56 protein-coding genes and 1 tRNA gene (1 of these 57 running past the window's edge) are annotated in these 56,090 nt (G+C 62.2%); 39 read left to right on the plus strand and 18 right to left on the minus strand.

Going from position 1 to position 56,090, the window contains the following annotated elements; all coding sequences use genetic code 11:
• Positions 1–484: transposase (locus HU766_RS11880; RefSeq protein WP_186656931.1), on the plus strand; the 484-nt coding region annotated here is incomplete at its 5' end.
• Between the two features lie 65 nt (positions 485–549).
• Here HU766_RS11880 and HU766_RS11885 read toward each other — a convergent pair.
• The 4 genes from HU766_RS11885 to HU766_RS11900 form a co-directional block, all read right to left on the minus strand.
• Positions 550–774, minus strand: a complete 225-nt coding sequence (locus HU766_RS11885; protein ID WP_186656933.1) for an AlpA family phage regulatory protein — start codon at positions 772–774, stop codon at positions 550–552.
• A gap of 109 nt (positions 775–883) precedes the next feature.
• Positions 884–1,672: a hypothetical protein gene (locus tag HU766_RS11890; RefSeq protein ID WP_186656935.1), complete on the minus strand. Its 789-nt coding sequence runs from the start codon at positions 1,670–1,672 to the stop codon at positions 884–886.
• Positions 1,672–2,880 carry an integrase arm-type DNA-binding domain-containing protein gene (locus HU766_RS11895; RefSeq protein ID WP_186656937.1) on the minus strand — a complete coding sequence of 403 codons (1,209 nt, stop codon included), beginning with the start codon at positions 2,878–2,880 and terminating at the stop codon, positions 1,672–1,674. Before HU766_RS11895 ends, HU766_RS11890 begins: the two co-directional genes overlap by 1 nt.
• Before the next feature lie 207 nt (positions 2,881–3,087).
• A tRNA-Leu gene (locus HU766_RS11900) sits at positions 3,088–3,172 on the minus strand.
• A gap of 107 nt (positions 3,173–3,279) precedes the next feature.
• On the opposite strand from HU766_RS11900, the gene queA reads away from it, so the two are divergent.
• From queA to HU766_RS11930, 6 genes are all read left to right on the plus strand, one after another.
• Positions 3,280–4,329, plus strand: coding sequence for a tRNA preQ1(34) S-adenosylmethionine ribosyltransferase-isomerase QueA (gene queA / locus HU766_RS11905; protein WP_186656939.1), 1,050 nt, complete (start codon positions 3,280–3,282; stop codon positions 4,327–4,329).
• A 14-nt stretch (positions 4,330–4,343) separates the two neighbouring features.
• Positions 4,344–5,459, plus strand: a complete 1,116-nt coding sequence (gene tgt, locus HU766_RS11910) for a tRNA guanosine(34) transglycosylase Tgt (protein WP_077068621.1) — start codon at positions 4,344–4,346, stop codon at positions 5,457–5,459.
• 42 nt (positions 5,460–5,501) lie between these two features.
• Complete coding sequence (gene yajC, locus HU766_RS11915; RefSeq protein ID WP_186656941.1) at positions 5,502–5,837, plus strand: preprotein translocase subunit YajC; 336 nt, start codon at positions 5,502–5,504, stop codon at positions 5,835–5,837.
• A 64-nt stretch (positions 5,838–5,901) separates the two neighbouring features.
• Entirely contained in the window at positions 5,902–7,764 is a 1,863-nt protein-coding gene (gene secD, locus HU766_RS11920) for a protein translocase subunit SecD (RefSeq protein ID WP_033701200.1), read from the plus strand.
• Positions 7,765–7,774: 10 nt separating this feature from the next.
• Positions 7,775–8,683, plus strand: coding sequence for a protein translocase subunit SecF (gene secF, locus HU766_RS11925; RefSeq protein WP_186656955.1), 909 nt, complete (start codon positions 7,775–7,777; stop codon positions 8,681–8,683).
• A gap of 119 nt (positions 8,684–8,802) precedes the next feature.
• Complete coding sequence (locus HU766_RS11930) at positions 8,803–9,351, plus strand: glycine zipper 2TM domain-containing protein (protein WP_186656957.1); 549 nt, start codon at positions 8,803–8,805, stop codon at positions 9,349–9,351.
• A 54-nt stretch (positions 9,352–9,405) separates the two neighbouring features.
• On the opposite strand, the gene HU766_RS11935 is transcribed toward HU766_RS11930, so the two are convergent.
• Complete coding sequence (locus tag HU766_RS11935) at positions 9,406–10,833, minus strand: class I adenylate-forming enzyme family protein (RefSeq protein WP_186656959.1); 1,428 nt, start codon at positions 10,831–10,833, stop codon at positions 9,406–9,408.
• Between the two features lie 339 nt (positions 10,834–11,172).
• On the opposite strand from HU766_RS11935, the gene HU766_RS11940 reads away from it, so the two are divergent.
• Entirely contained in the window at positions 11,173–11,889 is a 717-nt protein-coding gene (locus tag HU766_RS11940) for a LuxR family transcriptional regulator (RefSeq protein ID WP_052040694.1), read from the plus strand.
• 3 nt (positions 11,890–11,892) lie between these two features.
• On the opposite strand, the gene HU766_RS11945 is transcribed toward HU766_RS11940, so the two are convergent.
• Positions 11,893–12,123, minus strand: coding sequence for a hypothetical protein (locus HU766_RS11945; protein WP_027595536.1), 231 nt, complete (start codon positions 12,121–12,123; stop codon positions 11,893–11,895).
• Positions 12,124–12,261: 138 nt separating this feature from the next.
• Between HU766_RS11945 and HU766_RS11950 the strand changes: the two genes are divergently transcribed.
• Positions 12,262–12,855, plus strand: a complete 594-nt coding sequence (locus tag HU766_RS11950) for an acyl-homoserine-lactone synthase (RefSeq protein ID WP_186656961.1) — start codon at positions 12,262–12,264, stop codon at positions 12,853–12,855.
• A gap of 123 nt (positions 12,856–12,978) precedes the next feature.
• Here HU766_RS11950 and suhB read toward each other — a convergent pair whose 3' ends face one another.
• Positions 12,979–13,797 (minus strand): inositol-phosphate phosphatase, encoded by an 819-nt coding sequence (gene suhB / locus HU766_RS11955; RefSeq protein ID WP_033701193.1) that lies wholly within the window; start codon positions 13,795–13,797, stop codon positions 12,979–12,981.
• A gap of 151 nt (positions 13,798–13,948) precedes the next feature.
• Between suhB and trmJ the strand changes: the two genes are divergently transcribed.
• The 21 genes from trmJ to HU766_RS12060 all read left to right on the plus strand — a co-directional run bounded on the left by trmJ (position 13,949) and on the right by HU766_RS12060 (position 32,572).
• Entirely contained in the window at positions 13,949–14,704 is a 756-nt protein-coding gene (trmJ, locus tag HU766_RS11960; protein WP_186656963.1) for a tRNA (cytosine(32)/uridine(32)-2'-O)-methyltransferase TrmJ, read from the plus strand.
• 3 nt (positions 14,705–14,707) lie between these two features.
• Complete coding sequence (gene cysE / locus HU766_RS11965) at positions 14,708–15,484, plus strand: serine O-acetyltransferase (RefSeq protein WP_186656967.1); 777 nt, start codon at positions 14,708–14,710, stop codon at positions 15,482–15,484.
• Between the two features lie 179 nt (positions 15,485–15,663).
• Positions 15,664–16,155: a Fe-S cluster assembly transcriptional regulator IscR gene (gene iscR / locus HU766_RS11970; RefSeq protein WP_027595541.1), complete on the plus strand. Its 492-nt coding sequence runs from the start codon at positions 15,664–15,666 to the stop codon at positions 16,153–16,155.
• Positions 16,156–16,201: 46 nt separating this feature from the next.
• Complete coding sequence (locus tag HU766_RS11975; protein ID WP_033701189.1) at positions 16,202–17,416, plus strand: IscS subfamily cysteine desulfurase; 1,215 nt, start codon at positions 16,202–16,204, stop codon at positions 17,414–17,416.
• A 46-nt stretch (positions 17,417–17,462) separates the two neighbouring features.
• Positions 17,463–17,849, plus strand: a complete 387-nt coding sequence (gene iscU, locus HU766_RS11980) for a Fe-S cluster assembly scaffold IscU (RefSeq protein ID WP_003248539.1) — start codon at positions 17,463–17,465, stop codon at positions 17,847–17,849.
• A 28-nt stretch (positions 17,850–17,877) separates the two neighbouring features.
• On the plus strand, positions 17,878–18,201 hold the full coding sequence (iscA, locus tag HU766_RS11985; protein WP_186656970.1) for an iron-sulfur cluster assembly protein IscA: 324 nt from the start codon (positions 17,878–17,880) through the stop codon (positions 18,199–18,201).
• A gap of 8 nt (positions 18,202–18,209) precedes the next feature.
• Positions 18,210–18,731, plus strand: a complete 522-nt coding sequence (hscB, locus tag HU766_RS11990; protein WP_033701187.1) for a co-chaperone HscB — start codon at positions 18,210–18,212, stop codon at positions 18,729–18,731.
• Positions 18,732–18,773: 42 nt separating this feature from the next.
• On the plus strand, positions 18,774–20,636 hold the full coding sequence (gene hscA, locus HU766_RS11995; protein ID WP_186656973.1) for a Fe-S protein assembly chaperone HscA: 1,863 nt from the start codon (positions 18,774–18,776) through the stop codon (positions 20,634–20,636).
• Positions 20,637–20,639: 3 nt separating this feature from the next.
• Positions 20,640–20,981 carry an ISC system 2Fe-2S type ferredoxin gene (gene fdx, locus HU766_RS12000; protein WP_186656975.1) on the plus strand — a complete coding sequence of 114 codons (342 nt, stop codon included), beginning with the start codon at positions 20,640–20,642 and terminating at the stop codon, positions 20,979–20,981.
• Positions 20,982–20,991: 10 nt separating this feature from the next.
• Complete coding sequence (gene iscX, locus HU766_RS12005) at positions 20,992–21,192, plus strand: Fe-S cluster assembly protein IscX (RefSeq protein WP_003248529.1); 201 nt, start codon at positions 20,992–20,994, stop codon at positions 21,190–21,192.
• 90 nt (positions 21,193–21,282) lie between these two features.
• Positions 21,283–21,708, plus strand: a complete 426-nt coding sequence (gene ndk, locus HU766_RS12010) for a nucleoside-diphosphate kinase (RefSeq protein ID WP_033701183.1) — start codon at positions 21,283–21,285, stop codon at positions 21,706–21,708.
• Between the two features lie 28 nt (positions 21,709–21,736).
• The gene (rlmN, locus tag HU766_RS12015; RefSeq protein WP_033701180.1) at positions 21,737–22,882 is read left to right on the plus strand and encodes a 23S rRNA (adenine(2503)-C(2))-methyltransferase RlmN; all 1,146 of its coding nucleotides are present in this window, start codon (positions 21,737–21,739) and stop codon (positions 22,880–22,882) included.
• A gap of 14 nt (positions 22,883–22,896) precedes the next feature.
• Positions 22,897–23,658: a type IV pilus biogenesis/stability protein PilW gene (gene pilW, locus HU766_RS12020; protein ID WP_186656977.1), complete on the plus strand. Its 762-nt coding sequence runs from the start codon at positions 22,897–22,899 to the stop codon at positions 23,656–23,658.
• Positions 23,655–24,692: a RodZ domain-containing protein gene (locus HU766_RS12025; protein WP_186656980.1), complete on the plus strand. Its 1,038-nt coding sequence runs from the start codon at positions 23,655–23,657 to the stop codon at positions 24,690–24,692. Before pilW ends, HU766_RS12025 begins: the two co-directional genes overlap by 4 nt.
• Positions 24,693–24,695: 3 nt before the next feature.
• Complete coding sequence (gene ispG / locus HU766_RS12030; protein WP_033701177.1) at positions 24,696–25,805, plus strand: flavodoxin-dependent (E)-4-hydroxy-3-methylbut-2-enyl-diphosphate synthase; 1,110 nt, start codon at positions 24,696–24,698, stop codon at positions 25,803–25,805.
• Between the two features lie 25 nt (positions 25,806–25,830).
• Positions 25,831–27,120 carry a histidine--tRNA ligase gene (gene hisS / locus HU766_RS12035; protein ID WP_186656982.1) on the plus strand — a complete coding sequence of 430 codons (1,290 nt, stop codon included), beginning with the start codon at positions 25,831–25,833 and terminating at the stop codon, positions 27,118–27,120.
• 39 nt (positions 27,121–27,159) lie between these two features.
• Entirely contained in the window at positions 27,160–27,801 is a 642-nt protein-coding gene (locus HU766_RS12040; protein WP_186656985.1) for a tetratricopeptide repeat protein, read from the plus strand.
• 1 nt (position 27,802) lies between these two features.
• Positions 27,803–28,945: an outer membrane protein assembly factor BamB gene (gene bamB, locus HU766_RS12045; RefSeq protein WP_033701523.1), complete on the plus strand. Its 1,143-nt coding sequence runs from the start codon at positions 27,803–27,805 to the stop codon at positions 28,943–28,945.
• 117 nt (positions 28,946–29,062) lie between these two features.
• Entirely contained in the window at positions 29,063–30,526 is a 1,464-nt protein-coding gene (gene der / locus HU766_RS12050; RefSeq protein ID WP_033701174.1) for a ribosome biogenesis GTPase Der, read from the plus strand.
• A gap of 118 nt (positions 30,527–30,644) precedes the next feature.
• Positions 30,645–31,793 carry a pyridoxal phosphate-dependent aminotransferase gene (locus HU766_RS12055; protein ID WP_033701171.1) on the plus strand — a complete coding sequence of 383 codons (1,149 nt, stop codon included), beginning with the start codon at positions 30,645–30,647 and terminating at the stop codon, positions 31,791–31,793.
• Positions 31,781–32,572 (plus strand): amidohydrolase, encoded by a 792-nt coding sequence (locus HU766_RS12060; protein ID WP_033701169.1) that lies wholly within the window; start codon positions 31,781–31,783, stop codon positions 32,570–32,572. Before HU766_RS12055 ends, HU766_RS12060 begins: the two co-directional genes overlap by 13 nt.
• 193 nt (positions 32,573–32,765) lie before the next feature.
• Here the strand turns inward: HU766_RS12060 and HU766_RS12065 are convergent, their stop codons facing one another.
• Positions 32,766–35,321, minus strand: coding sequence for a PepSY domain-containing protein (locus HU766_RS12065; protein ID WP_186656989.1), 2,556 nt, complete (start codon positions 35,319–35,321; stop codon positions 32,766–32,768).
• A 102-nt stretch (positions 35,322–35,423) separates the two neighbouring features.
• On the minus strand, positions 35,424–37,736 hold the full coding sequence (locus HU766_RS12070) for a TonB-dependent siderophore receptor (protein WP_186656991.1): 2,313 nt from the start codon (positions 37,734–37,736) through the stop codon (positions 35,424–35,426).
• Between the two features lie 221 nt (positions 37,737–37,957).
• On the opposite strand from HU766_RS12070, the gene HU766_RS12075 reads away from it, so the two are divergent.
• Together HU766_RS12075 and HU766_RS12080 are read left to right on the plus strand one after the other, a co-directional pair.
• On the plus strand, positions 37,958–38,638 hold the full coding sequence (locus HU766_RS12075; RefSeq protein WP_186656995.1) for a Fe2+-dependent dioxygenase: 681 nt from the start codon (positions 37,958–37,960) through the stop codon (positions 38,636–38,638).
• 3 nt (positions 38,639–38,641) lie between these two features.
• Entirely contained in the window at positions 38,642–39,391 is a 750-nt protein-coding gene (locus tag HU766_RS12080; RefSeq protein WP_186656997.1) for a tetratricopeptide repeat protein, read from the plus strand.
• Positions 39,392–39,440: 49 nt separating this feature from the next.
• Here HU766_RS12080 and HU766_RS12085 read toward each other — a convergent pair whose 3' ends face one another.
• Positions 39,441–40,604 (minus strand): type III PLP-dependent enzyme, encoded by a 1,164-nt coding sequence (locus HU766_RS12085; protein WP_047581355.1) that lies wholly within the window; start codon positions 40,602–40,604, stop codon positions 39,441–39,443.
• A 506-nt stretch (positions 40,605–41,110) separates the two neighbouring features.
• Here HU766_RS12085 and HU766_RS12090 point away from each other — a divergent pair.
• The 3 genes from HU766_RS12090 to HU766_RS12100 all read left to right on the plus strand — a co-directional run bounded on the left by HU766_RS12090 (position 41,111) and on the right by HU766_RS12100 (position 45,116).
• Positions 41,111–41,596: a sigma-70 family RNA polymerase sigma factor gene (locus tag HU766_RS12090; protein WP_186657000.1), complete on the plus strand. Its 486-nt coding sequence runs from the start codon at positions 41,111–41,113 to the stop codon at positions 41,594–41,596.
• 20 nt (positions 41,597–41,616) lie between these two features.
• Positions 41,617–42,579 (plus strand): FecR family protein, encoded by a 963-nt coding sequence (locus HU766_RS12095; protein ID WP_186657003.1) that lies wholly within the window; start codon positions 41,617–41,619, stop codon positions 42,577–42,579.
• A 107-nt stretch (positions 42,580–42,686) separates the two neighbouring features.
• Positions 42,687–45,116, plus strand: a complete 2,430-nt coding sequence (locus tag HU766_RS12100; RefSeq protein ID WP_186657006.1) for a TonB-dependent siderophore receptor — start codon at positions 42,687–42,689, stop codon at positions 45,114–45,116.
• 111 nt (positions 45,117–45,227) lie between these two features.
• On the opposite strand, the gene HU766_RS12105 is transcribed toward HU766_RS12100, so the two are convergent.
• Genes HU766_RS12105 through HU766_RS12120 form a run of 4 tightly spaced genes read right to left on the minus strand, consistent with a single transcriptional unit; the run spans position 45,228 to position 48,670 of the window.
• The gene (locus HU766_RS12105; protein ID WP_033701154.1) at positions 45,228–46,385 is read right to left on the minus strand and encodes an ABC transporter ATP-binding protein; all 1,158 of its coding nucleotides are present in this window, start codon (positions 46,383–46,385) and stop codon (positions 45,228–45,230) included.
• The gene (locus HU766_RS12110) at positions 46,382–47,035 is read right to left on the minus strand and encodes an ABC transporter permease (protein ID WP_008090677.1); all 654 of its coding nucleotides are present in this window, start codon (positions 47,033–47,035) and stop codon (positions 46,382–46,384) included. The genes HU766_RS12105 and HU766_RS12110 overlap by 4 nt, the downstream gene beginning before the upstream one ends.
• Complete coding sequence (locus tag HU766_RS12115; protein WP_186657010.1) at positions 47,032–47,943, minus strand: glycine betaine ABC transporter substrate-binding protein; 912 nt, start codon at positions 47,941–47,943, stop codon at positions 47,032–47,034. The genes HU766_RS12110 and HU766_RS12115 overlap by 4 nt, the downstream gene beginning before the upstream one ends.
• Before the next feature lie 13 nt (positions 47,944–47,956).
• Complete coding sequence (locus tag HU766_RS12120; protein ID WP_033701148.1) at positions 47,957–48,670, minus strand: ABC transporter permease; 714 nt, start codon at positions 48,668–48,670, stop codon at positions 47,957–47,959.
• Positions 48,671–49,105: 435 nt separating this feature from the next.
• Between HU766_RS12120 and HU766_RS12125 the strand changes: the two genes are divergently transcribed.
• From HU766_RS12125 to HU766_RS12135, 3 genes are all read left to right on the plus strand, one after another.
• A complete protein-coding gene (locus tag HU766_RS12125; protein ID WP_258714449.1) occupies positions 49,106–49,438 on the plus strand; it encodes a type II toxin-antitoxin system RelE/ParE family toxin in 333 nt (110 codons plus the stop codon).
• A complete protein-coding gene (locus tag HU766_RS12130; RefSeq protein WP_033701147.1) occupies positions 49,422–49,751 on the plus strand; it encodes an XRE family transcriptional regulator in 330 nt (109 codons plus the stop codon). The genes HU766_RS12125 and HU766_RS12130 overlap by 17 nt, the downstream gene beginning before the upstream one ends.
• 102 nt (positions 49,752–49,853) lie before the next feature.
• The gene (locus HU766_RS12135; protein WP_033701146.1) at positions 49,854–51,437 is read left to right on the plus strand and encodes a peptide chain release factor 3; all 1,584 of its coding nucleotides are present in this window, start codon (positions 49,854–49,856) and stop codon (positions 51,435–51,437) included.
• 97 nt (positions 51,438–51,534) lie between these two features.
• On the opposite strand, the gene HU766_RS12140 is transcribed toward HU766_RS12135, so the two are convergent.
• The 4 genes from HU766_RS12140 to HU766_RS12155 all read right to left on the minus strand — a co-directional run bounded on the left by HU766_RS12140 (position 51,535) and on the right by HU766_RS12155 (position 55,321).
• Complete coding sequence (locus tag HU766_RS12140) at positions 51,535–52,614, minus strand: polyamine ABC transporter substrate-binding protein (protein WP_186657014.1); 1,080 nt, start codon at positions 52,612–52,614, stop codon at positions 51,535–51,537.
• 52 nt (positions 52,615–52,666) lie between these two features.
• The gene (locus tag HU766_RS12145; RefSeq protein WP_033701144.1) at positions 52,667–53,008 is read right to left on the minus strand and encodes a cupin domain-containing protein; all 342 of its coding nucleotides are present in this window, start codon (positions 53,006–53,008) and stop codon (positions 52,667–52,669) included.
• 32 nt (positions 53,009–53,040) lie between these two features.
• Positions 53,041–54,447, minus strand: a complete 1,407-nt coding sequence (locus tag HU766_RS12150) for an FAD-dependent oxidoreductase (RefSeq protein ID WP_186657017.1) — start codon at positions 54,445–54,447, stop codon at positions 53,041–53,043.
• A gap of 64 nt (positions 54,448–54,511) precedes the next feature.
• Complete coding sequence (locus HU766_RS12155; RefSeq protein ID WP_186657020.1) at positions 54,512–55,321, minus strand: nuclear transport factor 2 family protein; 810 nt, start codon at positions 55,319–55,321, stop codon at positions 54,512–54,514.
• A gap of 200 nt (positions 55,322–55,521) precedes the next feature.
• Here HU766_RS12155 and HU766_RS12160 point away from each other — a divergent pair, with 200 nt between their 5' ends.
• Positions 55,522–56,090: the 5' portion of a hypothetical protein gene (locus tag HU766_RS12160; protein WP_186657022.1), read on the plus strand. The gene runs 319 nt beyond the window's last position; the window shows 569 of its 888 coding nt (coding positions 1–569); its start codon is at positions 55,522–55,524; the stop codon falls past the right edge of the window.

Below are 56,090 nucleotides of genomic sequence, written 5' to 3' on the forward strand. Positions count from 1 at the left end.
GGCGATGATCAACAAGCTGTATGGCATCGAGCGTGAACTCAAGGATGTCAGCGATGACCAGCGGTTCATCGGTCGCCAGGAACGAAGCCTGCCGATCCTCGGCCAGTTGAAGAGCTGGCTGGACAAGACGCAGTCCCAAGTCACACCGCAAAGCGTGCTGGGCAAGGCGGTGCACTATCTGGCGAACAACTGGAGTCGGTTGGAGCGCTACGTCGAGGCCGGCCATTTGCCGATCGACAATAACCTGGCAGAGCGTGCGATAAAGCCGTTTGTCATCGGGCGCAAGGCCTGGTTGTTCAGCGACACGCCCAAGGGTGCTGCGGCCAGTGCACAGATCTACAGCCTGGTCGAGACCGCGAAGGCCAACGGCCAAGAGCCCTATACGTGGCTGCGCCACGTACTGGAGCGGTTGCCGCATGCCTCGTCGGTAGAGGACTACGAAGCGCTGCTGCCGTGGAACTGCTCACCGGAGATGCAACGGTAAATCGAGGCTCCATCTGGCGGTAGGTGGGGTTCATGGATCGCACTCAGTGGAGCCAAGGCAGGTCATCACGCTACCTCCCCACGGCTGGCTGCGATCTGCTCGTCACACCAGGCATGAATCTCAGATTCGATCCACACGACGCACTTCGGGCCGAGGGTGACTTGCTTGGGGAAAGCGCCAGCCGCGATACGGCGGTAAATCTCGGTGCAGGACAGGCCGGTGATCGACTCTACGTCCTGGCGCTTGATGAAGCGGCGAGCGGGTGGGGTGGTGTTGGTAAGAGTAGCCATCGTCTGCGCCTCCTAGGGCGGTTTCGGTAATCGACGATGGCAATGCTGGCGGGAGGTGATCGGAGAGTCATTGCAACTGCAAAAAACAGTTTTGCAGTTGCAATTGCAGTCAGTCTTTCGCTGCCCTTGCTTCGATCAGCTTGCGGTTGGCCTGCGAGAACATTTTCTCAAGGTTGCTTTTGCTCAAACCGCGAAGCTCATACCCATCAAGTATTTCTTCTATTAGTGAGGATTGATTTCGGTTTTTGGATTCTGTACTTGTAACTACTTCAATTATCGCCCCAAGAGCCAGTATTGAAGATGGTGATTCTGGCTTGTGCATGGGTAGAGTAGAGGGTAGTAGAAACTTGTCGCTGGGGGTTAAAGGCATGTTGTATAGGCGGTTAGGGTAGTTGCCACCTAGATTTTCGAGAGGCTTATGTTCTACCGGCTCACTCCAAGAGTCATTATTAGCATTCGCAGCTAGGTCATAAATTTCTTTGGGGTAGAATCTTGCGTCGTCTAGTTGAGGCCCTGTTGCTCTGTCGTCGCTTATGAGTTCGCCGGTTTCGGTGCTTCGTAGCGCGTAGAAATTCAAAGCTTCATCCACTAAGATATAGGAGAAGCCCTCATTGCCTATAGCTAAGTTGAATAATGGTGCGTCGATATATGAGCACTCACCAAATTTTTCCCCCAAAGATGTGCTGAGTGTTAAATTGGGTATTTCAGCGTCATCGCTGTTGTAGAAAAAATCTACTCTGAATAGTTCTGCTGAGCATGGTATGTTGGCGTGAAGACAACCTTCTAGTACTAGGTCTCTGATGTCATCTACGCTAACCTTTTGATCTATCAGTCTAGAAAGTAGATCTGCGGCCTCCGTAATGGAGATAAGTCTTTTAAACTTACTGAGTTTGCTCATCAGGAAGCGCTCCGAATAGATACTATGTTCGCGCCAGCGCACAGCGCGTCAATCTCATCTGCCCAGTTCTGCATCATTTCCCTTCGCTGCTCCAGGTAGTGCGCATGGTTGTACGTGTCGCGGATTGAGTCTTGATCGCCGTGTGCCAGTTGTCGCTCGATCCAGTCGCGGTTGTAGCCCCGGGTGTTGAGGCTGGTACTCAGCATATGGCGGAAGCCGTGGCCAGTCTGACGCCCCTCGTAACCCATAGTGGAGAGCGCCTTATTCACCGTGTTCTCGCTCATTGGCCTGGACCGATCATTGCGGCCAGGGAAGGCGAGGGGATAGGAGCCGGTCAGTTCATGCAGGGTACGCAGCAGAACCACGGCCTGACGAGGGAGCGGGACGATGTGAGGGCGCCTTGCCTTCATCCGTGCTGCAGGGATTGTCCAGGTAGCTGACTCCAGGTCGAACTCGTCCCAGGGCGCCAGCCGCAGCTCACCGGGTCGCACTGCTGTCAGCATTAGCAGGCGAATGGCGATCTTGCTGGTGATTTCACACTGGGCCGCGTCCAGTTTTTCCAGCAGCTCGGGCAGTTCGCCTTCTGATACGTGCGGATGGTGGCGAGTGCGCGGGGCGTGCGCGGCTACCACGTCCAGATCGGTGGCGGGGTTGCCGGGTACCACGCCCTTGGCCAAGCCGAAACGGAAGATTTGGCTCAGCCACTGGCGAACCTTGCGGGCGACGTTGAATGCCTCGCGCCGCTCGATCTTGCGCACCAGGTCAACCAGCTCAGGGCGTTGCACCTCGGCAGCGGGCCGTTTGCCAATCACCGGGAATATGTCCGACTCCAGGTACTGCAGCGCTTTCGATGCGGTGGCTGGCGCCCATCGTGGCTGGTTGTAGTCGTACCATTCCCGCGCTAGCACTTCGAGCGTCAGCACCTGGGCGGCGGCAGCGGCCTTTTCCTGCTGTTTATGTGCGCTTGGGTCTATGTCCTGTGCCAGCAACTTTCGCGCGGCATCCCGGCGCTCGCGTGCCTGGGCAAGTGTGACGGCGGGGTAGGCGCCCAGGCCCAGCATCTTGGCCTTGCCCTCGAATCGGTAGCGAAGGCGCCAGAGCTTCCCGCCGGCGGTCGTCACCTCAAGGCAAAGGCCCTGGGCGTCAGCGAGGCGATAGAGCTTGTCGCGGGGTTTGGCGGTGCGGATGGCGGTATCTGTGAGCGCCACGGCTATTCCCTTGCAGTGCCGAACCGCGCTGGATTGCGGTCGGTATGTGAGTAGGATTCTGGACCGAACTCGTCCTACTCACAAATCTACTCACATACTTTGGGGCTTACAAGGGAATCACTGGGAACAATGGGCACAAAAAAACCGGCTCAGTGGCCGGTTTCTCTGGTGTTCCGGGTCTGGTAGGGACCGCTTGGAACTATATGATGGTGCCCCGAGGGAGACTCGAACTCCCACTCCTTTCGAAAACGGATTTTGAATCCGCCGCGTCTACCAATTCCGCCATCAGGGCTTGTGGCGCGCAGTATAGAGAGGTGCCTCGGGTCGGTCAATCGGGTTTCATGGTCAATTTTCACACATTGGGCTAAACTTCCCGGCCCTGCCGAACCGAACATCATCATGCGCGTCGCCGATTTTTCCTTCGAACTCCCCGATTCCCTGATCGCCCGCCACCCTCTGGCCGAGCGCCATGGTAGCCGTCTGCTGGTCCTCGATGGGCCGAGCGGCGCCTTGGTACATCAGCAATTCACCGATCTGCTCGACTATTTGCGCCCGGGCGACCTGATGGTATTCAACAATACCCGGGTTATCCCGGCGCGCTTGTTCGGCCAGAAAGCCTCCGGCGGCAAGCTGGAAGTGCTGGTCGAACGCGTGCTCGACAGCCACCGGGTATTGGCCCACGTGCGCTCCAGCAAGGCGCCCAAGGTGGGTGCGCAGATTCTCATCGATGGCGGTGGCGAGGCCGAAATGGTCGCGCGCCACGAGACGCTGTTCGAGCTGCGCTTCACCGAAGAGGTGCTGCCACTGCTCGAACGCGTCGGGCACATGCCGCTGCCGCCCTATATCGACCGCCCCGACGAGGGCGCCGACCGTGAGCGTTACCAGACCGTCTACGCCGAGCGTGCCGGTGCGGTCGCAGCGCCCACGGCCGGCCTGCACTTCGACCAGGCGCTGCTGGAGCAGATTGCCGCCAAGGGCGTGGAGCAAGCCTTCGTGACCCTGCACGTCGGCGCGGGCACCTTCCAGCCGGTGCGGGTCGACAAGATCGAAGACCACCACATGCATAAAGAGTGGCTCGAAGTGAGCCAGGATGTGGTGGATGCGGTTGAGGCCTGCCGTGCCCGCGGCGGGCGTGTGGTGGCCGTGGGCACCACCAGCGTGCGCTCGTTGGAAAGCGCGGCGCGCGACGGCGTGCTCAAGGCATTCAGCGGCGATACCGACATCTTCATTTACCCGGGCCGGCCATTCCATGTGGTCGATGCCCTGGTCACCAACTTCCACCTGCCGGAGTCCACGCTGCTGATGCTGGTCTCGGCCTTCGCCGGCTACCCCGAGACCATGGCCGCCTACGCGACTGCGGTCGAGCAGGGGTACCGCTTCTTCAGTTACGGTGATGCCATGTTCATCACCCGCAATCCGGCGCCACGCGGGCCCGAGGATCAAGCATGAGTCGCACCTGTCGAATGTCCTTCGAACTGCTGGCCACCGACGGCAAGGCCCGTCGTGGTCGCATCACCTTCCCCCGAGGCACCGTGGAAACCCCGGCGTTCATGCCGGTAGGCACCTACGGCACGGTCAAAGGCATGCTGCCGCGCGACATCGAGGCCATCGGCGCCGAGATGATCCTGGGCAACACCTTCCACCTGTGGCTGCGCCCGGGCACCGAGGTGATCAAGAAGCACAACGGCCTGCACGACTTCATGCAGTGGAAAGGCCCGATCCTCACCGACTCCGGTGGCTTCCAGGTGTTCAGCCTCGGCGCCATGCGCAAGATCAAAGAGGAAGGCGTGACCTTCGCCTCGCCCGTCGACGGCTCCAAAGTGTTCATGGGCCCCGAAGAGTCGATGCAGGTCCAGCGTGACCTGGGCTCGGACGTGGTGATGATCTTCGACGAGTGCACCCCTTACCCGGCCGAGCACGACGTGGCGCGCACCTCCATGGAGCTGTCGCTGCGCTGGGCCCAGCGCTCGAAAAACGCCCACGCCGACAACACTGCGGCGCTGTTCGGCATCGTCCAGGGCGGTATGTACCAGGACCTGCGCATGCGCTCGCTGGAAGGCCTGGAAAACATCGGCTTCGACGGCCTGGCCATCGGGGGCCTGTCGGTGGGCGAGCCCAAGCACGAGATGATCAAGGTGCTGGACTACCTGCCGGACCAGATGCCTGCTGACAAACCTCGTTACCTTATGGGGGTAGGCAAACCGGAAGATCTCGTTGAGGGTGTGCGCCGCGGCGTCGACATGTTCGACTGCGTGATGCCGACGCGTAACGCGCGCAACGGCCATCTGTTCGTCGATACCGGGGTGATCAAGATCCGCAATGCGTTCCATCGCCACGATGAGTCGCCGCTGGATCCGACCTGCGATTGCTATACCTGCACCAACTTCTCCCGCGCGTACCTCCACCACCTGGACAAATGCGGCGAAATGTTGAGCAGCATGCTGAATACCATCCACAACTTGCGCCATTACCAGCGCTTGATGGCCGGTTTACGCGAGGCTATTCAACAGGGTAAATTGGCCGCCTTTGTCGACGCCTTCTACGCCAAACGCGGGCTGCCTGTGCCGCCTTTGGGCTGATTGTCAGCACTTAAATATTAAAACTCAGTAATGGAGTGCCTCATGAGCTTTCTGATTCCCGCCGCTTACGCGGAAGCAGCAGCACCTGCCGCCGGCCCAGCCGGTACCGGTTTCGAGTGGATCTTCCTGGTCGGCTTCCTGGTCATCTTCTACCTGATGATCTGGCGTCCACAGGCCAAGCGCGCCAAAGAGCAGAAGAACCTGCTGGGCAACTTGCAAAAAGGTGACGAAGTTGTCACCAACGGCGGCATCGCCGGCAAGATCGTCAAGGTCACCGATGATTTCGTGGTGCTGGAAGTTTCCGACACCGTCGAGCTGAAGTTCCAGAAGGGCGCCATCGCCGCGACCCTGCCAAAAGGTACGCTCAAGGCTATCTGAGTTACCGGTTTTATTTTTCCAGTCGGGGCGCGCAACGCGCCCCGCGTCTTGAACGGGCGGCGTGATGCTGAACAAATACCCTCTGTGGAAATACGCACTGATCCTGCTGGTACTGGCGATCGGTTTTATTTATTCCGCTCCCAACCTCTACCCGGATGATCCGGCGGTGCAAGTCAGTGGTGCCAGTTCGGCGCTGCAGGTAAACCAGGCCGACCTCGATCGCGTCTCCAAGGCGCTGACCGATGCCGGTATCACCGTCAAGGGCGCCAGCCTGGGTGAAAAGGGCAGTGCGCTGATTCGCCTGACCAACCAGGAAGACCAGCTTCCAGCCAAGGATGTAGTGCGCAAGGCACTGGGCGATGATTACGTCGTGGCCCTGAACCTGGCCCAGACCACTCCGCAATGGCTGCGTAACCTGGGTGCAAGCCCGATGAAACTGGGCCTGGACCTGTCCGGTGGTGTGCACTTCCTGCTGGAAGTGGACATGGACAAGGCCATGACCGCCCGTATGAAGGTGTACGAAGGGGAGGTCAAAACCCTCCTGCGCAAAGAGCGCATCCGCTACCGCAGCCTGCCTCAGCAGGATGGCGGCATCATGCTGGGCTTCGCTGACGATGCAACCCGCGAGCAGGCACGTGCCCTGATCCGCAAGAATTTCTCCGATTTCGACCTGACGGCCACCGAGCGCAATGACCTCGCCGTGCTGCGTCTGGCGCTGACTCAGGCGAAAGTCGCCGAGATCCGCGAATACTCGATCAAGCAGAACCTGACCACCGTGCGCAACCGCGTCAACGAGCTGGGCGTGGCCGAGCCGCTGGTTCAGCGTCAGGGCGCCAACCGTATCGTGGTCGAGCTGCCAGGCGTGCAGGACACTGCCGAAGCCAAGCGTATCCTCGGCAAGACCGCTAACCTTGAGTTCCGCTTCGGTGCCGAACCTGGCGCGTCCAAGGCAACCACCGAGGTCTTCGAATTCCGCGAGGGCGGCCGCTCCGCCCCGGTCGAGCGTGGCCTGATCATCACCGGTGACCAGGTTACCGACGCCCAGGCCAGCTTCGACGAGCACGGCCGCCCGCAAGTGAACATCCGCCTGGATGGCCACGGCGGCGAGCTGATGAGCCGCGCCACGCGCAGCAACGTCGGGCGCAGCATGGCGGTGATCTTCATCGAGCAGAAGCCGGTCACCCGCTACGTCAAGCAGACCGTCGACGGCGTCGAGAAGGAAGTGCCGGTACAGAGCTTCCAGGAAGAGAAGAAGATCATCAGCCTGGCGACCATTCAGTCGCCGCTGGGTAGCCAGTTCCGCATCACCGGCCTGAACGGCCAGGGCGAATCGTCCGAGCTGGCCCTGCTGCTGCGTGCCGGTGGTCTGGCTGCGCCGATGTACTTCGCTGAAGAACGTACCATTGGCCCAAGCCTGGGTGCGGACAACATCACCAAGGGTATCGATGCGTCGCTGTGGGGCATGCTGTTCGTCTCGCTGTTCATCATCGCCATCTACCGCGGCTTCGGCGTGATCGCCACCATCGCCCTGGCGGGCAACATGGTCTTGCTGCTGGCGCTGATGTCGCTGCTGGGCGCGACCCTGACCCTGCCGGGTATCGCGGGTATCGTGTTGACCATGGGTATGGCGGTAGACGCCAACGTGCTGATCTTCTCGCGTATCCGTGAGGAACTCAAAGCCGGCATGTCGGTGCAGCGCGCCATCCATGAAGGTTTCAACCGCGCCTTTACCGCGATCATCGACGCCAACCTGACCAGCCTGCTGGTCGGCGGCATCCTGTTCGCCATGGGTACCGGCCCGGTCAAGGGCTTTGCGGTCACCATGTCCCTCGGGATTTTCACCTCGATGTTCACCGCCATCATGGTGACCCGCGCAATGGTCAACCTGACCTGCGGCGGGCGTGACATCAAGAAGCTGTGGGTTTGAGGGAGCTGCGATGAAAACCATCAACTTCATGGGCGTACGCAATGTCGCGTTCGCCATCACTGTGCTCCTCACCGTCCTGGCGCTGTTCAGCTGGTGGCAGAAGGGCCTGAACTTTGGCCTGGACTTCACCGGCGGTACGCTCATCGAGCTGACCTACGAGCGCCCGGCCGACCTCAAGGCGGTACGTGCCGAACTGGTCGACTCCGGCTTCCACGAGGCCGTGGTGCAGAGCTTTGGCGCAACCACCGACCTGCTGGTGCGTATGCCGGGCGATGACCCGCAACTGGGCAGCAAGGTAGCCGAGGCACTGCAAAAAGCCGGCGGCGACAACCCGGCCACGCTCAAGCGCGTCGAGTTCGTAGGCCCGCAGGTGGGTGAAGAGCTGCGTGACCAGGGTGGTATGGGCATGCTCCTGGCCCTGGGCGGCATCCTCATCTACCTGGCCTTCCGCTTCCAGTGGAAGTTCGCCGTGGGCGCGATCATCTCGCTGATCCACGACGTGGTGGTGACGCTGGGTATCCTGTCGTTCTTCCAGATCACCTTCGACCTGACGGTATTGGCGGCGGTGCTGGCGATCATCGGTTACTCGCTCAACGACACCATTGTCGTATTCGACCGGGTGCGTGAGAACTTCCGTGTGATGCGCAAGGCTTCGCTGATCGAGAACATCAACGTCTCGACCACCCAGACCCTGCTGCGTACCATCGCCACCTCGGTGTCGACCTTGCTGGCCATCGCCGCACTGCTGTTCTTCGGTGGCGACAACCTGTTCGGCTTCTCGCTGGCGCTGTTCATCGGGGTCTTGGCCGGTACCTACTCGTCGATCTATATCGCCAACGTGGTACTGATCTGGCTGAACCTGAACAGTGAAGACCTGATTCCGCCAGCCAAGACCGAAGGTGTGGACGAGCGTCCGTAAGGGCTTTCCTACGCCGTTTGGCGAATCAAGAGGCGCGAGTATTGAACTCGCGCCTTTTTTTTTGCTCCAAGGCAGGGAGAAGGCGGGCTATGTCCCGCAGGGAAGATCAGGAGGTTCAGGTGAATAAATCAATGCTGGTGGGTGCGGTACTGGGTGCTGTCGGTGTAACTGCCGGAGGTGCTGTGGCGACCTACAGCTTGGTGAACAAAGGGCCGGAGTACGCCCAGGTCACCGATGTGCAGCCGATCAAGCAGCAGGTCAAGACACCGCGTGAGGTCTGCAAGGACGTCACCGTGACGCGGCAGGCGCCGGTCAAGGACCAGCACCAGATCGCCGGTACGGTCGTGGGTGCCCTGGCCGGTGGCCTGCTGGGTAACCAGATTGGTGGTGGTACCGGCAAGAAGATCGCCACCGTGGCCGGCGCGGTCGGTGGTGGCTATGCCGGTAACAAGGTGCAGGAAGGCATGCAGCAGCGTGACACTTACACCACGACGCAAACCCGCTGCAATACGGTCAATGACATCAGCGACAAGGTCGTTGGTTATAACGTGAAGTACACCATTGGTGACCAGGCGGGGCAGGTGAAGATGGACCGCGAGCCGGGCTCGACCATCCCCCTGGACAAGAATGGCAAGCTGATTCTCAGTGAGAACCAGGCCGGGCAGTAACGCTCATATTGCCGAGCTAGAGGGGCGGGCTGGCGAGCCCGCTCCCAAGCCGGTCTAGCGTAGTTGTTGCTGCGCGCCTAGCTGCTTGCGAAGCCGGGCACGGTCCGGCTTGCCGGTCGGCGTCATGGGTATCCGTTCAAGCACTGCGATACTGGCACTAATGCCCAGGCGTTCCAGCCCCCCGGCCAGTTCCGCCAACCGCTCATGCGCGTCAGCTGTGTTGCCTTGCACAATCACATGGGCGCGCCGGCGATCCTGCTCGTCTACCAGTACCATCACGCGCTCGAACTTCATGGCCTGTGCGATCTGCGCTTCCAGGGCGGGGGCAAACTGCATGCCTTGTTGCGTGAGCAGGGCATCCGTCGCGCGCCCCAGCGGCATCAGGCTGCCGTCGGCAAGGCGCCGGGCGATATCGCCGGTGGCATAGGCCTGGTCCTCGCAAGGGATCGGTGCAGGTGGGAAGTACCCCGAGCCGCGGTGCGTGGAGCGGGCGATGATTTCGCCTACCTCCGGTTGCGCGGGGTCCAGCGGTTCCAGCGTCACCTCGACATCACCTACCGGGCGCATGCCACAGCCGACCTGCAGGTTCGGCGTGAAGTTTGCCAGGACCATGCCGAACTCCGTCGAGCCGTAGATCCTTTTCAGGTGCACGCCCAGGTGGCGCTCGCTTTCCAGCACCACATGGTCGTCCAGGTAGGCGCCGCCGCAGAAAGGTTTGCTCAGTGCTGGCAGGCGGATGCCGGTGTTCTGTGCGGCCTGTGCCAGCTCCAGGTACTGCGACGGCAGTGCGCTCATCACGCTGATGCGCTGTTCGTGCAGGGTGCGCAGGGTGTGCTCAACCTGGGTCGCATCACCCAGGTACAGCGTCGCACCCGTCAGCAAAGCCGGGAATACATGCAGGTCTACTGCATGCCCGCCATCGAGGCTATGGATATTCAGGTAGCGCGCACCGGCGTCCAGGCCGGCGCTGTCTACCCAATGCATGATTTCACGGTACAGCCGGTCCTGGCGCCACAGCGCAAGTTTGGGTGCGCCGGTGCTGCCTGAGGTTTCCTGCATGCGCATCAGCCCGGCGCAGTCGCGCCACGCTGGGGTCTTGAGGTTGACAGGTGTGGGCGAGTAGAGGGTAAAGCCTGGTACACCAAGGCCCGCCGGCACGATGCCGGCTTCGGTGATCAGTAGGGCGGCGCCGACCTGGCCCAGGCGCATTGCCCGCTGGTGCTTGCTGCTGGCCACGCTCACGGGGCAGTGAATCAGCCCCAGGCTCGCCATGGCAAACAGCAGCGCCACATAACCGGTACTGTTGCCCAGTTGAGTGGCTACCACATCACCTTCGCGCAGGCCTGCGGCATGCAGCCTGGCGCGTAACTGGTCGATGTCCTGCAGCAGTTCGCCGTAGCTGCGGGTTTTGCCATGGCTGTCGACGACCGCCGGGTAGTCGCGATGGCGCGCAACCATGCTGAAGAACTGTTGCTGGAACATGCAGGAGGGCTCCTTGTGGGTCAGCCGAAATACAGCTTCAGGTGTTTTCCCGTGCCGTCCATGTGCATCGTGGTGCTGCCTGCCGGTGCAGGCTGGTGCCACGCTAGTAAATAGGCTGCGCGCAGCCCCTGGTACCTCCCAGAACAGGGAGGTTGTGGCGGGTTGGGCAACTGACTAGTGTCTGCGACCGCTTGCTTCTCGTCGGCGAGCACTCTATGCACGTTGATTTCAATGTGCCATGTAACTATCTTATCGACCCACCTGAATGAGGGAGTCGATATTCCCTCGCGTGTTGTCTCGCCATGAGACCACCGTCAAACGGTGCCTACGAGGAAGGGAATGACCCTACTGGTAATGGATGAGCTGCTACGACTCAGCGAAATGGAGCGCTTTGAGGACTGGCTGGCTCACCTTAAAATCCTGACTCGCAAGCTGGGATACTCGAACTTTCTGATCGGTCTCAAGCCTGCGCCCACTGACGCCAATCAGCAGGTGCTGATCTACAGCGACTACCCTGATGCGTGGCGCACACGTTACGACGCCGAGTCCTACGCTGCGGTCGATCCGGTGGTTCAGCACTGCCTGAACGCAAACCGGCCACTGCTCTGGGACCGGGACAACTACCGCCGTCCCTCAGAGTCGGAATTCTTCGAAGAAGCCGCCGCACATGGCTTGCAGCAAGGCCTTGCGCTGCCCTTGCATGGTCCGCGCGGCGAGGCGGGCATGCTCTGCCTGAAACCCTCTGAAAGTGGTCCGCGAGCGACTGCTACGATGATCGAGTCCTTGCCTATGGCGACCCTGCTGCGCGATTACGCGATGGAGGGGATGCTCAAGGCACGCATCGAATGCTCCACACCCGTGCACCTGACGAGCCGGGAAAAAGAGGTGCTGCAGTGGAGCGCAGCAGGCAAGACCACCTGGGAAATCTCGATGATTCTGTCGTGCACGACCTCGGCCATCGACTTCCACTTCAAGAACATCCGCCGCAAGTTCCAGGTCAGCTCGCGCCAGATGGCGGTGCTCAAAGCCATCCAGCAAAAATCGATCACGCCCTGAGTGTCACTGCGGGCGTTGGGCCAGGTCGCTTTCCTCCAGGCGACCGCTGAGGTAAAGGCGCAGGAGGATATACACCGGCGCGGGCACTTGACTGGTGCATTCGATGCGGCTGGCGCAGGCCTGGCTGATGCCGAACCTTGACCAGAATTCGGTCTGGCTCTGCTTGAGGCCCAGGCGCAGGCTGATGGCTTGATGGGCGACCTCGCGCACAGCTGAGGTATTGAGTAGCTTCATCGGGAATCAATCCTGCAAAAGCCGAAAAATTAACAAGTCTGGTTAATGTCGGCCACCTCCCAAATTAGGTAGGATTTTATTTAACCGGCATGAATATACCGTGGGTGGCAATTCAAACCCCTGCCGGTAATTGCCCCTATGCTTATCTCCATTGATCGCCGCACTAACATCGACCCGCAAGCGCTGAATGCCATGCATAAACTTCGGGCACGTATCTTCAAAGTTAAAAAGATGTGGGACATCCCGCTGATCAATGACATGGAGATCGATGGCTACGATGCGCTCGACCCCTATTACATGATCATCAACCGCGATGACGAGGCGGGCTATGTCTGTGGGTGCTGGCGGATACTGCCGACCACGGGCCCGAACATGCTGGCGCATACCTTCCCCGAACTGCTGCATGGGCATCCTGCACCGTGCTCCGACGCCATCTGGGAGCTCAGCCGCTTTGCCATCGAACTGCCGGACGGCAATCGGTTCGGCTTCTCCCAGGGCACCACGCAGGCCATTCATGCGATCGTCAATTATGCCATTGGCTGTGGCGTGGAACAGTTTGTCACGGTGACCACGGTGGGGGTCGAGAAAATGTTGATCCGCCTGGGGTTGGATATCAGCCGCTTCGGCCCGGCGTTGCAAATTGGTGTCGAGCGTGCGGTGGCGTTGCGCATCGAGTTGAATGAGAAGGCGACCTCGGCATTGGAGGCGGCCATCAAGAATAACTGCCATTGAATAGGCCACGGCTGCCGTGCGGCTGTTATATCAATACGTTGTAAGGCTGGTGAAGTGTCGAGCACAATACGTCGCCATAAAAAAAGCACCCCGAGGGGTGCTTCTTTATAACGCCAACGGTACTTAGCGCTTCATGCTCTCTGGCAGGTGCGGCTGGATAGCCGTCAGTACTGCCTTGAAGCACTTGATGTTGCCCGCGACGATGTGGCCCTTGTCGAGGAAGTCGTGGCCACCGTTGAAGTCGCTTACCAGGCCGCCTGCTTCTTGAATCAGCAGTACGCCTGCAGCCATGTCCCACTCGGACAGGCCCGACTCCCAGAATGCATCGAAGCGGCCGGCGGCGACGTAAGCCAGGTCCAGGCTGGCGGAGCCTGCGCGGCGGATGCCTGCAGTCTGGCCAGTCAGGGCACGGAACATGCCCAGGTAGTTGTCCAGGTCGGCCATCTGGCTGTCACGGAACGGGAACCCGGTACCCAGCAGGGCGCCTTCCAGGCTGGTGCGCGAGCTGACGCGCAGGCGGCGGCCATTGAGTTGGGCGCCACGGCCACGGCTGGCGGTGAATTCTTCCTGGCGAACCGGGTCGAGAACCACAGCGTGCTCAAGGCGACCACGGTATTTGCAGGCGATGCTAACAGCGAAATGAGGGATGCCGCGCAGGAAGTTGGTGGTGCCGTCCAGTGGGTCGATGATCCACAGGTAGTCCTTGCCTTCTTCGCCGGTGCCCGCGTGCATGCCGGTCTCTTCACCCTGGATGGAGTGGTTCGGGTAGGCCTTGCGCAGGGCGTCGACGATTTTCTGCTCGGCGGCGCGATCGACTTCGGAAACGTAGTCCTTGGCCTCTTTCTCATCGACCTTGATGCTATCCAGGCGTTCGATGGAGCGGAAAATCAGTTCACTGGCGCTGCGAGCGGCGCGCAGGGCGATATTCAGCATAGGCTGCATGGGCGGGTCACCTGGAGATGTTAAAGAAGAAAGCCGATCATTCTAGCAGAAAACTTTGACGGCAGAAGTGTCACATTTGCTTTCATGGCGTTACGTCTGTCGGTTCTGTAAGATCGAAGGCCCTGATATCTGCCTCTGAGAGCACAACACCGTGCTGCAAAATATTCGTGTTGTTCTGGTCAATACCAGCCACCCCGGCAACATCGGCGGCGCTGCGCGTGCCATGAAAAACATGGGCTTGTCGCGTCTGGTGCTGGTGCAGCCAAAAGCGTTTCCCGATGCCGAAGCCAGTGCCCGGGCCTCGGGCGCCGACGATGTGCTGGGTAACGCCCAGGTTGTCGACAGCCTTGAGCAGGCGCTGGTCGGCTGTAACCTGGTGATGGGTACCAGTGCCCGCGAGCGCAGCATCCCCTGGCCATTGATCGACCCTCGCGAATGCGGGGCCAAGGCTGTGGAGCATGCGCTGGGCGGCGAGGAAATCGCCCTGGTGTTCGGTCGCGAACACGCCGGCCTGACCAACGACGAACTGCAGCGATGTCACTTCCACGTGCACATTCCCTCGAACCCCGACTTCATCTCGCTGAATCTGGCCGCCGCGGTCCAGGTGCTCTCTTATGAGGTGCGCATGGCCTGGCTGGCAGCCGAGGATGCCCCGGCGAAAGTCGAGAAGGCCGACGCCAGCGAGCTGGCGACCATGGACGAAATGGAGCTGTTCTACGACCACCTGGAAAAGACCCTGGTGGACATCGGCTTCCTTGACCCCGAGAAGCCCAAGCACCTGATGGCGCGCCTGCGCCGGCTGTACGGGCGCAGCTCGGTGAACCGTCCGGAAATGAGCATTTTGCGCGGCATCCTCACCGAGACCCAGAAAGTGGCTCGGGGCGAACCGCATAAAAGGAAGGACTGACAGATGTTCGAACGCCTGCGTGAAGATATTCAAAGCGTATTCCATCGTGACCCGGCAGCGCGCAACGCTTTCGAGGTGCTGACCTGCTACCCGGGCATGCATGCCATCTGGCTGCACCGGCTGGGCAATGCCTTGTGGACGCGTGATTTCAAGTGGCTGGCCCGGCTGGTGTCGAACTTCGGGCGCTGGATGACCGGGATCGAGATCCACCCTGGCGCCACCATTGGCCGGCGTTTCTTCATCGACCACGGCATGGGGATCGTCATCGGCGAGACCGCCGAGATCGGCGACGACGTCACGCTTTATCAGGGTGTGACCCTGGGCGGCACCAGCTGGAATAAAGGCAAGCGCCATCCGACCCTGGAAAACGGCGTTGTGGTGGGGGCGGGGGCCAAGGTGCTGGGCCCGTTCACCGTCGGTGCCGGGGCCAAGATCGGCTCCAATGCGGTGGTGACCAAGGCCGTGCCGGCGGGGGCGACCGCAGTGGGTATCCCGGGCCGCATCATCGTCAAGAGCGAAGAAAACGAAGTCGAAGCCCGGCGCAAGGCCATGGCCGAGAAGATCGGTTTCGATGCGTATGGCGTCAGTGGCGACATGCCAGACCCGGTCGCACGTGCCATCGGGCAGATGCTCGACCACCTGCAAGCGGTGGATGAGCGCCTGGAGGGCATGTGCGGCGCGCTGACCAAGATGGGCAGCGACTACTGTGCCAAAGAGTTGCCGGCGCTGCCGGAGGATGACTTCACCGAGGCCGCCCAGCGCGACACTCAGTCGCATTGATCGCGTCGCGCTGAAGCCGTGGTGACATACGGGGCGTGTGCTCGCGCCCCTCGTCTGCTACAATCGCGCCCGCCCCCCGACGTAAAACCCGACTAAAGCAGTAGGTCTAATAGTTGACTTAAATGCTCGGGAATCGCATACTCGCTCACATCCTGTAACTCCCGTGGTACCCAATAGCCATGCGACTGACTACTAAAGGCCGATACGCCGTGACAGCCATGCTTGACCTGGCGTTGCACGCGCAGCATGGGCCCGTGTCTTTGGCCGACATTTCCGAGCGCCAGGGCATTTCCCTCTCTTATCTGGAGCAGCTGTTCGCCAAGCTGCGCCGCAGCAGCCTGGTATCCAGTGTGCGCGGTCCAGGCGGTGGCTATCAGCTGTCGCGGGGCATGGAAACCATCCAGGTGGCTCAGGTCATCGACGCGGTCAACGAATCGGTCGATGCCACCCGTTGCCAGGGCCTTGGGGATTGCCATGCCGGTGATACCTGCCTGACCCACCACCTGTGGTGCGATCTCAGCCAGCAGATCCATGAATTCCTCAGCGGCATCAGCCTGGCCGACCTCGTCAAGCGCCGTGAGGTGCAGGAAGTCGCCCAGCGCCAGGACCTGCGTCGTGTCGCAGGCCGTTCCGCCCAGTTGGACAAGATTGAGACGTCCGCCGTCGACTGACCTTATAACAGCGACGAGCGACGCCACCGCCTGATAGGAGATATCCATGAAGTTGCCGATCTACCTCGATTACTCCGCGACCACCCCGGTCGACCCACGTGTCGCCCAGAAGATGGCCGACTGCCTGCTGGTCGACGGGAACTTCGGTAACCCGGCTTCGCGCTCCCACGTCTTCGGCTGGAAAGCCGAGGAAGCGGTCGAGAACGGTCGTCGCCAGGTCGCCGAACTGATCAACGCCGATCCGCGTGAAATCGTCTGGACCAGCGGTGCCACCGAGTCCGACAACCTCGCACTCAAAGGTGTCGCGCACTTCTATCAGACCAAGGGCAAGCACATCATCACCTCCAAGATCGAGCACAAGGCGGTCCTGGATACCGCTCGCCAGCTCGAGCGTGAAGGTTTCGAAGTCACCTACCTGGAGCCAGGCGAAGACGGCATCGTCACCCCGGCCATGGTCGAGGCCGTGCTGCGCGACGACACCATTCTGGTCTCGCTGATGCACGTCAACAATGAAGTCGGCTCGATCAACGACATCGCCGCCATCGGTGAGCTGACCCGCTCGCGCGGCGTGCTGTTCCATGTCGACGCGGCCCAGTCGGCCGGCAAGGTCGAGATCGATGTGCAGAAGCTGAAGGTCGACCTGATGTCGTTCTCGGCGCACAAGGTCTACGGCCCCAAAGGCATCGGCGCACTGTACGTCAGCCGCAAGCCGCGTGTGCGCCTCGAGGCAATCATTCACGGCGGTGGCCATGAGCGCGGCATGCGTTCGGGCACCCTGCCAACCCACCAGATCGTCGGCATGGGCGAGGCGTTCGCCATCGCCAAGCAAGAGATGGCCAGTGAAAACGTGCGCATCAAGGCCCTGAGCGACCGCTTCTTCAAGCAGGTTTCGGACCTCGAAGAGCTGTACGTCAACGGCAGCCAGACCGCCCGTGTACCGCACAACCTGAACCTGAGCTTCAACTACGTCGAAGGCGAGTCGCTGCTGATGTCGCTGAAGGACATCGCGGTATCGTCCGGTTCGGCCTGTACCTCCGCTTCGCTCGAGCCGTCGTACGTACTGCGCGCTCTGGGCCGCAATGACGAGCTGGCGCACAGCTCGATCCGCTTCTCCTTCGGCCGCTTCACCACTGAAGAAGAAGTCGACTACGCCGCGCAGAAAGTCTGCGAGGCCGTTAACAAACTGCGTGAGCTGTCGCCGCTGTGGGACATGTACAAAGACGGCGTTGACATCTCCAAGATCGAGTGGGCCGCCCACTAAGCAGTCGCCGGCAAGAGCGGCTCCCTGATGAGGAAGGAATTGCACCATGGCATACAGTGAAAAGGTCATCGACCACTACGAAAACCCGCGCAACGTCGGCAAGATGAATGCCGAGGACCCGGATGTCGGTACCGGCATGGTCGGCGCGCCGGCCTGCGGTGACGTGATGCGTCTGCAGATCAAGGTCAACGAGCAGGGCGTCATCGAAGACGCCAAGTTCAAGACCTACGGCTGCGGTTCGGCTATCGCCTCCAGCTCCCTCGCCACCGAGTGGATGAAGGGCAAGACCCTGGACGAAGCCGAAACCATCAAGAACACCCAGCTGGCCGAAGAACTGGCGTTGCCGCCGGTCAAGATCCACTGCTCGGTACTCGCCGAGGATGCCATCAAGGCAGCCGTACGCGATTACAAGCAGAAGAAAGGCTTGATCTAAGTCGCCTGTTGCGAGGTAAGGAGTTCTGATGGCTATCAGCATGACAGAAGCCGCCGCCAACCATGTGCGGCGTTCCCTCGAGGGGCGCGGCAAGGGCGAAGGTATTCGCCTGGGCGTGCGCACCACCGGTTGTTCGGGCCTGGCCTACGTGCTGGAGTTCGTCGACGAGCTGTCTGACGAAGACACGGTGTTCGAGAACCATGGCGTCAAGGTGATCATCGATCCCAAGAGCCTGGTGTACCTCGACGGCACCGAACTGGACTTCGTCAAGGAAGGGTTGAACGAAGGCTTCAGGTTCAACAACCCCAACGTGCGCGGTGAGTGTGGCTGCGGCGAAAGCTTCAACGTCTGAGGCTGGCTGTGGGTACTCCTTGTCATTTCGCACTGTTTGACCTCCAGCCAAGCTTCCGCCTGGATCTCGACAAGCTGGCCACTCGCTACCGCGAGCTGGCCCGCGAAGTCCATCCTGATCGCTTTGCCGACGCCTCCGAGCGTGAGCAGCGCGTAGCGCTGGAAAAATCCGCAGCCCTCAACGACGCCTACCAGACCCTGCGTAATGCGCCGCGCCGAGCCCGCTACCTGCTGGCCATCGGTGGCCATGAAGTGCCTCAGGAAGTCACGGTCCACGACCCCGACTTCCTGTTGCAGCAGATGCAGTTGCGCGAAGAGCTCGAAGAGCTGCAGGACGAAGCCGACCTTGAGGGTGTCGGCGTGTTCAAGAAGCGCCTCAAGGTCGCCCAGGACACGCTGAACGAGGACTTCGCCGCCTGTTGGGACGTTGCAGACGAGCGCGAGAAGGCCGAGCGCCTGATGCGCCGCATGCAATTCCTCGACAAGCTCGCCCAAGAAGTGCGCCAACTGGAAGAGCGCCTCGACGATTAACCCGGTGTCTTTCGTGATGACGCCTAAGGTATTCAGATAAGCATGGCCCTACTGCAGATCGCCGAACCCGGTCAGACCCCTCAGCCGCACCAGCGTCGCCTGGCGGTGGGTATCGACCTGGGTACCACCAATTCTCTGGTCGCCGCCTTGCGCAGCGGTCGTAGTGAGCCCCTGCCCGATGCGCAGGGTAATGTCATTCTGCCGTCTGCGGTGCGCTACCTCGAAGGGCGCAGCGAAGTCGGGCAGGCTGCGCGCGATGCCGCTTCCAGCGACCCACTGAACACCGTGCTGTCGGTAAAGCGCCTGATGGGGCGTGGTCTGGCCGACGTCAAGCAATTGGGCGAACAGCTGCCTTACCGCTTTATTGGCGGTGAGTCGCACATGCCGTTCATCGACACCGTCCAGGGGCCGAAAAGCCCGGTGGAGGTGTCCGCCGATATCCTCAAGGTGCTGCGTGAGCGCGCCGAGCAAACCCTCGGCGGCGATCTGGTGGGGGCGGTGATCACCGTGCCGGCCTATTTCGACGACGCCCAGCGCCAGGCCACCAAGGACGCTGCGCGCCTGGCCGGCCTCAATGTGCTGCGCCTGCTCAACGAGCCGACCGCAGCGGCCGTGGCCTATGGCCTGGACCAGAACGCCGAAGGCGTTGTGGCCATCTATGACCTGGGTGGCGGTACCTTCGATATTTCCATCCTGCGCCTGACGGCCGGTGTCTTCGAAGTCCTGGCCACCGGCGGCGATACCGCCTTGGGCGGCGATGATTTCGACCATGCCATTGCTGGTTGGATCATCGAGCAGGCTGGCCTGTCCTCCGATCTGGACCCGGCCACCCAGCGCCAGCTGCTGCAGGCCGCCTGCGCCGCCAAGGAAGCCCTGACCGATGCCGACGTTGTCAGCGTCCGCCACGGCGCCTGGCAGGGCGAGCTGAGCCGCGCGGCCTTCGAGACCATGATCGAGCCGTTGGTCGCCCGCAGCCTCAAGGCCTGCCGCCGCGCCGTGCGCGACAGCGGCGTCGAGCTGGAAGAGGTCGGTGCCGTGGTGATGGTAGGCGGTTCGACCCGCGTACCCCGCGTACGTGACGCTGTCGGCAGCCTGTTCGGCCGCACCCCGCTGACCTCGATCGACCCGGACCAGGTGGTGGCCATCGGTGCTGCCATCCAGGCCGACACCTTGGCTGGCAACCGCCGCGAAGGTGGCGAGTTGCTGCTGCTCGATGTCATCCCGCTGTCCCTGGGCCTTGAGACCATGGGTGGCTTGATGGAGAAAGTGATTCCGCGCAACACCACCATTCCGGTGGCGCGTGCCCAGGAATTCACTACCTATAAAGATGGCCAGTCGGCCATGATGATCCACGTGCTGCAGGGCGAACGCGAGCTGATCAGCGACTGCCGCTCCCTGGCGCGCTTCGAACTGCGCGGCATCCCGGCGATGGTTGCCGGCGCCGCGAAGATCCGCGTGACCTTCCAGGTCGATGCCGATGGCCTGCTCAGCGTCGCGGCCCGCGAACTGGGGTCGGGGGTCGAGGCCAGCATTCAGGTCAAGCCATCCTACGGCCTGACCGACGGCGAGATCGCCCGCATGCTCAAGGATTCCTTCGAGCACGCAGGCACCGACAAGCAGGCGCGTCAGCTGCGTGAACACCAGGTTGATGGCGAGCGTCTGCTCGAAGCGGTGCAGGGCGCCCTGGACGCCGATGGCCAGCGGCTGCTCAGCAGCGAAGAACGCGAAGCCATTGAATTCCAGATGCAAGAACTACGTGATTTGCTGGCCGGCACCGATGGCCCTGCCATCGAGCAACAGACCAAGCGTCTGTCGCAGGTGACCGACGCATTTGCCGCCCGTCGCCTTGATTCGACGGTCAAAGCCGCACTGGCCGGGCGCAACCTGAATGAGATCGAGGAGTAACCGATGCCGCTGGTGACATTCCTGCCGCATGAGAAGTTCTGCCCGGAGGGGCTGACCGTGGAGGTCGCGCCCGGGACCAACATCCTGGAGCTGGCCCACGACCATCACATCGAGATGGAAAGCGCCTGCGGTGGCGTAAAGGCCTGCACCACCTGTCACTGCATTGTTCGCAAAGGTTTCGACTCGCTCGATGAAGCCGACGAGCTGGAAGAGGACATGCTGGACAAGGCCTGGGGCCTGGAGGCCCAGTCGCGCCTCGGCTGCCAGGTAGTCGTCGGTGATCAGGACCTGACCATCGAGATCCCCAAGTATTCGCTCAACCACGCTGCCGAAGCGCCCCACTGAGGATTTTTGCATGAGTCTGAAATGGGTTGATGTACTTGAGATCGCCATCCAGCTTGCAGAAAGCAAGCCGGAAGTCGATCCTCGTTACGTGAATTTCGTCGATCTGCACCGCTGGGTGCTGGCATTGCCAGAGTTCAGCGACGATCCGTCACGCGGCGGTGAGAAAGTGCTCGAGGCCATCCAGGCGGCCTGGATTGATGAAGCCGACTAAGCGCGACGCTGCAGGTTAGGCAATCCCCTGGAACCCGCGTATAATTCGCGGGTTTAATTTTTCGCAACACTCATATTTCTGGAGTTTTCCATGGCTGTTCAACGTACTTTCTCGATCATCAAGCCTGACGCAGTTGCCAAAAACGTCATCGGCAAGATCACCACTCGCTTCGAAGACGCCGGCCTGAAAATCGTTGCCTCGAAAATCAAGCAACTGTCCAAAGCCGAAGCCGAAGGCTTCTACGCTGAGCACAGCGAGCGCGGCTTCTTCGGCGACCTGGTTGCCTTCATGACTTCCGGTCCGGTTGTCGTTCAGGTTCTGGAAGGCGAAAACGCAATCGCTCTGAACCGTGAGCTGATGGGCGCTACCAACCCTAAAGAAGCTGCTGCCGGCACCATCCGTGCTGACTTCGCCGAGTCGATCGACGCCAACGCCGTTCACGGTTCGGACTCCGAAGCTGCCGCTGCTCGCGAAATCGCTTACTTCTTCGCTGCTACCGAGGTAACCACTCGCTAAGCGAAAGCTTACGGGTGAGGGTGAATCCATGACGACATCTACTGGCAAAATCAACCTGTTGGGCCTGACCCAGCCGGAAATGGAACAATTCTTCGACTCTATCGGGGAGAAGCGCTTCCGTGCCGGCCAGGTGATGAAATGGATTCACCATTTTGGCGTCGATGATTTCGCCGCCATGACGAACGTCGGCAAGGCCTTGCGCGAAAAGCTCGAGGCTGTTGCCGAAATTCGCCCACCGGAAGTGGTCAGTGAAGACATTTCCGCCGACGGCACCCGTAAATGGGTGATCCGCGTTGCCTCCGGCAGCTGCGTCGAGACCGTCTACATTCCCACCGACGACCGCGGCACTTTGTGCGTCTCGTCGCAAGCCGGCTGCGCCCTGGATTGCAGTTTCTGCTCCACCGGCAAGCAAGGCTTCAACAGCAACCTCACCGCCGCCGAAGTGATCGGCCAAGTGTGGCTTGCCAACAAATCCTTCGGGACCGTCCCGGCCAAAGTCGACCGCGCGATTACCAACGTGGTCATGATGGGCATGGGCGAGCCTCTGCTGAACTTCGACAATGTCATCGCCGCCATGAAGATCATGATGGATGATCTGGGCTATGGCATTTCCAAACGGCGCGTCACCTTGTCCACCTCGGGCGTGGTGCCGATGATCGACGAGCTGGCCAAGCACATCGACGTGTCGCTGGCCCTGTCGCTGCACGCGCCGAACGACGCGCTGCGCAACCAGTTGGTGCCGATCAACAAGAAGTACCCGTTGAAGGTGCTGCTGGAGTCGTGCATGGGCTACATGGCCACCCTGGGTGGCAAGCGCGTGCTGACGGTCGAGTACACCCTGCTCAAGGACGTCAACGACCAGCCCGAGCACGCCGCACAGATGATCGAGCTGCTGCGCGACGTGCCGTGCAAGATCAACCTGATCCCGTTCAACCCGTTCCCGCATTCCGGTTACGAGCGTCCTAGCAACAATGCTATCCGCCGCTTCCAGGACCTGCTGCACCACGGCGGCTTCAACGTCACCACCCGTACCACCCGTGGCGAGGACATCGACGCCGCTTGTGGTCAGCTGGTCGGCCAGGTCAACGACCGCACCCGCCGCAGTGAGCGCTACATCGCCGTGCGCCAGTTGTCTGCCGACGCCGAGCTGCCAGACAGCGCCGCGCGCCACTGACCGAGAACCTAGCCATGAGCCTGCGCGCCGCGCTGTCGATCCTTGCGCTTTTGCTGCTGGCCGGCTGCGTGTCGGGCGGCGCGGGCGATCCGCTGGCCAGTCGGCAGGGGCGGGAAGAGGCGGGCAGGGCTTATGTGCAGCTTGGGCTTGGGTATTTGCAACAAGGCCTGACCGAGCAGGCCAAGGCGCCGCTTGGCAAAACCCTCGCCCTCGACGCCAGCGATACCGGCGCACACGCCGCCCTGGCGCTGGTGTTTCAGGCGCAGGGTGAGCCGGGGCTGGCCGAGAAACACTTTCAAAAAGCCCTGCAGGCACGCCCTGGCGATACGCGAATTCGCAACAATTACGGCAGTTTCCTTTATGCTCAGGGGCGATTTGCCGAGGCCAAGCAGATGTTTCGCCTGGCCAGCGCCGATACCCTGTATCCTGAACGCTCCCGTGTGTACGAGAACCTTGGCCTGACTGCCCTGAAGCTCGAACGTCGTGACCAGGCCCACACATATCTGTTCAAAGCGTTGCAACTCAACCCGCAGCAACCGAAAGCGTTGCTGGAAATGGCTGAGTTGTCCTACGAAAACAGGCATTATGTGCCGGCCCTGGACTACTACGATCGTTTCAGCCGGTTGAGCGACCATGACGCCCGTAGCCTTCTGCTGGGCAGCCGCCTTGCCCGGGTATTCGACGAGCAGGGCACACTGGCCGACCTGGGCCAGCAATTACAACGACTTTATCCCGGTACGCCGGAATATCAGCAATACCTGTCGGAGCAACGATGAACGCCGCGCATCCCGAAGTAGCAGTAGCGCCTGGCCAGAACCCCGGTGAGCTTTTGCGCCAGGCCCGTGAGAAGCGGGACTGGTCACAAGCCGAGGTGGCCCGCAAGCTCAACCTCACTGTCAGTTCGTTGAACCACGTGGAAACCGGCGCCTTCGACAAGCTGCCCGGGCACACCTTCGCCCGTGGCTATATCCGCGCCTATGCCAAACTGATGGACCTGGACCAGGCCGCGTTGGTCGAGGCCTTCGACCAGTACACCGGTACCCACGCCAAGGGCAGTGAAGTGCATTCGCTGGGCCGCATCGAAGAACCGGTGCGCCTGTCGCACAACATCCTGCGCGGTGTCAGCCTGTTGCTGCTGGTGGCAGTGGTCGGTGGTGGTTTCGTTTGGTGGCAGGACCAGGGCAGCTTGCGGGGCAAGGACCTGGCCAAGATCGCCCTCGAGCACGTCGAGGTCGAGAGCGCCGACGGCACCACGCAGATCCACCCGCTGGACGAGCCTGAAGACCAGGCCGTGACGGCAGGCCAGCAACCTGAAAGCGCACCGTTGCCGCTGGAGCAGGCCGCTGGCGAACAGCCGCTTGCCGCCGCCGAGCAAGTGCCGGCCAGCCCTGCGCAAACCCCAGCTGCAAACGCAACGCCAGCCCCGGCCGCGCAGGCACAAGTGCCCGCCGCAGCCACTGCGCCAACGCCAGCACCTGCTGCAGTAGCACCTGCTGCCACGGCACCTGTCGCGGCTGCCCCTGTGGTAGCCGCCGCCGAGCCGGCCGCACCGGTCGCAGTACCTGCCGGTAGCGCCAAGGTCGCCATCCAGTTCACTGCCGATTGCTGGACCCAAGTCTCCGACGGCAACGGCAAGGTGCTGTTCAGCGCCGTCAAGCGCAAGGGCGACAACCTCGAGCTGACCGGCAAACCGCCGTTCGCGGTACGCCTGGGCTTTGCCCGTGGCGCCCAGGTCAGCTACAACGGCCAGGCCGTCGATGTTGCTCCGTTCACCAGTGGCGAGACTGCTCGCCTGAAGTTGGGACAGTAAGTCATGCACGGCGAATCTCCGATCAAACGTCGCGAATCCCGCAAAATCTGGGTCGGCAATGTGCCGGTGGGTGGTGATGCGCCCATCGCGGTGCAAAGCATGACCAACACCGACACCAACGATGTCGACGCCACTGTCGGCCAGATCCAGCGTCTGGTCGATGCCGGTGTCGACATCGTGCGCGTCTCGGTACCGGACATGGACGCCGCCGAAGCGTTTGGCCGCATCAAGCAACGGGTCAGTGTACCGCTGGTCGCCGACATTCATTTCGACTACAAGATCGCGCTGCGCGTGGCCGAGCTGGGTGTCGACTGCCTGCGTATCAACCCGGGCAACATCGGCCGTGAAGACCGTGTACGCGCGGTGGTCGATGCCGCCCGTGACCGCGGTATCCCGATCCGTATCGGCGTCAACGCCGGCTCCCTGGAAAAGGACCTGCAGAAGAAGTACGGCGAACCGACCCCAGCGGCGCTGGTCGAGTCGGCGCTGCGCCATGTCGAGCACCTGGACCGCCTGGATTTCCAGGACTTCAAGGTCAGCGTCAAGGCCTCCGACGTGTTCATGGCCGTCGAAGCCTATCGCCTGCTGGCCAAGCAGATCATCCAGCCCCTGCACCTGGGCATCACCGAAGCCGGTGGCCTGCGTTCGGGGACGGTGAAATCCGCCGTCGGCCTCGGTATGCTGCTGGCCGAGGGCATCGGCGATACCATTCGTATCTCCCTGGCCGCTGACCCGGTCGAAGAAGTGAAGGTCGGCTACGACATCCTCAAGTCGCTGCACCTGCGTTCGCGTGGCATCAACTTCATCGCCTGCCCGAGCTGCTCGCGGCAGAACTTCGATGTGGTCAAGACCATGAACGAGCTGGAAGGGCGCCTGGAAGACCTGCTGGTGCCGCTCGACGTGGCGGTGATCGGTTGTGTGGTCAACGGCCCCGGCGAAGCCAAGGAAGCCCATGTAGGGCTGACCGGCGGTACGCCAAACCTGATCTACATCGACGGCAAACCGGCGCAGAAGCTGACCAATGACAACCTGGTCGATGAGCTCGAGAAGCTCATCCGCCAGAAAGCGGCCGAGAAGGCCGAGGCCGACGCGGCGCTGATCGCCCGTGGCTGACACACAGCATTCGTAAGGACTTTTCGTGAGCAAATCGCTGCAAGCCATCCGTGGCATGAACGACATCCTGCCAGAACAGTCGCCACTGTGGCGCTACTTTGAAGGCACCGTGGCCGGTCTGCTGGATACCTACGGGTACAGCCAGATCCGCACGCCGATCGTCGAGTTCACCGAGCTGTTCAAACGCTCCATCGGTGAAGTGACCGACATCGTCGAAAAAGAGATGTACACCTTCGAGGACCGCAACGGCGATTCGCTCACCCTGCGCCCTGAAGGTACCGCCGCCTGCGTGCGTGCCGTGCTGGAGCATGGCATCACCGGCAACGGCCAGGTGCAGAAACTGTGGTACATCGGCCAGATGTTCCGCCACGAGCGCCCGCAGAAAGGCCGTTACCGCCAGTTCCACCAGATCGGCGTGGAAGTGTTCAACCTCGATGGCCCGGACATCGACGCCGAGCTGATCATGCTGACCTGGCGCCTGTGGGGCCTGCTGGGCATCCAGGACGCGGTCAAGCTCGAGCTCAACAGCCTGGGCACCAGTGAAGCCCGTGCGCGCTACCGTGATGCGCTGGTCGAGTTCCTGTCGGCACGCCTTGAGCAGTTGGACGAAGACAGCCAGCGTCGCCTCAAGAGCAACCCGCTGCGCATCCTCGACAGCAAGGACCAGAACACCCAGGCGGTGCTGGTCGGTGCACCGAAGCTCGAAGATTACCTGGACGAAGCGTCCCGCGTGCATTTCGAGGGCCTCAAGGCCCGTCTGGATGCGGCCGGCATCCCGTTCGTGATCAACACCAAGCTGGTGCGTGGCCTGGACTACTACAGCAAGACCGTGTTCGAGTGGGTGACCGACAAGCTCGGCGCCCAGGGCACCGTCTGTGCCGGTGGCCGCTACGACGGCCTGGTCGAGCAGATGGGCGGCAAGCCGACCACTGGTGTAGGTTTCGCCATGGGTATCGAGCGCCTGATCCTGCTGCTGGAGACCCTGGGCAAGGTGCCCGAGTCGATCAGCCGTCAGGTCGATGTCTACCTCTGCGCCTTCGGTGAACAGGCAGAGCTGGCTGGCCTGCGCCTGTCCGAAAGCCTGCGTGATCGCCTGCCGGGCCTGCGCCTGGTGGTCAACGCCGGTGGCGGCAGCTTCAAGAGCCAATTCAAGAAAGCCGACAAGAGCGGCGCGCTGTTGGCCCTGATTCTTGGCGACGACGAGTTGGCCAAGCAGGAAATCGGCGTGAAGCCCCTGCGTGGCCAGGGCGAACAACAGAACATTGCCTGGGATGCTCTGGCTGAGCACCTGGAAACCGCAATCGCTCAGGCGTAACGCGGTTCAACAAGCGAATAGGCGAAAAGGAGTATTGGGGTGTCGAGTACAGATGATGATGACCTGGCAGGGGTCAAGGACTGGTGGAACCGCAACGGCAAGCCACTGCTGACCGGTGCCCTGCTGGCCGGCGTGGTGGTGTTGGGCTGGAATACCTGGCACAAGTACCAGGACAACCAGTCGCAAGGTGCCTCGCAGCTGTACCAGGCATTGCTTGAGACCAGCCTGACGCCAAGCGGCCAGCCAGACGCGACCAAGGTCGCGGAACTGGCCGGCAAGCTCAAGAGCGAATTTGGCGGTACCGCCTACGCCCAGTATGGCAGCCTGTTCGTGGCCAAGGTCGCAGTCGAGAGCGGCAAGCTCGACGACGCCGCCGCCGAGCTCAAGGGTGTGCTGGACAAGCCTGCCGATACCACGCTGGGCGAAATTTCGCGCCAGCGCCTGGCCCGTGTACTGGCTGCCCAGGACAAGGCCGATGAGGCCCTCAAGCTGCTCGACGGCGACGCCGACAAGGCGTTCCTGGCCAGCCGCGAAGAATTGAAGGGTGACCTGCTGGTACAGCTTGGTCGCGCCGACGATGCCCACAGCGCTTATGAAAAAGCCAAGGCCGCGCTGTCCGATGAAGCGGCGGTCGGTGGCCTGCAATTGAAGCTGGATGACCTGGCCAAAGGGGACGCCTGACGTGATCGGTTGGAAACAAGCAGCAGTGCTGACCCTGGCCGTTCTGGCCGCGGGTTGCAGCAGCAACAGCAAGAAGGAACTGCCCCCGGCCGAGCTGACCAAGTTCACCGAGGAAGTGGTACTGAAGAAGCAGTGGAGCCGTTCGATCGGTGACGGCCAGGGCGAGACGTACAACACCCTGGTACCGGCCATCGAAAACGACCGTATCTACGCCTCCGACGTCAACGGCGAAGTCTTCGCCCTCGACCGCATCACCGGCGACGTGGCCTGGAAAAAAGACCTCGACCTGCAGGTGTCGGGCGCTGTCGGTGTGGGTTACGGGCTGGTCATGCTCGGTACCCTCAAAGGCGAAGTCATCGCGCTGGACTCCAGCACCGGTGAAGAGCGCTGGCGCTCACGCGTGACCAGTGAAGTGCTGGCACCACCGGCCAACAATGGTGACGTGGTGGTGGTGCAGACCCAGGACGACCGCCTGATCGGCCTCGATGCCGCGACCGGCGACCGCCGCTGGATCTATGAAAGCACCCCGGCCGTGCTGACCCTGCGGGGCACCGGCGCGCCGATCGTGACCAACCGCATGGCGGTTGCCGGCCTGTCCACCGGCAAGGTGATCGCGGTGGATATCAGCAACGGCGTGCCGGTGTGGGAGAGCCGCGTGGCCATCCCGCAGGGGCGTTCCGAGCTGGACCGCGTAGTGGATATCGACGGCGGCTTGCTGCTGTCCGGTGGTACCCTGTACGTCAGCACCTACCAGGGCCGCGTAGCGGGCCTGGACCTGGAAAGCGGCCGTGTGCTGTGGCAGCGTGATGCTTCCAGCTACGTGGGTGTCGCCCAGGGTTACGGTAACGTCTATGTCAGCGAAGCCTCGGGTACCGTTGAAAGTGTCGACGAGCGCTCTTCCAGCGCCCTGTGGACCAACGATTCCATGGCTCGCCGTCAGCTGTCGGCACCGGAAGTGTTCTCCAGCTACGTGGCTGTAGGTGACTTCGAGGGTTACCTGCACCTGCTCAGCCAGGTCGATGGCCGCTTCGTCGGTCGCGAGCGAATCGACAGTGATGGCCTGCGCGCCCGGCCCCTGGTGGTCGGCGACACCATCTACGTCTTCGGCAACAGCGGCAAGCTCGAGGCACTGACCGTCCGCTGAAGCTAAGCTCAAGTCCGCCAACGGGCTTGAGCCGCGGTGTAGGAAACGCCGCACAAACTCCGGCCGCTGCCTTGCAGCGGCCTTTGCATTTTCAAGAATTCAAGAGTGGAGAGCCGCATGGTTCCCGTAATCGCCCTGGTGGGACGGCCGAACGTCGGCAAATCCACCATGTTCAACCGCCTGACCAAAACCCGCGATGCCATCGTCGGTGACCTGTCGGGTTTGACCCGTGACCGCCAGTATGGTGATGCCTCCTGGCAGGGTCGTTCCTTCATCCTGATCGACACCGGTGGTATTACCGGTGACGAAGTGGGCATGGACGAGAAGATGGCCGAGCAGTCGCTCATGGCCATCGAAGAAGCCGACTATGTGCTGTTCCTGGTCGATGCCCGTGCGGGCATGACCGCAGCAGACCTGATGATCGCCGAGCACCTGCGCAAGCGGAACAAGTCGGCGATTCTGGTCGCCAACAAGATCGACAACATCGACCCTGACGTCGCCCGCGCCGAGTTCTCGCCGATGGGCATGGGCAACGCCATCCCGGTGGCGGGCTCCCAGGGCCGTGGTATCAGCGCCCTGATGGAAGCCGTGCTTGGCCACCTGCCGCGCGATGCCGAAGACGAAGCGCTGGACCAGGACGTCGCCGAAGGCGAGGAAGCCGTGCGCATCCCTGGCCCGAGCGAAAAGGATGGCATCAAGATCGCCATCATCGGCCGCCCGAACGTCGGCAAGTCGACCCTGGTCAACCGCATGCTCGGCGAAGAGCGCGTGGTGGTCTACGACGAGCCGGGTACTACCCGTGACAGTATCTACATCCCGTTCGAGCGTGATGGCGACAAGTACACCTTCATCGACACCGCCGGGGTGCGCAAGCGCGGCAAGATCCACGAGGAAGTCGAGAAGTTCTCCGTGGTCAAGACGCTGCAGGCGATCAAGGACGCCAACGTCGTGATCTTCGTCATGGATGCCCGCGAAGGGGTGGTCGACCATGACCTGAACCTGCTGGGCTTCGCCCTCGAAGCCGGCCGCGCCATCGTCATCGCCCTGAACAAGTGGGATGGCATGGAGCCGGGTGAGCGCGCCTACGTGAAGACCGAACTGGAGCGTCGGCTGTTCTTCGTCGACTTCGCCGACATCCACTTCATTTCCGCGCTGCACGGCACGGGCGTGGGCAACCTGTACAAGTCGGTACAGGCCGCGTTCATGTCGGCGGTAACCCGCTGGCCGACCAGCCGCCTGACGCAGATCCTCGAAGACGCTGTGAGCGAGCACCAGCCGCCGCTGGTCAATGGCCGCCGCATCAAGCTGCGCTATGCGCACTTGGGGGGTGCCAACCCGCCGCTGATCGTGATCCACGGCAACCAGACCGACAGCATTCCCAAGTCGTACTCGCGTTACCTGGAAAACACCTATCGCCGCGTGCTCAAGCTGGTCGGTACGCCGATCCGTATCGAGTACAAGGGGGGTGAAAACCCGTACGAGGGCAAGAAAAACACCCTCACCGATCGCCAGGTCAACAAGAAGCGCCGCTTGATGTCGCACCACAAGAAGGCCGAGAAGAAGCGCCGCGACAAGCGCTAACTAGCGGCAAGCTACAAGCTCAAAGCTGCAAGAAGAAGCAGACGGTGATGCATGCCGCTTTTTCTTGTGGCTTGAAGCTTGTAGCTTATAGCTCTCAGTCCCCAGGAAAGAGGGCTCCATGATCCGCAGCAAACTGCCGAATGTCGGCACGACCATCTTCACTACCATGTCCCAGCTCGCCGTGCAGACCGGTGCGCTCAACCTCTCCCAAGGTTTCCCTGACTTCAATGGCCCGCAGGCCCTGCTCGATGCAGTGGGCCGGCATGTGGCCGCCGGGCATAATCAGTACGCGCCGATGACCGGCCTGCCGGCCCTGCGCCAGCAGGTTGCGGCCAAGGTCGAGCGCCTGTATGGGGCCAAGGTCGATGCCGATCAGGAAGTGACCATCACCCCCGGTGCCACCGAGGCGATCTTCTGTGCCATTCAGGCGGTGATCCACAGCGGTGACGAGGTGATCGTCTTCGACCCTTGTTACGACAGCTATGAGCCTTCCGTAGAGCTGGCCGGCGGACGTTGCGTGCATGTACAACTCAGTGACGGCGACTTTCGCATCGACTGGCAGAAGTTCAGCGATGCCCTGAGCCCGCGCACACGCATGGTCATCCTCAATTCGCCGCACAACCCCAGCGGCGCGTTGATCACCCGAGAAGACCTGGACCAGTTGGCGCGGCTGATTGCCGAGCGCGATATCTACCTGGTCAGTGATGAGGTCTACGAACACCTGGTCTACGACGGTGTAGGCCACGCCAGCGTACTGGCCCATGCCGAGCTGTATAGCCGTGCCTTCGTGGTCAGTTCGTTTGGCAAGACCTACCATGTGACGGGGTGGAAGACCGGCTACGTGATTGCGCCAGCGGCCCTGAGTGCAGAGCTGCGCAAGGTGCACCAGTACGTCAACTTCTGCGGGGTGACGCCTTTGCAGTGCGCGCTGGCGGACTTCATGGCCGAGCACCCCGAGCACCTCGACCAACTGCCCGGCTTCTACCAGGCCAAGCGCGACCTGTTCTGCGACTTGCTGGCGGGTTCGCGCTTCAGTTTCCGCCGCGCGGCCGGCACCTACTTCCAACTGGTGGACTATTCGCAGATCCGCCCGGACCTGAACGACGTCGACATGGCGCTGTGGCTGACCCGCGAGCATGGTGTGGCGACCATTCCGGTGTCGGTGTTCTACCAGCAACCTATCCCCGAGCAACGCCTGGTGCGCCTGTGCTTTGCCAAACGTGAGGAGACGCTGCGTCAAGCAGCGGAAAAACTATGCGCGATCTGAGTGCACTGCCCAACCTGAAAATCGCCCTGGTGCAAACCACCTTGGCCTGGCATGACCGCGAGGCCAACTATGCGCATTTCGAGGTATTGCTCGACCAGGCGGGTGATGTTGACCTGGTGATCCTGCCCGAGATGTTCACCACTGGGTTTTCCATGGAGTCGCAACGCCTGGCTGAGCCTGAGAACGGCCCGACCTACAAATGGCTCAAGGCCCAGGCCAAGCGGATCGACGCAGTGGTCACCGGCAGCGTGATCATCCAGGCCGCCGATGGCAGCCACCGCAACCGCTTGCTTTGGGCACGGCCGGATGGCGAGATCCTGCACTATGACAAGCGCCACCTGTTCCGCATGGCCGGTGAGCATAAGCACTACACCCCGGGCGAGCGCCAGGTGCAGTTCGAGATCAAGGGCTGGCGGGTGCGCCCGTTGATCTGCTACGACCTGCGTTTCCCGGTGTGGAGCCGCGATGCCCAGGACACCGACCTGTTGCTGTATACCGCCAACTGGCCGGCCGCGCGCCGCCAGCACTGGAACCGCCTGCTGCCGGCCCGCGGCATCGAGAACCTGTGTTATGTGGCGGCGGTGAACCGCGTGGGCACCGATGGCAAGGGCTTCGCTTATTCGGGTGACAGCCAGGTGCTGGACTTCCAGGGCGAGAGCCTGCTCAGCGCGGGCGAGGCGGATGGGGTGTTCACGGTGGTGTTGCGGGCGGCGGAGCTGGCGGCTTACCGCAGCAAGTTCCCGGCTAACCTGGATGCTGATACTTTCGAGCTTCACTGAGTCAGCACCGGCCCTTGTGTAGGAGCGGCCTTGCCGGGGCGCCGGACCGGTCGGAACGGGCCGCGAAGCGGCCCCATCGATTTCAGCGCTGCCGCCAATATCCTGGGGCCGCTTCGCAGCCCGTTCCGACCGGTCCGGCGCCCCGGCAAGGCCGCTCCTACACAAAGGTGGGCTGTATCAGTTGTGGCGGTGATCAGTACACATCCCGCCGATAGCGCCCCTCTTCGATCAATTGCTCGACCAACGCTTCTCCGAGAATGCCCTTCAGCGCGGCATCAACACCGGCAGCCATCCCTTGCAGGCTGCCACAGACATACACACAGGCGCCGTCCGCGACCCAGCGCTTGACCGCTTCGGCCTGCTGCAGCAACACATCCTGCACATACACCTTCTCTGCCTGATCCCGCGAGAACGCGAGGTCCAGGCGCGCCAAGTCACCGCTGCCTAGCCAGCCCTGCAGCTCATCACCGCACAGCAGGTCGTGGGCCCGGTTACGCTCACCGAACAACAGCCAGTTGCGCTGCTCGCCCGCGTTGATGCGTGCCTTGATCAGGCTGCGCAAACCCGCCAGCCCGGTACCGTTGCCGATCAGAATCATGGGTGCCGGCGACGCGGGCAGGTGGAAGCCACTGTTGCGGCGCAGGCGCAAGCCCAGCGCGCCATCCACCGGCAGGTACTCGGTCAGCCAACCGGAACCCAGGCCGAGGGTGCCATCGGGGTGACGTTCCTGGCGCACGATCAACTCCAGCACACCGTCACTGGCGATCGAGGCAATGGAGTATTCACGCGTGCCGATCGGTACCAGCGCATCGACCAGCGCCTGGGCGTGCAGCCCCACCAGGTGATCGCGCCGGCTCGGCAACTGGCGGCTGGCCAGCGCCTGACCCAAGGTTTCGCTCAGGCCGTCGAGCTGCACGGACGTGTCGGCATTCAGCCCCAGGCCATGGAGGAAGGCATCGACCCGCGGCTGACCATTGCGCGGCAAGATTTCCACCAGGTCACCAGCCTGCCAGCTGGCGGGCGCTTCGGCACGCAGGCCGATCAGGTAAACCGGCTGGCCTTGGCTGCCCGGGTTCATCAGCGCGCGTTGCACCAGGGTCCAGTTGCCGAAGCTTGCTGGCTGCCAGGCCGTTACCGGCTGAGCGCCGGTCAGTTGCGCCAGTGCCTGCTGCCATTGCTGCAGGGCCGCCGGGTCGGCGCTGTCTACCTCCACCGGGCTGAACGCAGTGCTGGCGCCGCGCTCAGCCAACCAGGCCTGCAGGCGCCGGGCGAAACCGCAGAAGTGCGGATACTGACGGTCGCCCAAGGCGAGCACTGCGTAGTTGAGGTTGTTCAGCGCCCACGGCTGGCCAAGCACCTTGCGCTCGAACGCGCGGGCGCTGTCAGGGGCTTCGCCATCGCCAAACGTACTGACCACGAACAGTGCACGGCGGGCTTGGCGCAAGTCATCCTCGCCCAGTTCGGCCAAGGCGCGGACCTGCACCGGCAGGCCGGCAGCCTGCAACTGCCCGGCACTCTGCCAGGCCAGCTGTTCGGCAAAGCCGCTTTGGCTGGCGAAGCTGACCAGCCAGCTGTCGCTGCCGGCGTTGACGCTGTCGACGTTGCTGCGGGCGGCGCGCACCTGGCGCTTCTTGCGGCGGCGGTCGAGGTACAGCAGCCAACCCGTCACGAAGAACAGCGGCATGGTCAGGCTGGCGAGGGTGACGATGATGCGCCCCGGCAGGCCGAAGTACTCGCCCACGTGCAGGGCGTAAACGCTCTGCAGCAACTGCGCCTTGAAGGATTTGTCGGCGTAGCGGTCGTGGTTTTTCACCTGGCCGGTGGCCGGGTCCAGCACCAGGGTGTCGAAGGCGCGCGGGTGCGCAGCGTTGTCCAGCAGGAAGAACAGGTTGGCCGGTTGCCCACCTGCCGGTGGCAGGCGCAGGTTGTAGGCGGCCAGGCCGGGGCCTGCGGCAGCCTTGAGGCGGGCCCAGATGGCGTCATAGTCGACCACCAGCGGCGGTGCGTTTTTATCGACCTTCTGTGGCCCGTGGCGGCCACGGCCTTCGCCGCGCTTTTGCTGCTGGCCTGCTGCCGGCGCGTCGGCCAGCAGGGTGTTCAGGCCTTGGCGATACCATTCGTAGGACCAGAACAGGCCAGTGAGGGCGAACAACAGATAGAACAGCAGGCACCAGGTACCTGCCACGGCGTGCAGGTCCCAGTTGAAGGCGCGGCCTTTCTTGGCCCAGTCGAAGGTCAGCCAGACCCGCCAGTTGAGCGCCTTGCGCGGCCAGCGCAGGTACAGGCCGGAGAGGCAGAAGAAGATCAGTATCAGGGTGCAGGCGCCGGTGATCTGCCGACCACTGTCGCCCATGGCCAGGAAACGGTGCAGGTTGAGCATCAGGTTGAAGAAATCCTGCCCGGCCACTTCGCCCTTGAGCTCGCCGGTGTACGGGTCGGCATAGCGCAGCTCGCCGCGGCGCTGGCCCGGCGGTGGGGTGAAGAAGATTCGCGCTGCGTTGCCCTGATGAAGGTCGACCCACAGCATCGACACCTTCTCGCCTTGCGCAGCCTCGACCCGCTGCACCAGTTCGGCGGGCGGCAGCACGCCCTCGGGGCGCACTTCTACCTTCAGCACATCGGCATTGAACGCACGCAGCAGTTCTTCCTGAAACGACCAGATCGCCCCGGTAATGCCCATCAAGGCCAGCACCAGGCCAGCGGTGATGCCAAAGAACCAGTGCAATTGGAACAGCGTCTTCTTCACCACATCGATCACCTTGTCGTGCTGCCGCAACCTGCGCGGCGTGCATTATGCCTTGGTACGCAAAAGCCCCGCTCACTGGAATGAACGGGGCTTCGGGTTGCTGCTTTAGAAGTGGACGCTGGTGGTCAGCAACGCGGTCCGGCCCGCCGCCTGGTTGGCGAAGTGGGTGGAGAACGCCTTGTCGTAGTACACCTCGTTGGTCAGGTTCTGCACGTTCAGCTGCAGGTCGACGTTCTTGGTCAGCTTGTAGGCCGCCATGGCGTCGTAACGTACATAGCTGTCGACCATGGTGGTGTTGGCCACGCTGCCGTAGACGTCATCCACATAGAACGCGCCGCCACCGACGGTGAGCTTCGGCGTGATCGCGTAAGTGGTCCACAGGCTGGCGCTGTTGTTCGGCGTGTTCGGCAGCTGGTTGCCGTCGTTGGCCTTGCCCAGCGGGCCACCGTCGATCTGGCGGGCCTGCATGTAGGTATAACCGGCGAAAACCTGCCACTTGTCGGTCAGCTTGCCGCTGGCCGACAGCTCGATGCCCTGCACGCGGGTTTCACCGACGTTTTCGTAGCTGGTGGTATCTACCTGCACGCGAGCGTTTTCCTTCTCGGTGCGGAACAGCGCGGCGGCCAGGGACAGGCGCTGGTCGAGCAGGTCCCACTTGGTGCCGATCTCGTAGTTGGTAGTTTCTTCCGGCTCCATGTCGCTGCTCAGCAGGTTGCCGGCGCGGTCGCTGGTGTTGCCCAGCGGGTTGCCTTCGGTGCCTTCACCCAGCATTGCGCCGGGTGGCGTTGCGGAGGTGGCGTAGGAAACATAGATGCTGCCGTTTTCAGCCGGTTTCCAGACCAGGCCCAGCTGGCCGGTGATGAACTCGCTGGTGTCACGGCCCTTGGAAGCAACGCCCTTGCTGTTCACCACGGTAGCGCCGGCGGCATCGTAAGTGCGGTACTGGGTGTCGAAGTGGTCGTAGCGCAGGCCCATGTTCAGCAGCCAGTCAGGCGTCAGCTCCAGGGTGTCGAACACGTAGAGGGCGCGGGTGTTGCTCTTGGTGTCGGTGCCCGCGTAGTTGCGCGCAATGTTGCCGTTCCAAGGGTCGTCCGGGTTCGGGTTGCTCAGCGAGGTGCAGTTGTAGCCGCTGCTGGCGCCGATCATGCCTGGGGTGCAGTTGCTGTTGGCGCTGCCCCCCGGCACGGTATCGGTGTCGACGGTGTAGGACGAACGCTTGCTCTCTTCGCGGCTCAGCTCGATACCGGTGGAGAAGCTGTTCTTCATGCCGCCCAGGTAGAACTCGCCAAACAGGTCAGTCTGGTTGGTGGTGGTGGCGGTGTTGCCGACGCGGCTGTTGGCACGGCGCCAGACGCTGCCGTTGTTGACGTTGCCCTTGCTGTCGTCCGGCTGGGTCAGGATGTAGTCCTGCATGCTGTTGCCATGGCGCAGGGTGTTCTTGACGGTCAGCGAGTCGGTCAGGTCGTGTTCGATCGCGAAGGTGGCGATGTCGACCCGGCTCTTGCGGAAGTCACGGCCGGTCAGGCCGTAGAAGTTGTCGCTGTCGCCACCGTCGTTCGGCTTGCTCGGGTGCGCCGAGGTGCGCCCGCCGCTGCCCGAGGTCGGGATGGTGTAGGGGATGCCCGAGTCCGGCAGGTCGTCGCTTTCCAGGTGGTAGTAGTCGAGGTTGACGCGGGTCGGCGTGCCCAGGCCGAAGGCCAGGGATGGGGCGATGCCCCAGCGGTCGTAGTTGACCTTGTCACGGCCGGCGACGTTGCTCTCGTGGGTCATCAGGTTGAGACGACCGGCGACGGTGTCGCTGAACTGGTAGTTGCCATCGAAGGTGTAGCGTTGGGTCTGGTCACTGCCCCAGGTCCAGGCGCCGTCCAGCGAGTTGCCCAGGTGCGCACGCTTGCTCACCAGGTTGATGGTGCCGCCTGCGGCGCCTCGGCCACCGATGGCCGAGTTCGGGCCCTTGGCCACTTCCACCGACTCGATGGCGAAGATCTCACGGGTTTGCGCGCCGGTATCACGCACGCCGTCCAGGTAGGTATCGCCCTGGGCGTCGAAGCCGCGGATGAACGGGCGGTCGCCCTGGGGGTTGCCGCCTTCACCGGCACCAAAGGTGATGCCAGGTACCGTACGCAGGGCGTCCTGCAGGCTGAGGGCGTTGGTGTCCTTGATCACCTGCTGCGGAATCACCGTGACCGAGCGCGGTGTATCGACCAGCGGCGCGGTGTACTTCTGCGACGAGGCTTTCTCGACCTTGTAGTCGGTGCTGGCCTGTTCGGCCTTGCCGTTGACGCTGGTGGCATCAAGGGTAACGGCACGGTTGGCGGCAGGCTCGGCAGCATAGGCGGTCGAAGCAGTGATGGCGACGCCGATGGCGGTCACGATCAGGCGTGGTGAACTCACAGCAGATGGCACGTAGTGACGCATTGGTAAGGACCTTCCCCAAGGTGATAAGGCGGCGGATCTTAATGTAAGCAATTGTGACTAACAATTGAGAGTAGTTACCATTCGTGAAGAATTTACAATCTTTACAGTTTGCCGTTACGGTTTTCGTCGGCTGAAACGTCTTAAGCGGCGAATGGGGCTTGTGGTGTGTAAAAGGTAATCAATATCATTGACACCTTTACATTTGCCCAGGTGCCGCCGCCATGCTGCTTCACATTCCCGGCCTGTTCGATGCCGACGAACTCGCGCGTATCCGTGAGGCCCTGGAGCAGGCCGACTGGGCCGATGGCAAGGTCACGGCGGGTTATCAGTCGGCCAAGGCCAAGCACAACCTGCAGTTGCCTGAAGGCCACCCGCTGGCCAAGGAGCTCGGCAGCGCATTGATCGACCGCCTGTGGAACACGCCCCGGTTCATGTCGGCAGCGCTGCCGCACAAGGTCTTTCCACCGCTGATCAATTGCTACCGCGAAGGCGGCAACTTCGGCTTTCACATCGACAATGCCCTGCGCCAGCCCAAGGGCAGCGCGGAGCGGGTGCGTACCGACCTGTCGTCAACGCTGTTCCTCAGCGACCCGGACAGTTACGACGGCGGCGAACTGGTGATCCAGGACACTTATGGCATGCATCAGGTGAAGCTGGCGGCCGGCGACCTGGTGCTGTACCCCGGCACCAGCTTGCACAAGGTCAACCCGGTGACACGCGGCCAGCGCTATGCTGCGTTTTTCTGGACGCAAAGCCTGGTGCGCGAAGACAGCCAGCGGGCGCTGTTGTTCGAGATGGACAATGCCATCCAGCAACTCACCGCCGATGTGCCCGAACACCCTTCGCTGCTGCAGTTGACGGGTACCTACCACAACCTGCTGCGCCGCTGGGCCGAGGTCTGAGACGTGTCATACCAATTGCGTCGTGAAGAAGTGATGGATGTTGCAGGCCTCAAGGCCATGCTCGAAGACAGCCCCGGCAAGGCTGCCCAGGCGATCCTGGCGGCAGCGGGGCAGGGGGCGGTCGAGGCGCAGTTGCTGCTGGGGCAGATTCTGCTCGACGGGCGTGGCATCGAAGCCGATGCCGGTGTGGCCCGGCGCTGGTTCGGCATCGCCGCCCAGGCCGGCAGTGCCATGGCGCACAACATGCTTGGGCGTTGCCTGGAACATGGCTGGGGGGGGGAGGTGAGCCTTTCGCAGGCGGCCATCCACTATGCGCGTGCGGCTGACGCGGGGCTGGGCTGGGGCCTTTACAACCTGGGTAACCTGCTGGCCACCGGGCGTGGGGTACCGGCAAACCAGGCCCAGGCGTTGCTCTGTTACGAGAAAGCGGCGCACATGGGGCATGCCAAGTCGATGAACTTGTATGGGCGTTACCTGGAACAGGGCATCGCCACGGCACCCAGCCCGGCGCGGGCGGTGCGCTGGTATCGACGTTCGGCAGAGGCGGGGGACTTTCGCGGCATGTTCAGCCTGGCGCTGGTGCTGGTCGAGCGTGGGCAGGTGGCTGAGGCTGGGCCTTGGCTGGAGCGTGCGCGGGTTGAGGGGAATGTGAATTTTCTGCGCAGTGCGGTGGCCACGCTGCAGGGCGCTGGACCGTTGCTGGTGGGGTATGCTGCCGGGTACGCCGAGGAACTCGAACAGCGTCGGGAATGAGGCCGGCATTGACACACATGAAAACGGGGCCTTTCGGCCCCGTTCTTCATTACAGGTAGTAAGCCTTCAGCGGCGGGAAGCCGTTGAATTCCACCGCGCTGTAGCTGGTGGTGTAGGCACCGGTCGACAGCCAGTACAGGCGGTCGCCGATCGCCAGGTTCAGCGGCAGGCCGTACTTGTAGTGCTCGTACATGATGTCGGCGCTGTCGCAGGTCGGGCCGGCGATGACCACTTCTTCCATCTCGCCTTTCTTCTCGGTCCAGATCGGGAACTTGATGGACTCGTCCATGGTTTCGATCAGGCCGGAAAATTTGCCCACGTCGGTGTACACCCAACGCTCGACCGCGGTACGCGACTTGCGCGCTACCAGCACCACTTCGCTGACCAGGATGCCGGCGTTGGCGATCAGCGAACGGCCTGGCTCGAGGATGATTTCCGGCAGGTCGTCACCAAAATCTTCCTTCAGGAAGCGGATGATCTCTTCAGCGTAGGTTTCCAGGCTGTTGGTACGGGTGATGTAGTTGGCCGGGAAGCCGCCACCCATGTTGATCAGTTTCAGCTCGATGCCGTCTTCTTCCTTCAGGCGCTCGAAGATCACTTTGACCTTGGCGATGGCCGCGTCCCACACGCTGATGTCGCGTTGCTGCGAACCGACGTGGAAGGAAATGCCGTACGGCACCAGGCCCAGGTCGCGAGCGAGGATCAGCAGGTCCATGGCCATGTCGGTCTGGCAGCCGAATTTACGCGACAGCGGCCAGTCGGCAGTGGTGGAGCCTTCGGTGAGGATACGCACGTAGACCTTGGAACCCGGCGCGGCCTTGGCGATGTTGCGCAGGTCGGCTTCCGAGTCGGTGGCGTACAGGCGCACGCCCTTCTCGTAGAAGTAGCGGATATCCTTGGATTTCTTGATGGTGTTGCCGTAGCTGATGCGGTCGGCGCTGACGCCACGGTCCATCACTTTGTCCAGCTCGTAGATCGAGGCGATGTCGAAGCTCGAGCCTTTGTCTTTGAGCAGGTCGATGATCTCGACCGCCGGGTTGGCCTTGACTGCGTAGTAGACCTTGGCGAATTCGAAACCGGCGCGCAGGTCGTCGTAGGCCTTGCTGATCATCTGGGTATCGATGAGTACGAACGGGGTTTCTTGCTTGTCGGCGAACGCCTTCATTTTCTGGAAGGTGTCACGCGCGAAATAGTCTTCGACCTGGATCGACATGCTCAGGGACTCCATGGGCAAACTGAAAAGATAAGTGGCTGCAAACTGAACGTCCTCCGTATCCCCACTTTGGTTCGCCTACTCAGTACTTGAGCCGGATGGATCGTTTCCAGCATGGACGTTCGGCGCGCACTTTAGGGCGTGAAGAATGCAAGATCAACAGGCAATCCGGGCATGTTCGTCGCGGATCGACGACCTGCCATTTGAATAACCGACTCATGTGACCGGCAGATGTTCCTTGGGATGTTTGAAGCGTTAAATATTGTGGAATGGACCGTATCGGCCCTTTGGCGGGTGAACCCGCTCCCATAGGGATTGCGCTAATCCTGTCGGCGCGGGGTCACCCGCGAATGGCCCTGAGGTGTTCATATTTATGGCCACATTTTCCTGGCACTGCAGTGCCTGAAATCCGTATAAATTTTTTGTTACCGACTGACGGATTTGCCGTTCTTGATGAGAAACATTACTATTCGCACCCTTATCTGCCTCCCTGACGAACCCCGACCGTGTCCGGACCCAAAGGCTTCCTCGACCACTACCATGAGCTGATCGGCACCTGGACGCGCAAGCTGCGCAGTCGTCAGCAGGCCGAGGACCTCGCTCACGATGCCTTCGTACGGGTACTGGAAAACCCCCGCGAACAGGTCGAGCAGCCCCGCGCCTACCTGCACCAGACCGCCCGCAACATTGCCGTGGACGGTTTTCGCCGTGAAGACCGGCGCCAGGTACTGGCGCTGGAAGCCTTTGAGGAAAGCGCCAGCCACAGCGGTGACCCTGAAGCCTACGTACACGCGCTGGAGCTTGCCGACAGTGTCGAGCGGGCGCTGGCCGAGTTGCCGCTCAACTGCCGGCGGGTGTTCATCTGGCAGAAGCTCGAAGGCCTGACCCAGGCCGAGATTGCCGAGCGCATGGGCTTGAGCAAGAACATGGTCGAAAAGTATATGATCCGCACCCTCCGACACCTGCGTGAGCACCTGGACGTGTCGGCATGATGAGTCAGGAGACCTTTTCGATGAAACGGCACGGTACCGATAGCGTCCGCGAGCAGGCGGCCGAATGGTTCGCCCGCGTGCAGGATGCGCCGCGGGATGCCGAGCTGCTGGCCCGCTTGCAAGGGTGGCTGGAGGCGGACCCACGCCATCGCGAGGAATACCAGCAGCTCGCCAGCCTCTGGCGCGCCGCCGACTTCATACCGCGCCAGCGCCTCGATGCCCTGTGCGCGCCAGCGCCCGTGCGCCAGCTGCCTCGGCGGCGTTTGCTGCGCCAGGCTTTGGCGGCCGGTGTGGCAGTGGTTGCCCTGGGCCTCGGCTGGAGTGGCTGGCAGTACCAGCGCCTTAATCATCAAGACCCGTTACAGACTGCCTTCGGTGAGCGCCGCCAGGTCGAACTGCCGGACGGCTCGCAGCTGACGCTCAACGGCGGTACGCAGTTGCAGGTCGATTTCAGCGCGGGGCGGCGGCACATTCAACTGAACGCCGGTGAGGCGATGTTCATCGTCGCCCACGACAGCAGCCGACCGTTCGTGGTCGACACGGCCCAAGGCAGCGTGACCGTCACCGGCACCCGCTTTGATGTACGGCTGGACCCGGCCGCCACCCGCGTAGCGGTCGAGCAAGGCTCGGTACGGGTGCAGGGCAAGGATGCTTCGCTGGCGCAACTGACGGCCGGCCTGGGCGCGCATATAGATGCACAAGGCAAGGTGGCGGCGCCCTACGCGGTCAATGCCGCAGCCCTGACTGCCTGGCGCCAGGGCAAGCTGGTGTTCGACAACGCCCCCCTGGCCGAGGTGGCGGCCGAAGTTTCCCGCTACCGCACCCAGCCGCTGCGGGTTGCCCCCGGCAAGGTGGCACAGATGCGCCTCTCAAGCACCTTCAGCACCGACGACACCGATGCACTGCTGCGCGCTTTGCCGAGCATCTTGCCGGTGGTCATCAAAGCCCATGAAGACGGCTCTCGCGAAATAATCGCGAAATAGATTCAGGTTTATTTCAGCTCGTTCGTCTTCCTCGCCAGCTGCAACTGCCAAGCATTTACATTTGCATGCGGTTGGCGTTTATCCCGCACTTCAGGATGTCTGACGACGTGAACAACAACAAATCCTTGCCACGCTTTCGCGCCCTGGCGCTGGCCCTCGCGGTCAGTGCCGTGGCCGTCAACAGCCACGCCGAACAGGCTGGCGGCGCAATCCAGATCCAGGCACAACCGCTGGCCTCGGCCCTGAGCCAATTGGGCCAGCAGACCAACCTGCAACTGTTCTACAGCCCTGAGCTTGTGGCCGGCAAACAGGCCCCGGCGGTGTCCGGCAACCTGGCGCCGGTGCAGGCGCTGCAACAGTTGCTGCAAGGCAGCGGGCTGACCTTCGAGATGGCCCAGGACACAGTGGTGGTAAAGCCGCTGCCGACCACCCTCGACCTGGGCAGCGGTAGCCTGGAGCTGGCGCCCACCGACATCAAGGTGGTCGGTGACTGGCTGGGCGATGCCGACCAGGCCGTGGTGCAGAACCACCCCGGCGCGCGCACCGTGGTGCGTCGCGAGGCCATGCTCGAGCAGGGTGCAATGAACGTTCGCGACGTGCTGCGCGGCATCCCTGGCGTGCAGGTGCAGGACTCCAACGGCACCGGTGGCAGCGACCTGTCGCTGAACGTTGGCGTGCGCGGCCTGACCTCGCGGCTGTCGCCCCGCTCGACCGTGTTGATCGATGGCATCCCGGCGGCGTTCGCCCCTTATGGCCAGCCGCAGCTGTCGATGGCGCCGATCTCTTCGGGCAACCTGGACAGCATCGACGTGGTACGCGGCGCAGGTTCTGTGCGCTACGGCCCGCAGAACGTCGGTGGGGTGATCAACTTCGTTACCCGGGCGATCCCAGAGAAGGCCTCGGCTGAGCTTTCCACCACCTTGGAAACCTCGCAGCATGGCGGCTGGAAGCACACCGAGTCGGCCTTCGTCGGCGGCACCGCCGACAACGGCATGGGCGTAGCACTGCTGTACACCGGGGTGAACGGCAACGGTTACCGCGAGAGCAACAACGGCAACGACATCGACGATGTGATCCTCAAGACCCACTGGGCCCCGACCGACGTCGATGAGTTCTGGCTCAACTTCCATTACTACGATGGCCGTGCCGACATGCCCGGCGGCCTGACCCAGGCTCAGTACGACAGCAACCCGTACCAGTCACTGCGCGACTACGACTACTTCGCCGGCCGGCGCAAGGATGTATCGTTCAAGTGGCAGCGCCAGCTCGACGACGCTACCCAGTTCGAAGTGCTGACCTACTACACCGACAGCTTCCGTGGCAGCGCCATTGCCTCGCGTGACATGAAGACCCTGTCGTCGTACCCGCGCAACTACCACACCTTCGCCATCGAACCGCGCCTGTCGCGGATCTTCTTCGCCGGCCCCACTACCCAGGAAGTCAGTGTGGGTTACCGCTACCTGAAAGAGGCCATGCGCGAGCAGTCGACCCGCCTGGCGCTGATCGACAACGTGCCGACGCCCACCTCGACCTCTGACGGCCATGTGTTCCAGGACCGTAGCGGCGGCACCGAGGCCAGCGCCTACTACATCGACGACAAGATCGACGTCGGCAACTGGACCATCACCCCCGGTATCCGCTTCGAGCACATCAACACCGACTGGCGCGACCGCCCGGTGCTGGGCGCCAACAACCGCCCGGTGGCAGAGAAGAAGCGCAGCATCACCAGCAACGAACCGCTGCCGGCACTGAGCGTGATGTACCACCTCTCCGATGCCTGGAAGGTGTTCGCCAACTACGAGACCTCGTTCGGCAGCCTGCAGTACTTCCAGCTGGGCCAGGGCGGTACCGGCAACAGCACGGCCAACGGCCTGGAGCCGGAAAAGGCCAAGACTTATGAGGTGGGTACGCGCTATGACAACGGCGGCTTCGCCGGTGAGCTGACAGCGTTCTACATCGACTTCGATGACGAGCTGCAGTACATCAGCAACGATGTCGGCTGGACCAACCTGGGCGCCACCAAGCACCAGGGTATCGAAGCGTCGGTGCGTTATGACCTGGCCGGGCTGGATTCGCGGCTTGAAGGCCTGTCGGTGAATGGCGGCTACACCTATACCCGCGCCACATACGAGGGGGAGATCCCAGGCTTCAAGGGGCGTGACCTGCCGTTCTACTCACGCCAGGTGGCCACTGCCGGGGTGCGCTATGCGATCAACCGCTGGACCTGGAACCTGGACGCCTATGCCCAATCCAAGCAGCGTGCGCCGGGCACCGGGATCAATAGTGATGGCAGCTTCAATGGTGACTACATCACCGAGCCGAGTGCCGATGGGCAGTATGGAGATATTCCGGGTTATGTGACCTGGCATGCCCGTGGGGGGTATGACTTCGGGCCGCAGATGGCCAACATGAAGGTGGCGGCGGGGGTGAAGAACCTGTTCGACAAGCAGTACTTCACCCGCTCCAGCGACAACAATGCTGGCCTCTATGTGGGTGAGCCGCGGACCTTTTATGTGCAGGCCAGTGTAGGGTTCTGATACAGCGTCGTCCCATTCGCGGGGCAAGCCCGCTCCCCACAGATGTGTGTAGGAGTGGCCTTGCCGGGGCGCCGGACCGGTCGGAAAGGGGCGCAAAGCGCCCCAAAAAAATCAGGAAACCACCGCCTCAGCCGGTGACACGATGCTGGTCTTCGCCCCACGCGATCGCCCCGAGCTCAAGTAAGCCGCAATCGACTCCTGCGTCACCTCGCCCAAGAATACCTGCTCGGCATCCAGCACCGGCAACCACGCCCGGTTGAACTCGTACATCCGCGACAGCAGGATGCGCAGGTTCTCATCGTGCGATGCGGTGGCATTGAACTGGCGCAGGAAGTCGCCGCAGGCCCCTTGCTGGCGGTGCATGTCGCGCCGGCGCACATAGCCCAGCGCCTTGTTCTGCGCATCGGTCACCACTACATAGCGGCGGTCGTGCTCGTCCAGCAGCTCCAGCGCATCGCTCACTGGCGTGTCCGGGCTGACTGACGGGGCGTTGTCCGCCGCATCTTCGGCACGCACCAGCAACAGGCGTTTCAAGGTGCTGTCCTGGCCGACGAAGTTGCTGACGAAGTCATCCACCGGGTGCGCCAGCAGGGTGTCCGGGTGGTCCAGCTGCAACAGCTTGCCGGCACGGAAGATGGCGATCTTGTCGCCCAGCTTGAGCGCTTCGTCGATGTCGTGGCTGACCATGATCACGGTCTTGTTCAACGCCCGCTGCATCTCGAAGAACTCGTTCTGAATCATCTCGCGGTTGATCGGGTCGACTGCGCCGAACGGCTCATCCATCAACAGCACCGGCGCGTCGGCAGCCAGCGCGCGGATCACGCCGATACGCTGCTGCTGGCCACCGGAAAGCTCACGCGGGTAGCGCTGCAGGTACTGCTTTGGCTCGAGCTTGATCATGTGCATCAGCTCGCGGGCGCGGTCGTGGCACTTCTGCTTGTCCCAGCCGAGCAGGCGCGGGACCACGGTGATGTTCTCCTCGATGGTCATGTTGGGGAACAGGCCGATCTGCTGGATCACGTAGCCAATGTGGCGGCGCAGGGTGACTTCGTCCAGCCCGCTGGTGTCTTCGCCATTGATGAACACCTGGCCGGAGGTGGGCGTGATCAGGCGGTTGATCATCTTCAGCGTGGTGCTCTTGCCGCAGCCCGAGGGGCCGAGGAATACGCAGATTTCGCCTTCGTTGACGGTCAGGCTGACCGCGTCGACGGCTTTGACGTCCTTGCCGTTGACGTTGAAGGTTTTGCTGAGGTTCTTGAGTTCGATCATGAGCGCAGTCCTTCTGGAGTCAGGGCACGTTGCAGGGTTTGCAGGAGCAGGTCGGCGATGATCGCCAGCAGGCTGACCAGCACGGCGCCGACCAGCAACATCGACATGTCGCTGCGGCTGATGGAGGTCAGGATGAGCACGCCCAGGCCACCGGCACCGATGGTCGCGGCGATGGTCATCACGCCGATGTTCATCACCACGGCGGTGCGCACGCCGGCGAGGATCACCGGCACCGCAATCGGCAGCTCGACCATGCGCAGGCGTTGGCCGAAGGTCATGCCGATACCGCGCGCGGCTTCACGGATACCGGGCTCGACGTTGGTCAGGGCGAGGTAGGTGTTGCGCAGGATCGGCAGCAGTGAATAGAGGAATACCGCAGTGATCGCCGGCAGCGGGCCGAGGCCTTGGCCGAACTTGGAATAGAACGGCAGCAGCAGGCCGAACAGGGCGATCGAGGGAATGGTCAGCAGCACCGTGGCGCTGGCCTGCAGCGGGCCTGCGACGGCCGGGAAGCGGGTCATCAGGATGCCCAGTGGCACGCCGACGAGGATGGCCAGGCTGACGGCGATGCCAACCAGCATGATGTGTTGCCAGGTCAGTTGCAGGACCTGGGCCCAGTCGAGGTGGGCGAAGGTGTCGAGCAGGCTCATGGCTGTACCTCCTTCAAAGGATGCTCACGCAGGAAGGCTGCGGCCACGGCGGTGGGGTTCTGGTGTTCGACGTCGACCTGGGCGTTGAGCTGGCGCATGGTTGCGTCGTCGAGCTGCTCGGCCAGCGGCTTGAGCAGGGTGGCCAGGTTGGGGTTGGCGTCGAGCACGGCTTTGCGCACCACCGGGGCGGCGGTGTAGTCGGGGAAGTAGTGCTTGTCGTCGTCCAGCAGCTTGAGGTCGAAGGCGTTCAGGCGCCCGTCGGTGGTGTACACCAGGCCGGCGAACACCTGGTTGTTGCGCATCGCGGTGTACACCAGGCCGCCATCCATCTGGCGGATGTTGCGGCGGTCCAGCGGCAAGCCGTACAGCTCGCGCAGGCCTACCAGCCCATCAGGGCGGTTGGCGAACTCGGTGTCCAGGGCCACCAGGTGGGTGCGGTCGTGCTCATCACGCAGTACCTGGTTGAGGTCGCTGATCGAGTTGACCTGCGGGTAGGCTTCGGCCACTTGCTTGGGCAGGCCCAGGGCATAGGTGTTGCTGAAGTTCGAGGGGGTCAGCCAGATCAGGCCCTTCTTCGCGTCCAGTGCCTTGACCTTGGCGTAGGTGGCCTCGGCGTTGGGCATGCGTTCGTCGATGTGGTTGTACGACACCAGCGATACACCGGTGTATTCCCACATCAGGTCGAGCTGGCCGGTCTCTTGTGCCTGGCGGGCGATGTTGCTGCCAAGGCCGGTGGTCACGCGCACATCGAAACCGTTTGCGCGCAGGTATTGGGCGGTGATTTCGGCAAGCACGGTCTGTTCGGTGAACACCCGCGCACCGATACGGATCAGCGGTTTGTCCGCTGCCTGGGCAAAACCTGCGAACAGCAGGGCCGCGCCCAGCAGCAAGGCGATTCTCTTCTTCATACGTTCCCTCTTCTTATTGGGCCAGGCCACGTTCCAGCCAGCGCCTGCTGGAGAAGCTCACCAGGGCGTCGAGCAGCAATGCCAGCAGCGCCGTACAAGCGGCGCCCAGCAGCAGCTGCGGCTGGTTGTTCAGGGCGATGCCAGGGAAGATCAGGCTGCCCAGGCTGTTGGCGCCGATCAGGAACGCCAGGGGCGCGGTGCCTACGTTCAGGGCCAGGGCCACACGCACACCGCCGACGATGATCGGCACGGCATTGGGCAATTCCACCTGCCACAGTTGCTGGCGCGGGGTCATGCCGATGCCGGTGGCGGCTTCCTTGAGCGAGGCGGGGACGTTTTTCAGGCCCTCGTAGGTGTTGCGCACGATGGGCAGGAGGGAGGCGAGGAACAGCGCGAAGATCGCGGGCCCGGCGCCGATGCCCAGGATACTGAGCGCGATGGCCAGAACGGCCAGAGGGGGGATGGTGTTGCCAACGTTGAAGAACTGCATGAAGCGTTCGGCTTTGTCGACCCGGTGCGGTCGACTTAACGCAATGCCGGCGGGGATGCCCACGGCCAACGCCGCCGCCATCGAAGCCAGCACCAGTACCAGGTGCGCTTGCAGGTAGAACCCAAGATCGTCGCGGTAACGCGCGATCGTGTCGATGCCGATCCAGTGGATCAGCAGGGCCAGGATGACGAGCACGGTGGCGCATCCCAACAGCCCTTTTCCGTAGCGTGTAGCCACAGGCGGACTCCTTGTGTTGTCGGCGAGCACACTTCTTTTTTTGCCGGCCATCACTGGCGGCGGTGGGTGTGTTCGCGAGTAGCAGCGTGATGCGTGCGCAAGGCAGCGATCAGGCCATGAGCCGAACCCCGTCGGGCCCGAAAAAGCTGATGAAACCAGTCCCCAAGCGAAGCGGGTTGCAGGGGAGTGGACGTCTCCGAGGGCGTAAAGGTTCCCATCTGAGGCGGCATTTGGCCAGTGTTAATCACTGGGTCAGTGAACTTTCGTACGAAAAAACAGCGCAATTCCTACCTTAAGGCGTTGGTTTACCTGCTTTCGATCCATTTGTCCTGATGGACAAAATTCCTCTCTCGATTTCCTTGATATCTATTTGAAGGAATATTCTTTGGGGGGTATATTTTGTCTTGGTCGATACATTTCTGTACCGAATTCGTCGTGGAGTTCGAAGGGTTCGACAAGCAGGTCCAGAAAGAGCTCGTGGCCCATCTGAGGCTATTGGAGTTTCAAGGGCCAACCCTGGGTAGGCCGAGGGTGGACACACTGAAGGGGTCTCGTCACAACAACATGAAAGAGCTGAGATTTTCTGCGTGTGATGGAGTCTGGCGTGTTGCATTTGCTTTTGACCCAGCGCGTAAAGCCGTAGCTCTGGTAGCTGGAAATAAGACGGGACTCAGCGAAGCACTGTTTTACCGGAGACTGATCAAGCGGGCCGATGATCGTTTCGACAAGTATTTACGAGAAGGAGATAGCAATGTCCAAGACACTTGATGAGGTCATTGAGAGTTTGCCACTGGAACTGCAGGTGGCAGCCGAAGCGCGAGGGCGTGAGCTGATACGCGAAGAGATGACATTGCAGGCGTTGCGCAAGCAGCTTGAGCTGACCCAGGAAAGCATGGCCGAAAGGCTGGATATCAGGCAGGGCAACATCTCCAAGGTCGAAAATCGCTCCGATATGCTGATTTCTACACTGCGCAGCTATGTTGAAGCGATGGGGGGGACGCTTGAGCTGGTGGCGCGCATGCCGGGTCGCCCTCCTGTCACCTTGGATGGGTTCACCGATAGCGCCACTAGCAGCAAGTAACTCAGCATCCGCTCCACGGGGGGCGGGGATCAAATTTTGGTCCCCGGCCAAACTCAGGTATGATATTGCCCCTTTTCGAATCCCCCAGTCAGGCGATTTCCCATGACCAACCAGGCCGCCGAAGTCGCGAAGCGCCGCACTTTCGCAATTATTTCCCACCCCGACGCCGGTAAGACCACCATCACCGAGAAGCTCCTGCTGATGGGCAAGGCCATTGCCGTCGCCGGTACCGTGAAGTCGCGCAAGTCCGACCGCCACGCCACCTCCGACTGGATGGAAATGGAGAAGCAGCGCGGCATCTCCATCACCACCTCGGTGATGCAGTTCCCGTACCGCGAGCACATGATCAACCTGCTCGATACCCCCGGCCACGAAGACTTCTCGGAAGACACCTACCGCACCCTGACCGCAGTGGACTCGGCGCTGATGGTGCTCGACGGCGGTAAAGGTGTAGAGCCGCGGACCATCGCCCTGATGGACGTCTGCCGCCTGCGTGACACGCCCATCGTCAGCTTCATCAACAAACTCGACCGTGATATCCGCGACCCGATCGAACTGCTCGACGAAATCGAGGCAGTGCTGAAGATCAAGGCCGCGCCAATCACCTGGCCGATCGGTTGCTACCGCGACTTCAAGGGTGTGTACCACCTGGCCGGCGACTACATCATCGTCTACACCCCGGGCCACGGCCATGAGCGTACCGAGGTAAAAATCATCGAGAAGCTTGATTCCGATGAGGCGCGTGCGCACCTGGGTGACGAATATGATCGCTTCCTCGAACAGCTTGAGCTGGTGCAGGGCGCCTGCCATGAATTCGATCAGGACGAGTTCATCAACGGCCAACTGACCCCAGTGTTCTTCGGTACCGCACTGGGCAACTTCGGTGTCGACCATGTGCTCGACGCCGTTGTCGACTGGGCGCCGCGCCCGCTGGCCCGTGTGGCGCACGAGCGTACCGTGGAGCCGGTAGAAGAGAAGTTCACAGGCTTCGTGTTCAAGATCCAGGCGAACATGGACCCGAAACACCGTGACCGTATCGCCTTTATGCGCATCTGCTCGGGCAAGTACGAGAAGGGCATGAAGATGCGCCACGTGCGTACCGGCAAGGACCTGCGCATCGGTGACGCACTGACCTTCTTCTCGTCCGAGCGCGAGCAGCTGGAAGAAGCCTTTGCCGGCGATATCATCGGCCTGCACAACCACGGCACCATCCAGATCGGCGACACCTTCACCGAAGGCGAAGCACTGGGCTTCACCGGTATCCCGCACTTTGCTCCGGAGCTGTTCCGCCGTGTGCGCCTGAAGGACCCGCTCAAGTCCAAGCAGCTGCGCCAGGGCCTGCAGCAGCTGGCCGAAGAGGGGGCGACCCAGGTGTTCTTCCCCGAGCGCAGCAACGACATCATCCTCGGTGCGGTCGGTGTGCTGCAGTTCGACGTAGTGGCCAGCCGCTTGAAGGAAGAGTACAAAGTCGAGTGCGCCTACGAGCCGATCACCGTGTGGTCGGCGCGCTGGATCAGCTGTGATGACAAGAAGAAGCTTGAGGAATTCCAGACCAAGGCCATGGAGAACCTGGCCATCGACGGTGGCGGCCACCTGACCTACCTGGCGCCGACCCGGGTCAACCTGGCGTTGATGGAAGAGCGCTGGCCGGATGTGAAATTCCGCGCTACTCGCGAGCACCACTAAAAGCAGCTTCGAGCCTCAAGCTGGAAGCTACAAGTGGAAGCGAGCCTGTATTGGCCCGCCTTTCTTGTAGCTTGCGGCTTGAAGATTGCAGCTGTTGTCAGTTTCCGGCTTTGATACTGGTCCAGATCCGGGTGCGAATGCGGTCGAGCTTGGCCGGCATCGCCTCCAGCGCATACAGCTTGCCCATCACTTCGTCACTGGGGTAAATCATCGTATTGCCCTTCATCGCCGGGTCCACCAGGCCATCAGCCTTGAGGTTGCCGTTGGCGTACTGCACGTGGTTACTGATGTTGGCCATCACCTCCGGCTGCAGCAGGTAGTTCATGTAGGCATACCCCGCCTTCTCATCGGGGGCATCGGCCGGCATGGCAACCATGTCGAACCACATCGGCGCGCCTTCCTTGGGGATCGAATACCCCACCTTCACCCCATTCTTTGCTTCATCAGCGCGGTTTTTCGCCTGCAGCACGTCACCGGAGAAGCCCACCACCACGCAGATATCGCCATTGGCCAGGTCACCGGTGTACTTGGATGAATGGAAGTAGCTGATGTACGGCCGCACCTTCATTAGCAAGTCCTTGGCCTTCTCGTAGTCCTTCGAGTCCTGGCTGTGATGCGGCAAGCCCAGGTAATGCAGGGCAATCGGCAGCAGCTCGGGGCCGTTGTCCAGCACCGCGACGCCGCAGCTTTTCAGCTTGCTCATGTACTCGGGCTTGAAGATCAGGTCCCATGAGTCCAGCGGCGCGTTGTCGCCGAGGACTGCCTTGACCTTATCGATGTTGTAGCCAATGCCCGTGCTGCCCCAGAGGTACGGGAAGCCGTACTGGTTGCCCGGGTCGTTGACCTCAAGTGCCTTGAGCAGCACCGGGTTGAGATTTTGCCAGTTGGGCAACTGCGACTTGTCCAGCTTCTTCAGGGCCTTGCCCTGAATCTGCCGGGCCATGAAGTGGTTGGACGGAAACACCACGTCGTAGCCGGAATTGCCGGTCATCAGCTTGCCATCGAGGGTTTCGTTGCTGTCGTAAACGTCGTAGGTGGGATTGATGCCGGTGGTTTGCTGAAAGTGCTTCAGGGTGTCCGGCGCGACATAGCTGGACCAGTTGTAGATCTTCACCGTGTCGGCGGCGTTGGCCATGCTGGCGGCCAGCATCAGAGGTGCAAGAAGAAGGGTGCGCATGTCGGGTTTACCTTGCTTTGTCTGTTGTTATCGAAGGCAGGCGATCAGCGGATCAGAAAATAAGCACGTAAGTCTTGCGCACGGTCTCCAGGATGTCCCACGTGCCGGTGCTGTTGGCCGGTAGCGTCAGTGCGTCTCCGGCTTCTATGTAGAGGGGCTCGCCACCGTCGGGGGTGAAGGTGCAGCGGCCCTTGATGATGTGGCAGAACTCTTGTTGCACGATCTGCCGTCGCCAGCGCCCGGGGCTGCACTCCCAGATGCCGGTTTCGACGCCATCGCTGCGCTCCACGCAGGTGACCGAGGTCACCGCCACGGGCTCGCCGAGCGGCACTGCGACCGGGTTGGTGCTGTCCAGGACGGCGCTTTCAGTGTGTTTGAAGTGAGTGATGTTCATGACCGGTGGATCCTGTGTAGGTGAACGGTAAGTCAGTGCATGAAGCCTTCCATGAAGTCTGCCAGTGAGCTGGCCAGGCGCCGCCGCCACGGTGCGCTGGCGCGGTTGGCGAGGGTGCGGTCCTCGTGGACGAAACTCTGGATGATCGCGTTGTAGCCCAACCAGCGGCAGGGCTCGGGTGGCCAGCTGGCCAGGCTCGACAATGGGCGGTTGTCGAGTACCCAGGGTTGCGCGGTCAGTGCGTTGTGCTGGTTGAGGATCAGTGCCGCCAACGTCCGCCCGCCGAGGTTGGTGGCGCCGACCCCCTCGCCGCCGTAGCCGCCGGCCAAGGCGATGCCGCGCTGGCGGTCGCACAGCATGTGCGGTCGGAAGCGTCGGGCCATGCCCAGGTTGCCGCCCCAGGAGTGGGTGATGCGCACATGCTTGAGCTGCGGGAACAGCTCGCTGAACAGGTAGCGGCGCAGTTCGACTTCGGCTTCGGTAAGGGTGAAGTCTTCGCGCAGGCGGCCACCGAAGCGATAGCCGCCACGGGCGCCGAACACCAGGCGGTTGTCGGCGGTGCGCTGGCCGTAGGTAACCTGACGGCTGCTTTCGCTGAAGGCTTGGCCCTCGGCCAGGCCGATCTGCTCCCAAATCGAATCGGGCAGTGGCTCGGTCGCCACCAGCAAGCTCTGCACCGGTAGCTGATGCTTGCCCAGCGGTGGCAGGCTGGCGGCGTAACCTTCCACGGCGGGCACCGTCCACTGGCAGCGGATGCGCGCCAAGGGGGTGCGAACTTCACCGGGCTGCCAGTCGATGGCAGGGGTGTTCTCGTAGATCGGCACGCCCAGCGCCTCTACCGCTCGGGCCAGGCCGCGGGCCAGCTTGGCGGGCTGGATGGTCGCGGTGTGCGGGCTGTAGATCGCGCCGTAGGCGTTGCTCACCCGCAGTTGTGCGTCCAGTTGCTCGGGCCGCAGCCAGCGGTAGTCATCCTCGGTCATGCCCTGGCGGTACAGGTCATCGAGGTAGGCACGCAGGCTGCGTTCCTGTTCCGGGTAGCGGGCGGCGCAGTACAGCACGCCACCTTTGCGGTAGTCGCAGTCGATGGCTTCGCGTTGCAGCACGGCGTGGACTTCATCGGGGATGCCATGCAGCAGGTCGATGCTGGCGCGGCGTTGTTGCGGCGACAGAGCGGCAAGCAGGCGGTCTTCGCCGAGCAAGTTGCCCATCAGCCAGCCGCCATTGCGCCCAGAGGCGCCGAAGCCGGCGATGTTGGCTTCGATCACGGCAATGTTCAGCTGGGGCGCCTGGCGCTTTAGGTAGTACGCGGTCCACAGGCCGGTGTAGCCGGCGCCGATGATGCACACGTCAACGTCAAGGTCGTTTCGCAGTGCCGGGCGCGCGCACAGCGGCTCGTCGAGCTGGTCCATCCACAGGCTGAGCGTGCGCAGGGGTTGCATCAGTTTCGGCTCCACATCCGTCAAGGTCTGTGGGCGATCCTAGTGGCGTTGGGGGAGGGCTGTCTTACGTGCGTGCACGCAGGGAAATTTGCTTGAGGTAGGCCTTGGGTGTGAGCCCGGTCTGTTCACGGAAGCACTTGTAGAACGCCGACAGCGAATTGAAGCCCGCGCTGAACGCCAGCTCATCGATCGTTGCCTCGACGCTGTCGTCGTTCAGGCTGGCCATCAGGTGCTGTAGCCGCGCCTGGTTCACGTAGCGGTAGAAGCTTTGGCCAAGCACCTGGTTGAGCAGGTAGGAGATCTGGTTGCGGCTGTAGCCGCTGGCATCGGCGACCTGCTGCAAGTCAAGTTCAGGGTCGAGGTAGGGGCGTTGACGCTGGAAGTAGCACTCCAGGTCCTGGGCCATGGTCGACAGCTGGCGCGGTGAAAGGCCCAGGCGGCTGGTGGCCGGGCGCGGGCCGCTGCCAGCTTGCTCTCGGTTGTTCTGCCGGACCAGCGTGGCGTATTCGTTGACGCGCCAGATCAGCCCGTCCTTGACGGTGATGGCCTCGCTGGACTGGAACGCCACCAGGCCTTCACCGCCCTGCACCGTGACCTGGTACTGGATGAACGCAGTGCAGCCATCGACGCGGATTCGGTCGCTGTGGACGATGTCCTCGCCGGCTTCATGGGGCAGGCAGGCGCGCACGTAGTCGCGCAGCGCGTCGAAGCCGAGCACGCGGTTCTGGAAGAAGTCGTGGTACTGGACGTCGGGGTGATAGAGCGCGATCACGCCGTCGAGGTCGCGGTGCTTCCAGCACAAGTGGTAGCGCATCACAGTTTCGGCGGTGATGGGCGTCTGTTGCGGGCCGTCGGCTGGGTACTGGGAGGTCATGGGCAGATAGTGCCAGATCAACCGGCATTGCAGAACACGGCGTTGGCGTGTGGTGAATCCGGCATTTTGCACGGTCCTTGGTTGGCCCAGTGATTTAAGTCATTGATTCAGTTGGGTGTCATTTTTTGACACAACTGGCACACCCCCTGCACTGGCTCTAGGGCGAACGGACTTGTTGATCACTACAAAGGCGAAAAACCATGATCCCCTCTGCCGATTACCCGTATGTCGATTCACAGCATCGCTCTGGCGTGTCCTGGGCGGCCATTTTAGCGGGGGCCGCAGCGGCTGCCGCGTTGTCATTGATCCTTGTGGTGCTGGGTGCGGGGCTAGGCTTCGCGGCTACCTCACCCTGGGCTGATGAAGGTGCCAGCGCCCAGACCCTGGGTGTTTCGGCGATCATCTGGCTGCTACTGACACAGATCTTCGCCTCAGGCTTGGGCGGCTATATCGCCGGTCGGCTGCGGGTGAAGTGGGCCAATCTGCAGGGTGATGAAGTGTATTTTCGTGATACGGCCCATGGCTTCCTTGCCTGGGCAGTGGCCACGCTGGTGGCGGCCATGTTGATACTGAGCACCGCCGGTGGCCTTGCCACTGCCGGTGCGCAGGCCGGGGCGAGCGCGGTAGGGGCTGCCGCCAGCATGGCGCCAAAGCCTGATCCCAATGCCTATTTCGTTGACAGCCTGTTCCGCAATGACGGCCCGGCACCTGTCAGTGATGACGCCGCCAATGGTATTGCGGCGCGCATTATTGCCAAGTCCATCGCGCA

It is taken from the genome of Pseudomonas sp. SWRI77 (assembly GCF_014269105.1).
GTDB classification, from domain to species: Bacteria; Pseudomonadota; Gammaproteobacteria; order Pseudomonadales; family Pseudomonadaceae; genus Aquipseudomonas; species Aquipseudomonas capeferrum.

What these genes read in the sequence shown, in the direction of transcription:
- iscR (WP_027595541.1), top strand. Translation starts at nt 15,664, where the DNA reads ATGCGACTGACTACTAAAGGCCGATACGCCGTGACAGCCATGCTTGAC.
- HU766_RS11890 (WP_186656935.1), bottom strand. Translation starts at nt 1,672, where the DNA reads ATGAGCAAACTCAGTAAGTTTAAAAGACTTATCTCCATTACGGAGGCC.
- suhB (WP_033701193.1), bottom strand. Translation starts at nt 13,797, where the DNA reads ATGCAGCCTATGCTGAATATCGCCCTGCGCGCCGCTCGCAGCGCCAGT.
- queA (WP_186656939.1), top strand. Translation starts at nt 3,280, where the DNA reads ATGCGCGTCGCCGATTTTTCCTTCGAACTCCCCGATTCCCTGATCGCC.
- yajC (WP_186656941.1), top strand. Translation starts at nt 5,502, where the DNA reads ATGAGCTTTCTGATTCCCGCCGCTTACGCGGAAGCAGCAGCACCTGCC.
- HU766_RS12025 (WP_186656980.1), top strand. Translation starts at nt 23,655, where the DNA reads ATGAACGCCGCGCATCCCGAAGTAGCAGTAGCGCCTGGCCAGAACCCC.
- fdx (WP_186656975.1), top strand. Translation starts at nt 20,640, where the DNA reads ATGCCGCTGGTGACATTCCTGCCGCATGAGAAGTTCTGCCCGGAGGGG.
- pilW (WP_186656977.1), top strand. Translation starts at nt 22,897, where the DNA reads ATGAGCCTGCGCGCCGCGCTGTCGATCCTTGCGCTTTTGCTGCTGGCC.
- HU766_RS12150 (WP_186657017.1), bottom strand. Translation starts at nt 54,447, where the DNA reads ATGCAACCCCTGCGCACGCTCAGCCTGTGGATGGACCAGCTCGACGAG.
- HU766_RS12095 (WP_186657003.1), top strand. Translation starts at nt 41,617, where the DNA reads ATGAAACGGCACGGTACCGATAGCGTCCGCGAGCAGGCGGCCGAATGG.
- iscA (WP_186656970.1), top strand. Translation starts at nt 17,878, where the DNA reads ATGGCTATCAGCATGACAGAAGCCGCCGCCAACCATGTGCGGCGTTCC.
- HU766_RS11950 (WP_186656961.1), top strand. Translation starts at nt 12,262, where the DNA reads ATGCTTATCTCCATTGATCGCCGCACTAACATCGACCCGCAAGCGCTG.
- HU766_RS12110 (WP_008090677.1), bottom strand. Translation starts at nt 47,035, where the DNA reads ATGAGCCTGCTCGACACCTTCGCCCACCTCGACTGGGCCCAGGTCCTG.
- iscU (WP_003248539.1), top strand. Translation starts at nt 17,463, where the DNA reads ATGGCATACAGTGAAAAGGTCATCGACCACTACGAAAACCCGCGCAAC.
- cysE (WP_186656967.1), top strand. Translation starts at nt 14,708, where the DNA reads ATGTTCGAACGCCTGCGTGAAGATATTCAAAGCGTATTCCATCGTGAC.
- hscA (WP_186656973.1), top strand. Translation starts at nt 18,774, where the DNA reads ATGGCCCTACTGCAGATCGCCGAACCCGGTCAGACCCCTCAGCCGCAC.
- tgt (WP_077068621.1), top strand. Translation starts at nt 4,344, where the DNA reads ATGTCCTTCGAACTGCTGGCCACCGACGGCAAGGCCCGTCGTGGTCGC.
- HU766_RS11975 (WP_033701189.1), top strand. Translation starts at nt 16,202, where the DNA reads ATGAAGTTGCCGATCTACCTCGATTACTCCGCGACCACCCCGGTCGAC.
- HU766_RS12085 (WP_047581355.1), bottom strand. Translation starts at nt 40,604, where the DNA reads ATGTCGATCCAGGTCGAAGACTATTTCGCGCGTGACACCTTCCAGAAA.
- HU766_RS12060 (WP_033701169.1), top strand. Translation starts at nt 31,781, where the DNA reads ATGCGCGATCTGAGTGCACTGCCCAACCTGAAAATCGCCCTGGTGCAA.
- secF (WP_186656955.1), top strand. Translation starts at nt 7,775, where the DNA reads ATGAAAACCATCAACTTCATGGGCGTACGCAATGTCGCGTTCGCCATC.
- iscX (WP_003248529.1), top strand. Translation starts at nt 20,992, where the DNA reads ATGAGTCTGAAATGGGTTGATGTACTTGAGATCGCCATCCAGCTTGCA.
- HU766_RS12155 (WP_186657020.1), bottom strand. Translation starts at nt 55,321, where the DNA reads ATGACCTCCCAGTACCCAGCCGACGGCCCGCAACAGACGCCCATCACC.
- ispG (WP_033701177.1), top strand. Translation starts at nt 24,696, where the DNA reads ATGCACGGCGAATCTCCGATCAAACGTCGCGAATCCCGCAAAATCTGG.
- HU766_RS12130 (WP_033701147.1), top strand. Translation starts at nt 49,422, where the DNA reads ATGTCCAAGACACTTGATGAGGTCATTGAGAGTTTGCCACTGGAACTG.
- HU766_RS12075 (WP_186656995.1), top strand. Translation starts at nt 37,958, where the DNA reads ATGCTGCTTCACATTCCCGGCCTGTTCGATGCCGACGAACTCGCGCGT.
- HU766_RS12070 (WP_186656991.1), bottom strand. Translation starts at nt 37,736, where the DNA reads ATGCGTCACTACGTGCCATCTGCTGTGAGTTCACCACGCCTGATCGTG.
- HU766_RS11940 (WP_052040694.1), top strand. Translation starts at nt 11,173, where the DNA reads ATGACCCTACTGGTAATGGATGAGCTGCTACGACTCAGCGAAATGGAG.
- rlmN (WP_033701180.1), top strand. Translation starts at nt 21,737, where the DNA reads ATGACGACATCTACTGGCAAAATCAACCTGTTGGGCCTGACCCAGCCG.
- der (WP_033701174.1), top strand. Translation starts at nt 29,063, where the DNA reads ATGGTTCCCGTAATCGCCCTGGTGGGACGGCCGAACGTCGGCAAATCC.
- HU766_RS11935 (WP_186656959.1), bottom strand. Translation starts at nt 10,833, where the DNA reads ATGTTCCAGCAACAGTTCTTCAGCATGGTTGCGCGCCATCGCGACTAC.
- HU766_RS12105 (WP_033701154.1), bottom strand. Translation starts at nt 46,385, where the DNA reads ATGATCGAACTCAAGAACCTCAGCAAAACCTTCAACGTCAACGGCAAG.
- HU766_RS12055 (WP_033701171.1), top strand. Translation starts at nt 30,645, where the DNA reads ATGATCCGCAGCAAACTGCCGAATGTCGGCACGACCATCTTCACTACC.
- HU766_RS11945 (WP_027595536.1), bottom strand. Translation starts at nt 12,123, where the DNA reads ATGAAGCTACTCAATACCTCAGCTGTGCGCGAGGTCGCCCATCAAGCC.
- HU766_RS12115 (WP_186657010.1), bottom strand. Translation starts at nt 47,943, where the DNA reads ATGAAGAAGAGAATCGCCTTGCTGCTGGGCGCGGCCCTGCTGTTCGCA.
- secD (WP_033701200.1), top strand. Translation starts at nt 5,902, where the DNA reads ATGCTGAACAAATACCCTCTGTGGAAATACGCACTGATCCTGCTGGTA.
- HU766_RS12145 (WP_033701144.1), bottom strand. Translation starts at nt 53,008, where the DNA reads ATGAACATCACTCACTTCAAACACACTGAAAGCGCCGTCCTGGACAGC.
- ndk (WP_033701183.1), top strand. Translation starts at nt 21,283, where the DNA reads ATGGCTGTTCAACGTACTTTCTCGATCATCAAGCCTGACGCAGTTGCC.
- HU766_RS12135 (WP_033701146.1), top strand. Translation starts at nt 49,854, where the DNA reads ATGACCAACCAGGCCGCCGAAGTCGCGAAGCGCCGCACTTTCGCAATT.
- HU766_RS11885 (WP_186656933.1), bottom strand. Translation starts at nt 774, where the DNA reads ATGGCTACTCTTACCAACACCACCCCACCCGCTCGCCGCTTCATCAAG.
- HU766_RS12140 (WP_186657014.1), bottom strand. Translation starts at nt 52,614, where the DNA reads ATGCGCACCCTTCTTCTTGCACCTCTGATGCTGGCCGCCAGCATGGCC.